Below are 57671 nucleotides of genomic sequence, written 5' to 3'. Positions count from 1 at the left end.
GCTAATAGTGGCGGTCGCCAACCTCTTGTACGTAATCAATGCGGCTCGATTCTGGAACATCAGCGAAGAACAAGCCTTCGACGTGCATAAGGCGTGGAAGGTATTTCTGTGGGCTAATTACCTAGTGGGGGCGGTGGTATCCATGACGCTCATCTGGGTGTTTATAAATGGATAGGCGGCTGGATGGGGTGAGCGTGGCGTCGGAAAAGAACATCAAGGAATACAACGAGGAGAAGAAAGAAACCATGACTACCAAGTCGACCAACGAGGAACTTGTCATTCTCCTCGATGATCAAGGCAACCCCACCGGGCACGCGCCTAAGTCAGAGGTGCACACGAAAAACACACCTCTGCACCTGGCGTTTTCCTGCTATATCCTCAATGACCGCGGTGAGGTGCTCATCACTCGGCGAGCGTTGACTAAGAAGGCATGGCCAGGTGTGTGGACGAATTCAGTATGTGGTCACCCAGGGCCAGGGGAATCGCACGAGGAAGCCGTGTTACGCCGAGCCGTTGAAGAATTGGGGTTGAAGGTTGATGACTTGTCTGCGGTAATCCCCGATTTCGAGTATCGCGCTGTGGATGCGAGTGGGATTGTGGAGTGGGAGGTATGTCCCGTCTTCGTGTCCCGTGCGGTGGGGGAGATGGCGCCTAATCTGGCTGAGGTGTGTGATCATCGCTGGGTGGCACCGGTGGACCTCTTTTCCTCGATCGACGCCACCCCGTTCGCCTTTAGCCCATGGATGGTCGAGCAGCTCAGCGACTCGCGGTTGCGGGAGGTGCTGCGTGAAGGGTGTTGTTAATAAGTGAAGTGATTTTGGAATCCGGCTGGGGGAGCGGTAGCATGCAACATAGTCCCCCGTCTCGTGCGGTGGGAGCTCGGCTTGCTTGTTGTGAATTATTGAAACTAGGAGCTTGATTCCGTTTCAGTAACTACTCTGACGAGCCAGAGCTAGACATCTGGTAGGGCCCCAAAAAAGAGCCCCTATTTTTTCATGTCTAGCCCGTATTTCCCCCACTCATGTGGACAAAGACCGTTGATACCGTCCGCTGCACAGGAAAGTGCAGAGCCGGATATTGAAGATCAGACCTAAAGAAAGTCGGTTCATGCCAACTATTCAGCAGCTGGTCCGTAAGGGCCGCCACGATAAGACCACGAAGGTAGCTACCGCCGCGCTGAAGGGCTCCCCTCAGCGTCGTGGCGTGTGCACCCGCGTGTACACCACCACTCCAAAGAAGCCTAACTCTGCACTGCGTAAGGTCGCCCGTGTGCGCCTGACCTCCGGCATTGAGGTTTCCGCGTACATCCCAGGTGAGGGCCACAACCTGCAGGAGCACTCCATGGTGCTCGTGCGCGGCGGTCGTGTGAAGGACCTCCCAGGTGTTCGCTACAAGATCGTCCGTGGCTCCCTCGATACGCAGGGTGTCAAGGATCGTAAGCAGGCTCGTTCCCGCTACGGCGCCAAGAAGGAGAAGTAGAACATGCCACGTAAAGGTCCAGCACCAGCACGTCCACTCCCAAAGGATCCAGTATACGGCGACGTAATCGTCTCCCAGTTGGTCAACAAGGTCTTGCTCGACGGTAAGAAGTCCACCGCCGAGCGCATCGTCTACGGTGCACTCGAGCAGTGCCGCGACAAGACCGGAACCGACCCAGTACTGACCCTCAAGAAGGCTCTTGACAACGTCAAGCCAGCCCTCGAGGTGCGTTCCCGCCGTGTCGGTGGCGCTACCTACCAGGTGCCTGTTGAGGTTCGCCCAGGTCGCTCCACCACCCTGGCTTTGCGCTGGTTGGTGACTTTCACCCGTCAGCGTCGTGAGAACACCATGACTGAGCGTCTCGCTAACGAGATCCTGGATGCTTCCAACGGTCTCGGCGCTTCCGTGAAGCGTCGTGAGGATACTCACAAGATGGCAGAGGCCAACCGCGCCTTCGCCCACTACCGCTGGTAGTCACACTTTTAAAGCCCCTCCGCATCATGCGGCTGGGGCTTTAGCCCGGTAAAGACCCGATCACTTTTACCGGTGCAGCGGGCTAGTGAGACGTCTGCGTCGAAAGATGCAGCGCAAACTGGCACAATAGATCGAGTAACTATACAGCCCGCGACTCGCGAGGCCTCGAGGTTCCCCACAACTATGCGTGATGGTTCTCAAGGCACCGGGTCGCTCTCAACCAAGATAAGAGCGGGGTTACCCAGTGGCACTTGAAGCGTTGACTGACCTGAAGAAGGTCCGCAACATCGGCATCATGGCGCACATCGATGCCGGTAAGACCACCACCACCGAGCGCATTCTCTACTACACCGGCATTAACCGTAAGGTCGGTGAGACTCACGATGGTGCGTCCACGATGGACTGGATGGAGCAGGAGAAGGAGCGAGGTATCACCATTACCTCCGCTGCGACCACCTGTTTCTGGAAAGGCAACCAGATCAACATCATCGACACGCCTGGTCACGTGGACTTCACCGTTGAGGTGGAGCGTTCCCTTCGTGTCCTCGATGGCGCTGTCGCCGTGTTCGACGCCAAGGAAGGCGTGGAGCCACAGTCCGAGCAGGTTTGGCGTCAGGCTGACAAGTACGACGTGCCTCGTATCTGCTTCGTGAACAAGATGGACAAGCTCGGTGCGGACTTCTACTTCACCGTGGACACCATCGTCGATCGTTTGGGTGCCAAGCCATTGGTGATGGAGCTGCCAATCGGCGCAGAGGATGACTTCGATGGCGTGGTTGACCTTCTGCAGATGAAGGCTTTGACCTGGCGCGGCGTCACCGAGATCGGTACCGAGGCCACCATCGAAGAGATCCCTGAGGATCTCAAGGAAAAGGCTGAAGAGTACCGCGAGAAGCTCATCGAGACCGTTGCTGAGTCCGATGAAGAGCTCATGGACCGCTACTTCGCTGGTGAGGAAATCACCGAGGACGAGCTCAAGGCTCAGATCCGCAAGCTCACCGTGAACTCCGAGATCTACCCGGTTTACTGTGGCTCTGCCTACAAGAACAAGGGTGTGCAGCCAATGCTGGACGCCGTTATCGAATTCCTGCCTAACCCAATGGACGTCGGTTCCATCAAGGGCCTGGACGTTAATGACCCAGAGAAGGCGCTGACCCGTCAGCCTTCCGCTGACGAGCCATTCTCCGCTCTGGCCTTCAAGGTTGCGACCCACCCATTCTTCGGTCGTTTGATCTACATCCGCGTGTACTCCGGCTCCGTGGAGTCCGGCGCGCAGGTGTACAACACCGTGAAGGGCAAGAAGGAGCGCATCGGCAAGATGTTCCAGATGCACTCCAACAAGGAGCAGCCAGTGGAGAAGGCTTCCGCTGGTCACATCTACGCGTTCATCGGACTGAAGGACACCACTACCGGTGACACCCTGTGCGACATGAACAACCAGATCGTGCTCGAGTCCATGGACTTCCCGGATCCAGTGATCAAGGTGTCCATCGAGCCCAAGACCAAGTCTGACCAGGAGAAGCTGGGTACGGCTATTCAGAAGCTCACGGAAGAGGACCCAACCTTCACCGTGGAGCTGGACGAAGAGACTGGCCAGACCGTTATCGGCGGCATGGGCGAGCTGCACCTGGACGTGTTCGTGGACCGCATGAAGCGCGAGTTCAAGGTGGAAGCAAACGTTGGTGAGCCACAGGTGGCTTACCGCGAGACCATCCGCAAGCCAGTGGAGAAGCTCGAGTACACCCACAAGAAGCAGACCGGTGGTTCCGGTCAGTTCGCACGCGTCATCGTCGGCATCGAGCCTTACAACCCAGAAGAGGGCTCCGAGGAGAACTACCTGTTCGAGAATGCCGTCACCGGTGGACGTATTCCCAAGGAGTACATCCCATCCGTGGACGCAGGTATCCAGGATGCCATGCAGTACGGTTACCTCGCTGGCTACCCGCTGGTGAACATCAAGGCCACCCTGCTCGACGGTGCCTACCACGATGTGGACTCCTCCGAAATGGCCTTCAAGCTCGCTGGTTCCCAGGTGCTGAAGGAAGCTGTTGCGAAGGCAAAGCCAGTTCTGCTGGAGCCACTCATGGCAGTTGAGGTCATCACCCCTGAGGACTACATGGGCGACGTGATCGGCGACCTGAACTCCCGTCGTGGACAGATCTCCTCCATGGATGATCGTTCCGGCGCAAAGGTTGTCACCGCGAAGGTGCCACTGTCCCAGATGTTCGGCTACATCGGTGACCTACGTTCCCGCACCGCGGGCCGCGCAAACTTCACCATGATCTTCGATTCCTACGCTGAGGTTCCATCCAACGTGGCTCAGGAAATCATCGAAGAGCGCACCGGTGGTTCCAACTCCTAGTAGTTGGTAGCCCAACACCACCAAAGGGATCTGGCGCGCACGTGGCCAGATCCCTGACCCTTGGGTAGGGGTCAGCACTCCGTATAATCCGAAAACTTCCCTAAATTCCCCTCTGGGGAACACTAGGTTTTTCAACATCGGGTCATATCGCGTAGTATGCGGTGTGCTGGCCGTTGCCCCATTAACGGACACAGCATTTGTCCTCAACAAATCTGCTGAACGGGCAGCGAGGGCACTATGCACGTTAGTGACAATGGCAAGATAGACGCCGACTGCTCCAGAACTTGCACCACCAGGTGGCAGGCGGAGGACGTCGGAAACGAAGATAAGTATGTGGCTGCGAGAGTCGTAGCCACCGAGAAGTCCAGGAGGACACACAGTGGCGAAGGCTAAGTTCGAGCGTACGAAGCCGCACGTTAACATCGGCACCATCGGTCACGTCGACCACGGCAAGACCACCACCACCGCTGCAATCACCAAGGTGCTGGCAGATGCGTACCCGGAGATCAACAAGTCCTTCGCTTTCGACGCCATCGATAAGGCGCCGGAGGAGAAGGAGCGTGGCATCACGATCAACATCTCCCACGTGGAGTACGAGACTGAGAAGCGCCACTACGCACACGTGGATGCTCCAGGTCACGCCGACTACATCAAGAACATGATCACCGGTGCTGCCCAGATGGACGGCGCTATCCTGGTTGTGGCTGCTACCGACGGCCCAATGCCACAGACCCGCGAGCACGTTCTGCTGGCTCGCCAGGTTGGTGTTCCTTACATCCTCGTTGCACTGAACAAGTGCGACATGGTTGATGACGAGGAGCTCCTCGAGCTCGTCGAGATGGAAGTTCGTGAGCTGCTGGGCGAGCAGGAGTTCGACGAAGAGGCTCCAGTTGTTCACATCTCCGCACTGAAGGCTCTTGAGGGCGACGCAGAGTGGACTGAGAAGATCATCGAGCTCATGCAGGCTTGCGATGATTCCATCCCAGACCCAGAGCGCGAGACCGACAAGCCATTCCTGATGCCAGTTGAGGACATCTTCACCATCACCGGCCGCGGTACCGTGGTTACCGGTCGTGTGGAGCGTGGCATCCTGAACCTCAACGACGAGGTCGAGATCCTGGGTATTCGTGAGAAGTCCCAGAAGACCACCGTTACCTCCATCGAGATGTTCAACAAGCTGCTGGACACCGCAGAGGCAGGCGACAACGCCGCACTGCTGCTGCGTGGCCTGAAGCGCGAAGATGTTGAGCGTGGACAGATTGTTGCTAAGCCAGGCGCTTACACCCCTCACACCGAGTTCGAGGGCTCTGTCTACATCCTGTCCAAGGACGAGGGTGGCCGCCACACCCCATTCTTCGACAACTACCGTCCTCAGTTCTACTTCCGCACCACCGACGTTACCGGTGTTGTGAAGCTGCCAGAGGGCACCGACATGGTTATGCCTGGTGACAACGTTGATATGTCCGTCACCCTGATCCAGCCTGTCGCAATGGACGAGGGCCTGCGCTTCGCTATCCGCGAGGGTGGCCGCACCGTTGGCGCTGGTCGCGTTACCAAGATCACCAAGTAGTATCGCTGGGTTCCACTTTGTGGAACCAGCCCACTTGGGCATCTAAAAACTCCCGCGAGGTATTTCCTTACCTCGCGGGAGTTTTTTGTCTCTTGGGGGGGGGACAGCAGCTCGTAGTCTAAGGATCCTGGGAGAGGGCCAAGCTATCGCCGGCGCTTATCGAACTCCTCTCCGATCCTTTTGCGAACGGTTCCGACGGTACGGCCCAGGCGTCGAGAAAAATCACCGTTACCCGGACGGCCGTCATCAAAACGACGACGCATTTGATCCGCACCGTCGCGGACACGCCCTGCCCAACGATCCGCCTGATCAAATGCTTGCATGGCAACGTCCTCGGGAATGAACGAAGGAAGGTTGTCGCGGATCTCCTTACGGAGACGGAGCTTGCGGTCCCATTGCTCGTCCAACTGTTGTAAAGCGCGGATCAGCGCTTGGTCAGAGCCGCCGCGGTCCGGGTGGTGCTCCCGGATGATGCGACGACGCTCGGCAACGTATTCGGGGTCATTACGGGGTACATTCACGCTCTCTACACTAATGGTCGAAGGATGTACCGGGTAGCTGCGCCGAGATTGCCAAAACTTTTTTGATCTTGTCCAACATCTATGGTTAACTATCAAACGTTGCTTTAACACGGTGCATGAGAACCACACGGTTCAGGTAAGCCCACAAGGAACTGCCTGGCGAGAAGTTTCAAGAAGGCACCGATGGTGAAGTGAGCATGATCCATCGTCAGTAAAGACCGTCATCTTCCAGAGGTGATGGAAGCTTTGCTGTGCGGTAAACGCTGTCAACATGGACGACACGCCCGACAGCGGGTGCCGGAGTGGGGCATGGTAAATGAACAGCGGCAGTAAGCGAAGGCTTGCGGACATCCACGCCACGAATCATCGTGGGGGTGCTCGTCCCTTCCAAGCGTGAAATTGAATATATGGCATGTGTTGGCGGCAATGGCCGTCGCGGATAGCTGAAAAATAATTTCTCGTGGATTTACACCTTGCGCGTTAAGGAAATCCCGTTCATTTGCGGTGCAACCACGATAACGGCACGTGAAGGTTGTAAATACACAAGCGAAACTGGCGACTGGACCAGGCCTCACGGCCGGACAGCGTTGAGACAAGATAAGAGGCGTGAAGCGAAGCAGGATAAACATCCTGCAAGCGTGAATGCTGAGGAAGAGGACAAGCGTGGCGGGACAAAAGATCCGCATCAGGCTCAAGGCCTATGATCACGAGGCTATCGACGCTTCTGCCAAGAAGATTGTCGAGCGGGTAACCAGCACTGGCGCTCGTGTAGTAGGACCTGTGCCATTGCCAACCGAGAAGAACGTGTACTGCGTCATCCGTTCGCCGCATAAGTACAAGGATTCTCGCGAGCACTTCGAGATGCGCACCCACAAGCGTCTGATCGACATTCTCGACCCAACCCCGAAGACCGTTGACGCTCTCATGCGCATCGATCTTCCGGCCAGCGTCGACGTCAACATTCAGTAATCCGGGACCATCTAGTTCCTCGAGAGATAACTGAACTTTAGGCAGCGGAGAAAATTAATGAGTGAAATCGAGATCAAGGGCATCCTGGGCAAGAAGCTCGGCATGACTCAGATCTTCGACGAGGAAAACCGGGTTGTTCCGGTAACCGTCGTTGAAGCTGGGCCGTGCGTTGTTACCCAGGTTCGCACCAAGGAAACCGACGGCTACGAAGCCGTCCAGATCGCCTTCGGCGAAATCGACCCACGCAAGGCCAACAAGCCTGAAGCAGGTCACTTCAAGAAGGCTGGCGTGACCCCACGTCGCCACGTCGCTGAGATCCGCGTCGAAGACGCATCCAGCTACGAAGTCGGCCAGGACATCACCGTTGAACTGTTCAACGACGTGAAGTTCGTCGACGTCACCGGCACCTCTAAGGGTAAGGGCTACGCCGGCGGCATGAAGCGCCATGGCTTCAAGGGCCAGGGTGCTGCACACGGTAACCAGGCGGCACACCGCCGCGTTGGTTCCATCGGCCAGGCCGCGACCCCAGGTCGCGTATTCAAGGGCAAGCGTATGGCTGGCCGCATGGGTAACGATCGCGTGACCATGCAGAACTTGAAGGTCGCCAAAGTCGATACCGAGTCCAACCTGCTGCTCATCAAGGGCGCAGTACCGGGTATCAACGGCGGATTCGTCGTTGTGAAGACCGCAGTGAAGGGCGGTGCACACGCATGAGCAATCTAAAGCTTGATGTACACACCGCTGAGGGTAAGACCAACGGCACAGTTGAGCTGCCTGCCTCCATCTTCGATGCTGAGGCTAGCGTCGCTCTGATGCACCAGGTTGTTACCGCTCAGCTGGCAGCCAAGCGTCAAGGCACTCACGCCACCAAGACCCGCGGCGCCGTCCGCGGTGGTGGACGTAAGCCTTTCCGTCAGAAGGGCACCGGTCGTGCTCGCCAGGGTTCCATCCGCGCACCACACTTCACCGGTGGTGGCACGGTTCACGGACCTCAGCCTCGCGACTACTCCCAGCGCACCCCAAAGAAGATGAAGGCCGCCGCTCTGCGCGGTGCCCTCACCGACCGCGTGCGTCACGATCGCATCCACGTTGTGGAGGAGCTGGTTCCTGGTCAGACTCCGTCTACCAAGTCCGCTCTGAACTTGCTGCAGCGCTTGTCTGGTCGTAAGTCCGTACTCCTCGTACTGACCCGCGAAGACGTCACCGCTCAGAAGTCTGCACGTAACTTGCCAGGCGTTCACATTCTGATCAACGATCAGCTGAACACCTACGACGTTCTGAACTCCGATGACGTGGTGTTCTCCGTCGAGGCCCTGAACGCATTCATCGATGCTGCTACGCCAGCTCAGACGACGAAGGAGGAGGCTAAGTAATGAGCACTATTGCCGATCCTCGCGATATCATCATCGCTCCAGTCGTATCTGAGAAGTCCTACGCACTGATGGAGCAGAACGTCTACACGTTCCTGGTGAATCCAGATTCCAATAAGACCCAAATCAAGATTGCCGTCGAGCAGATCTTCGGCGTGAAGGTGTCTAGCGTCAATACCGCTAACCGTGAGGGCAAGCGCAAGCGCACCCGCACCGGTTACGGCCAGCGCAAGGCCACCAAGCGCGCCATGGTGACCCTGGTCGCCGGCAGCGATCCGATCGACATCTTCGGTGGTCAGGCTTAAGGCCTGAAGGACCCGAAAGGTAAAGAGGAAGCAAAAGTATGGCTATTCGCAAGTACAAGCCGACTACGCCGGGTCGCCGCCAGAGCTCCGTCTCCCAGTTCGAGGAAATCACTCGTTCCACTCCGGAGAAGAGCCTGCTGCGCCCGCTGTCGAAGACCGGCGGCCGTAACGTTCACGGCCACATCACCACTCGTCACAAAGGTGGCGGCCACAAGCGCCGCTACCGCGTTATCGACTTCCGTCGTAACGATAAGGACGGCGTGCTGGCAAAGGTTGCTCACATCGAGTACGACCCGAACCGCACCGCCAACATTGCCCTGCTGCACTACCGGGACGGCGAGAAGCGATACATCATCGCTCCACGCAACCTGAAGCAGGGTGCGCTGCTGGAGTCCGGCCCAACCGCCGACATCAAGGTTGGCAACAACCTGCCACTGCGCAACATCCCAACCGGTACCACCATCCACGCTGTTGAGTTGAAGCCAGGTGGCGGAGCCAAGATGGCCCGTTCCGCTGGTTCTTCCATCCAGCTGCTGGGTAAGGAAGGCAAGTACGCAATCCTGCGTATGCCATCTTCCGAAATCCGTCGCGTCGACATCCGTTGCCGCGCAACCGTTGGTGAGGTCGGCAACGCTGACCAGATCAACATCCGCTGGGGTAAGGCCGGCCGTATGCGGTGGAAGGGCGTTCGCCCAACCGTCCGTGGTGTGGTTATGAACCCTGTGGATCACCCACACGGTGGTGGTGAAGGTAAGACTTCCGGTGGTCGTCACCCAGTGAGCCCATGGGGCCAGCCTGAGGGACGTACCCGCAAGCCGAACCGTCCGAGCGATAAGTTGATCGTTCGCCGTCGTCGTTCCAACAAGAACAAGAAGCGCTAAGAGGAGGTAGTAGAGAATGCCACGCAGCCTGAAGAAGGGCCCATTCGTCGACGAACACCTCCTAGCGAAGGTGGACGTTCAGAACGAAAAGGGCGGCAAGCAGGTCATCAAGACCTGGTCGCGTCGTTCCACCATCTTGCCCGATTTCATTGGTCACACCTTTGCAGTCCACGATGGTCGCAAGCACGTGCCAGTGTTCGTCGATGACTCGATGGTTGGACACAAGCTGGGCGAGTTCGCCCCGACGAAGACCTTTAAGGGTCACGTCAAGGACGACAAGAAGGGTCGTCGATAGTTATGACTGAGACCGTGAATTCCGCACGCGCAACCGCGCGATTCGTGCGCGTTACTCCAATGAAGGCACGCCGTGTGATCGACACGATCCGTGGCAAGTCCGTGGAGGACGCCCTGGCTTTGCTGAAGTTCGCCCCACAGGCAGCTTCCGAGCCAGTTGCAAAGGTTGTCGCGTCCGCGGCAGCTAACGCAGAGAACAACTTTGGCTTGGATCCACGCTCCCTGGTCATCTCCGAGGCATTCGCCGACGAGGGACCAACCATGCGTCGATTCCGTCCACGCGCCCAGGGTCGTGCATTCCACGTCCGCAAGCGCACAAGCCACATCACTGTGGTTGTCGAGAGTCAGAAGGGAAGTGCTCAGTAGTGGGCCAGAAGATCCAACCGCACGGCCTCCGGCTGGGTATCACTTCCGAGTGGCGCTCTCGCTGGTACGCCGACAAGCAGTACGCTGATTACCTCGCAGAAGACATCAAGATCCGCGAGTTCCTGTCCAAGGGCCTCGATCGTGCCGGCATCGCCGACGTTGTTATCGAGCGCACCCACGACCGTGTCCGCGTGGACATTCACACCGCCCGTCCGGGCATCGTGATTGGTCGTCGTGGTTCCGAGGCTGACCGCATTCGCGGCCAGCTGGAGAAGCTCACGGGCAAGCAGGTTCAGCTCAACATCCTCGAAGTCAAGAACATCGATGCCAACGCACAGCTGGTGGCACAGTCCATCGCTGAGCAGTTGACCAACCGTGTGGCATTCCGTCGCGCAATGCGCAAGGCAATCCAGGGCGCTATGCGCCAGCCACAGGTCAAGGGCATCAAGGTCGTTTGCTCCGGTCGCCTGGGCGGCGCGGAAATGGGACGCACCGAGCGCTACCACGAGGGTCGCGTTCCACTGCACACCCTCCGCGCTGAGATCGACTACGGAACCTACGAGGCTCACACCACTTTCGGACGCATCGGCGTCAAGGTGTGGATCTACAAGGGTGACGTGGTTGGCGGCCGTCGCGAGAGCCTGATGAACGCTCGTGAAGAGCGACCATCCCGTGGCGCTCGCCGTGAGCGTCCACGTCGCGGTGGCGCACGTCGTCAGCGCGCAGAGCAGAAGCAGGAGGGCTAAGAAACATGCTTATCCCGAAGCGCGTTAAGTACCGCCGTCAGCACCGCCCACACCGTACCGGTGTATCCAAGGGTGGTAACCGGATCACGTTCGGTGACTACGGACTCCAGGCTCTGGAGCCTACCTACATCACCAACCGTCAGATCGAATCCTCCCGTATCGCCATCAACCGCCACCTCAAGCGCGGCGGCAAGGTGTGGATCAACATTTTCCCTGACCGTCCGTTGACCCAGAAGCCGCTCGGCGTTCGTATGGGTTCCGGTAAGGGTCCAGTGGAAAAGTGGGTGGCTAACATCAAGCCAGGCCGCATCCTGTTCGAGGTTTCTTACCCGAACGAGGAAATGGCTCTGGAAGCCCTGCGTCGTGCAGGAAACAAGCTCCCATGCAAGGTTCGCATCGTTAAGAAGGAGGATCAGTTCTAATGGCTACCGGAACCCCGGCCCACGAGCTCCGTGAGCTCAACAACGAAGAGCTGACCACCCGTCTGACCGAGGCGAAGGAAGAGCTGTTTAACCTTCGTTTTCAGATGGCTACCGGCCAGCTGTCCAACAACCGTCGTCTGGGCGTCGTCAAGCGCGACATCGCCCGCATCTACACCGTCCTGCGCGAGCGTGAGCTCGGTCTGTCTACCAACCCTGGTGGTGACGCCGCATGAGTGAGGCAAACGTGACTAACACTGAAAAGGGCGCACGTAAGGTTCGCTCCGGAATTGTCGTGTCCGACAAGATGAGCAAGACCATCGTTGTCGAGCTCGAAGACCGCAAGCAGCACGCACTGTACGGCAAGATCATGCGCCGTAACTCTCGCGTGAAGGCTCACGATGAGGAAGGCCTCGCCGGTGTCGGCGACCGCGTCCGCATCGAGGAGACCCGCCCTCTGTCCAAGGACAAGCACTTCCGTCTCCTGGACATCGTGGAGAAGGCTCGCTAACCCGTTCCTTCACACGCACTTCAAGCCCCTGCCTCCAGCAATGGTGTCGGGGGCTTTTTGCGTGCCATGTTGATTGCCATCGTTGCCGGCCCACGCAGTATGTCCTAGCCAGCAGCAGGTCTACACTCACCGTTCATGGGTCTCATTGGCGTGTTTTTCGCGGCCAATGGCTTCGGAATTGCCACCATCGCGCAGGCGATCGGAGTGCAGCCCGAATTTGCTGTCGATCAGAAGGTAGTGCGCAAGGCGCTGTCCGGGTGAGCTTTCGGTCTTTGATTGACGTTCGACGGCACGGGGGTACATCCGCCTCCTTCGTCGCATTGCGGGAGCTGCCGTTTTTTCTCGTGGAGTCGGCGACGGCCTCTTCGGTCGCCGTGACTGCCGTGCTTGCGTTGCCTCTGGGCGCTCCTCGGAAGCTCTGGCTTTTGCTGCCCGGGTTGGGATTTGCTCTAGTGGGGCTAGCATCGCGACTTTTGAAAATTCCGGCTTTTCACGTGTGACAGGCGGTGGTGGATTCGATGGCGTGGGCGTTCGTCGCCGGGGGGATGGTCGGCGTGGCCGGATGCGCGATGGCCGTGGATCGCGGGATGTATGGCATTGTCCGCCCGCGCCGAAGTGACGGCATGGCAGGAAAATGTCCGCAGTTCTCAGGGATTTGTATAGTTAGGATAGCCTCGCTATTATTAGGGCAACCTTAATGAATTGGTGACTTAGTCACCTCCACACACACTCCAAAGGAGTCGGATGTCCTCCCGGATTTTTTCTCGCCGTGCAGCACTGAAAGTTGCGGCGGTTGTCACAGCATCATCCCTCGTACTGACGGGTTGCTCCCGCGGTGACAACGAAGATTCAGCCAACACCGGTGAGAACACCGATGCTCGCATTGCATCCGTGGGTCTCGGTGACGCTGATACCTTGCTCGCTTTGGGAATCACCCCTTCCCTCGTTGCGCCGTGGGGCACCGAGGGAACCGTGCCAGAAAACGGCGTGGGCCCATGGTCTCAGGATTTGATCGGTGACGCTAAGCCCGATGTGGTTTACAACACTTCGTCCGGTTTTACCGCTGACATTCTGGAGCAGATCAGCGCATCTGACCCCACCCAGATCATCGCCGTCAACCAGGCTGTCGATACCCAGGCGAAGAAAGCCTTGGAGAATATTGCCCCCACCACTGTAAAGCCAGAAGGGGCCGAGGACTGGCAGATTCCTTGGCGTGATCAGGTAGCTACCATCGCCAAGGCCGTTGACAAGGAAGATAAGGGCCAGCAACTAATCGAGGAAACCGAAGAGTCTTTCGAGAAGTTCATTGATTCGCACCCAGAGCTAAAGGGCAAGCGTGCCGCCATTGTCATGCCTTACGACGGCAAGATCGGCCTCTACACCTCCGGCGACGGACGCGGCCAGTTCATCGAGAGTCTCGGCTTCGAGATCCCGCAGTCCCTGGAAGGTGAAGGCGGTGAGTTCTACCGCGACATCGCTCCAGAGAACTACAGCGACCTCAACGATGTGGACTACCTGTTCGTTCTGGATTACCAGGGCGCTGCAGACACTCTGAAGAAAGACCCAACCTTCAGCAACTTGGACATCGTTCGCCAGGACAAGGTCGTGTGGCTGAACGAGGAAGTCGGTAACGCCATGAGCATGCCGAACCCTGTCACCATCCCTTGGGCCGCCAACAAGTTCGGCGAAGCCCTCAAGTAGGCATCTGTCACCCCGTCGCTCGGGGTGACATGTAGTGCATCTCATAGAGTTACTGTGACCGCAGATCTAGGAATTCAAAGCAGGCCGGCTGTCAGCGAAAGTCTGTCTCGTCGCCAGCCGGTGGCATTCATCGCCGTGGCGACTTTCCTGTTGGTGGGGTTGGCCATCGCCTCCATATTCCTTGGATCCCGGTCGCTTTCTGTTTCCGACGTCATATCCATCCTTGCACTCGGTCCCAATGCAGACCGCGTTGTGCTGCCTGAAGGACTGAGTTCCGATGATTATGGAATTGTCTGGAACCTGCGTCTGCCGCGCACGCTGCTGGCGATGGGCGTTGGGGCCTCGATCTCCATCGCTGGCGCGATCGCCCAGGTGTGGACGCGCAATCCACTAGCTGACCCGGGCTTGATCGGCATCAATGCCGGCGCCGGGTTCGCCGTGGCATTGGCCCTGACCGCGGGGTGGGCGCCCACCATTGGTCAGCGCGCGCTGTTCGGCTTGGTCGGAGCGGCGTGCTCGATGGCGGTGGTGCTGCTGGTCTCGCGGGTGTCCCGAGATCCGCTCACGCTGGTGCTCGTCGGCGTCGGCGTGACGTTTGGTCTCCAGGCGGCGGCTAACCTGATGAGCCTGTATTCCTCGGACACGCTGGAAGGATTGCGTCGCTGGTCGGTGGGATCCACTGCAGGACGGGGCCTCGATGACGCCACCATCGCTGCAACCGGCCTGGTGCTCGGAACGCTGGTCGCCCTCTTCGTAGCTAAGCCGCTGGACTTGCTCGCCATGGGTGAGGAAGCAGCTTCGGCGCTGGGCGTGTCTCCGCAGAACGTGCGGTGGGCAGCAGGCCTGGCGATCGTCGTACTGGCTGGTTCAGCCACGGCAACGGTCGGCCTAGTCACGTTTCTCGGCTTCGCGGCCCCGCACGTGATCCGTCGGTTCACCGGACCCGCTCTCACTAGACTTCTTATCCCGACTGCCTTGACGGGTGCTGCCGCGCTGCTCGCAGCGGATATCGGTGGCCGTTTCATCATGCAGCCCAACGAAGTGGAGATGTCCATCCTCGTGGCCATCGTGGGTGCGCCAATCATGATCGCCACGGTGCGTGAGCGCTTGCCACGCATGAGATGGCGTCGAAATAAGAAGAACTACGAGGCGGTCACACGATGAGTCAGACTGCCCACAATAAAACTTATAACGATGCGCATAAGGAAACCCACGACACGAACCCATTGCGCGAGCTGGCGGCACACAAGCGCGCTCGTAAGCAGCGTTCCGCAGCCAGCGTCGTCTTTTTCCTGCTGATCACTGCGTTCTGCTACTGCGTGATGCTGGGGCAAGGTTCTTTGCAGCTGAGCCCGCTCGAGGTCGTCGAGGTGCTGTTCGGCGGAGGAACCCGACAGGCCATCAGTGTGGTGTGGGACCTTCGATTGCCGGTGGCGATTGCCACGGTCATCGTCGGGGCTGTGCTGGGCATGGCCGGCTCCTGGACGCAAACAATGGCGCGAAACCCACTGGCCAGCCCGGACTTCTTGGGTGTTTCGGGCGGTGCCACGGTGATGGTTGTCGCTGGCACCGTCTTGACCCGCCCAGTGTGGAGCGAGGCTGTTCCGACCTACTGGTGGCGCGCACTGCTGGCCCTGGTGGGCGCGACCATCTTCGTGATCGTGCTGCTGATTCTGGGAGGATTGGGATCCTCGCAGCAGGTCATCATCGTCGGCCTGGCGCTGTCCTTCCTCACCCAGGCGTTGGTTTACTTCTTCATGCAGAATGCCCAGCTGGCACGCGCCGCGGAGGCGCAAACCTGGATGGCGGGATCGACCGGCTTCGTCCGCACGGAGGCGCTGCTGCCCATGGTGTTGGGCCTGTTGCCGTTTGTTCTGCTGGGCCTGACGGTGGCGCGTCAGATCCCGTTGCTGGCGCACGACGACGCCACCATCGCCACCCTCGGAGTGGAAGTCCAGCGGGTGCGGACCACCATCCTCATCTCTGCGACGGGTCTGGTGGCCGTGGTGGTCTCCTTCGTCGGACCCATTGGATTCATCGCATTGGTGGCACCGCAGGTGGCAAAACTGGTGGCCAAGTCTCCCGTCCCGCCGGCTATCGGCGCGTCCGCAGCAGGAGCTGCCATTCTCATGGGATGCTCCGTCATTGCGGGTTGGCTGCCGTTTGCTGCACCGGTGGGGCTGGTTACGGCCGTCATCGGTGGTCCCGCGCTGGTCTGGCTGGTGTGGAGTTATTCACGTGCACAGGGTGTAGGGAGAGGACAATAATCATGAAGATCTCAGCGGATAATGTGAGCGTCGCCTACGGCGAAGGCCCCACGATCGTTCACGACATGAGCTTGAATGCCCAGCCTGGCGAGGTCACCACGTTCCTCGGCCCCAACGGGTGCGGCAAGTCGACCTTCCTCAAGGCGCTATCCCGCCTGCTGACCCCCACCAAGGGAAGCGTGGAGATCGACGGACAGCCGCTGCATCAGCTCAGCGCACGCGAGGCAGCCACTCGAGTGGCGCTGCTGCCGCAGCACCCCGTGTGTCCTGAGGGACTCACCGTCGGCGAGCTGGTGGAGAGGGGTCGGCACCCACACCGGAAGTATTGGTGGTCGGCGGGCTCGGCGTCGGATAATGAGACCATCGGTAAGGCTCTCGAGCGCACCGATACCGCACACCTGGCCAGACGAAAGGTCGCGGAACTGTCCGGTGGACAGCGCCAGCGCGTGTGGATGGCCATGGTGCTCGCACAGAACACCCCGGTGGTGCTGCTCGACGAACCCACGACGTTCCTCGACCCGGCTCACGCCATCGAGATTCTCGAACTCGCGCGCGGTCTGGCGGCTGATGGCAAGACTGTCATCACCGTGTTGCACGATCTCATGCTGGCTGGGCAGTACTCGGATCGGCTCGTGGTGATGAAGGGCGGGCGGCAGATTGTGACGGGCTCGCCTACGGAGGCACTGACCTCGTCGGTGCTGCAGGAGGCCTATGGTCTCAACGCCGAGGTATGGGAAGATCCGCGGGGCAATTCTCCCGTGATCGTTCCCCGCGGCACGCTGTCGCAGTCCTAGGGCCTTGGGGTGAGTGCAGCCTTGGGCGGTAGACCTCCAAGTTAGGTTATGCTAAGTTGAGTCTTGTTTGCTGCACTTGTGCTCATGCTTCGCTCAAGTCAGTATGGAAATTCAGTACTTCTGCATCATGAGACAAGGAGCGCGTGTTGTCTAGCAACCCGTTTGATGACGAACAGGGCAGCTTTTTCGCCCTTATCAACGACGAGGGACAGTACTCGTTGTGGCCTACGTTCGCCGCTGTGCCAGACGGATGGACTGTGGCACTGGGAGATCCTTCCCGTGGCGTAGACGGTGGGGTATCGCGGGACGAGGCGATGGAGTTCATCGACCTCGAGTGGACCACCTTGCAACCGGCAGGAAAGTCTCACGCTTAAGTGAGTGCCGTACTTCCCACTGCTTCGCCTGGTGAGTCCGCTGCGGAGATTGGCCGCCTGCTCCGTCGCACCGCAACTCCAGCAATTAGTGCGGTGCTGTTCACTTTCGCCGGTGCCTTGCTCTCTCTGGTACCCATCTATCTGCTGGCCAGCGTCATCGATGCGGTAGCCGCTGGTGACGGCAAGTCTGGCGTGCTGAAGGTGATTGTCTGGGCTGCCGTGGCGTGTGTTGGTACTGCCGTTGTCGCTGGCCTTGCCGAGGCTCTGACGGGTGTGACGATTGCCCAGGTAGTTGCGAAGTTGCGTGAGCGCGCCGTAGCCGCGGTGCTGAATCTGCCTCCCACCACGGTGGAGTCCCTGGGCCGGGGAGAGGTGCTGGGCCGAGTTGGTGCGGATGTCGCCGCGCTGGTGAGCAGTGCCCGCAAGTCGGTTCCATCGACCCTCAGCGCGCTGGTGATGGTCGTGGTGGCCAGCGCTGGAATCGCGGGGTTGGATTGGCGCCTCGCGTTGGCGGGGCTGTGCGGGATTCCGTTCTATGCGCTGGGGTTGCGGTGGTATCTTCCTCGTTCTGCCCCTTTGTATCGACGCCAACGCGAACTGGAAGCCGGTGTCATCGGTTCCTTGCAAGGTTCTATGGAGGGCATTCGTTCGGTTCGTTCGCATCGGCTGGTGGATAGCCGCCAGGGCCTCACCAGGCGCTACGCGCGGGCTTCGCGGGACGAATCGATCGCTGCGTTTCGTGTGTTTTCTGGGCTGGTGGCGCGGGAGAACTTCGCGGAGTTCATGGGGTTGTCAGCCCTGTCTGTCGTTGGCTGGTTGCTCTTCCGCGAGGATGTGGTGACGGTGGGCGAGATCTCGGCAGCGTTGATTCTGTTCCACCGTCAGTTCGTGCCGATCGGCACGATCCTGTTCACCTTTGATGAACTGCAGCGCAGCGGGGCGGCCTTGGGTCGCATCGTGGGACTCATTCGCTCCGCGGGTGCGGATACGCCACAGCCGATTGATGACTACTCCTCGCACCGGCAGAGTCCAGCTGTGGAGGTCAAGGGCCTGAATTATCGGTACGAGGGTGGCCCAGAGATCTTGCATGACCTGGCGTTCCACATCCCTGCGGGGTGCACGGTATGCGTGGTCGGCGGATCGGGAGCTGGCAAGTCCACGGTTGCGGGAATTGTCTCCGGAGCCCTCGAGATGGCAGAGCCGGGTGTGATCACCGTTGGGGGGCGTGACGTGGTGGAGATGAGTTCGCAAGAAAGAAGCTCGATCTTTTGCGTTGCCTCCCAGGAAAACTTCGTCTTCGCGATGAGTTTGCGCGATAATCTCCTGCTGGCAGCCGAAGGTGCCAGCGACGCAGAAATATGGGATGCGCTGCGCCGAACCGGTGCGGAAGATTGGTGCACATCCTTGTCCCATGGCGACAAGCAGGGCCTGGACACAATGCTGGGCGAAGGGGGCCTGCACGTAGATGCGGTGGCGGCACAGCGTCTGGCGCTGGCCAGGGTGGCGCTGTCTCGGGCTGGCGTCGTCATTCTTGACGAATCAACGGCCGAAGATGACGGTGACCTCGAGGAAACACAGCAACCACACGAGGCCTTTTCGATTTCCTTGGAGGACGCTGCCCGCGCGGCGATCCGCGGACGGACGGCGATGGTGATTGCGCACCGGCTCAGTCAAGCAACCACAGCCGATAGCGTGGTGGTGATGGAGCGCGGGCGCGTGGTGGAAACAGGTACGCACGAGGAGCTGGCAGCAAGTAACGGAACATATGCCGATATGTGGACCGCCTGGAATGAGCAGGGGAGGCAGGCACGTGTCTAACAACAAGGTGGTGACGCTGCGCGGGCTGGTCAGAAAAAATTCTCGCGCGATGGCCCTGAGTGGTTTGTTGCTGAGCATCTACCACGTGGCAGAAGCCATGATTGCGGTGTTACTGGGATGGTTGGCGCACAGTCTTATCGCTAGCGAGAATGTGTGGCACCTGGTGGGTGGAATCGCAGCCTTAGGCGCCACGCTGGCGACGGTGTCTGTGAGCTGGCAGACAGGGTTCCGGATACTGCAGGCTACGTCGGCTCGAAACGTATGTGAATTGCGGGCAGGCATCACCTCGCAGGTGGTGAGCCATGGTGGGCATTCCGACGATGCGGACAGTCTGCCTCGCCAGGAATTGCCCACGGTGGTGGGTGAAGACGTGGTGCAGGCGGTAGACATCATCGAAGTGGTCCCGGTGGGGATCAGTGCGCTGGTGGGAGCCATTTTCTGCACGATTGTTCTGGCGCTGATTGATCTGCCACTGGGAGTGGTGGTGTTGGTGCTCAGCGCGGTGGTGTTGATGGTCCTGCACCGGCTGTCTCAGATTATTGAACGCCGCGCGGAGCGGCAACAAACTCTGCTCGCGAGAGTGACCGCGCGCATGACCGACATTCTGCAGGGGCTGCCGGTGATCTCGGGAGTGGCTGGCGCGCATCCGGCCTACCGTGGATATGCGCGCAAATCTGAAGAGGCGTGTGCGGATGCTCGGAAGCTCGCGTGGGTCAGCGGCGGTTATGAAGCAGTGGCGATGGGCAGCAATGTGCTGTTGCTGAGTGCGGTGGGCCTGTACGCGGGCTATCGGACCATTTCCGGCGATGTGACGTTGGGGGAGCTGGTCACCGTGGTGGCGCTGTCACAATTTATCGCGGAGCCGATGCGGCAGTGCAGCAGAATGCCGCGCTTCATTGGGCTGGCGAGGGCTTCCGTTCGGAGGCTGCAGCGCGTGGCGGAAGCCCAGCCGCTCCGGAAGGGGCAGGGTGTGCCGCTTGCTCAGGTAGGGAAACCGGCGATTATTGTGCGCGGTGGGGACGGTGAGGCCGAGGGATCAGAGCTGGCTCCCGTGGCGTTCGCCGAAGGGCGGTTGACGGTGGTCCACTGTTCAGCCGCATGGGCAGATGCTCTGGTGGACGCGTTGGTCGCGGGGGAGTCGATGGAGCTTGGTCCCCTAACCGATTCGCAGCCTCAATCTCTCCGAATCCGTGGGCGCGATATTTGCGAGATCTCGGTAGACGATGTGCGTTCCGCTGTGCTTGCCGAGCCTCGGAAGCCGGCATTGTTTGGGGACACAATGGGGCAGGCCGTGCTGCGGAGCTCTGGAGAGGGCGGGGCGGAGGATGCAGTAGACATTTTTAACGCCTTAGGGCTCGATGAACTGGCGCCGGGGGCGGCTCATTCAGCCGGGGTATTGGATCACGAGCTCACCGAAGGTGCGCGCAATCTTTCCGGTGGTCAGCGGCAACGACTGGGACTAGCGCGAGCGCTACTGGCAGATCCGGAGATGTTGGTGATGGTTGATCCGGTCTCGTCAGTGGATTCAATGACGGGCATGAAAGTGGCGCGTGCGGTGAGAGATATTCGCCGCGGGCGTACCACGGTGGTCCTGTGTGTGGGGAGGGCCTTCCGGTCGGTAGCCGAGGACGTAGTTGATGTGAAGCCTCTAGCTGGGAGTTTGCGGACGAGGGGTGAGTAATTCCCGACTGGGGGTTGTCGAGCAATGTAAGATAGGTTAGCCTACCCTTTGCATTGCCTATCCTAAGAAGTTGGTTGGCGCATCCTACAGAGAGGCCATAGTGACCATCATCGATCGTCAAGCTCAGACATCCGCAGAGCGCAGTACCCACGAAAATTCCGTCCGCGACATCGTCGGGATCGGCATCGGCCCCGGAAACCTCGGGCTCGCGGTAGCTATCGAGGAGCAAGCCCCAGAACTCGATGCACTCTTTGTGGAAGCCCGCCCGGAATTCAACTGGCATCCAGGCATGCTCCTCGATGGATCCAACATGCAGATCAGCTTCCTTAAAGACTTGGTCACGGTGCGCAATCCGCAGAGCCGCTTCAGCTTCATCAACTACTTGCATCACAGTGACCGCTTGATTGATTTCATTAACCGCCAAACCTTCACCCCGGAACGCGTGGAATTCGCCGATTACCTCCGTTGGATCGCGGATCACATCACCGTGGACACGCAGTACAACACCACCGTGACGTCCATCGAGACGCTCCCGGAACCGGCCACAGACGGAGCTCGTTTTGTGGTGCACGTCCGCAGGAAGTTAGGAAGCGGTGAGTCCGAAGGGCAGCGAGCTCAGCAGTCGGAGTCCATTCGCTGCCGCAACGTGGTGGTTGCCCGCGGTCTGGAAGCCAAGATGCCTGCGTGGGCCGAGGACAGCTCCTTGGACACCTCGCGCATCTTCCACAACATCGATTTGCTCCCGAGCACCAAGAAGCTGCTGAACAGTGGGTGGAATATCCGCCGAGCTTTGGTGATCGGCGCGGGCCAGTCCGCAGCCGAGGCCATCCGGTACTTCCACGATTGCCCGCATATCGATACCGTCACGGGCAGCTTGAACAGCTACGGCTTCATCCCCGCCGATGACAGCCCCTTCGCCAATCGAGTGTTCGACCCGGAGGCCGTTGATGACTTCTTCCACGCGCCCGATGCGATCCGCGACGAGCTGTTGATCCGCCACCGCTACACCAATTACGCCTGCGTGGAATCTGAGCTTCTCGATGAGCTCCACGACCGCCAGTATCGGGAAAGCGTCACCGGGCGTCAGCGGCTCGATATTCGCCGGACCACGGAGGTGCTCGGTGCGCGTAATTGTTCCGACGGCAGCGTTGACGTGGACATTCGCCACCGAGTAACCGGAGACGTGGTGACAGAAAACTTTGACGTGGTGGTGTGCGCCACGGGCTTCCGGTCTCGCGGTCTTGCGGGGATTCACGCTGATAGTCACGGCAGTGAAGAATTCACCGTCACTAGGGATTATGGCGCCGTGCTCAATGGCGAGCGCGTGCCAGGACTCTTCGTGCAGGGAGCAACTGAGGCCACGCATGGACTCGGTTCCACGTTGCTCTCCAACATCGCGACCCGCTCCGGGGAACTGGTGGAGGCCATCACGGGTCAGCAACGCACGCATCGTGCGCCGGCGGATGAAGATCTCCGCTCCGAGCATCATCAGGATTCTTCGCACCTGATCGCAGGCTGATTTTCCCGTGCCGTGCTCCGCTTGAGATTGGCTGACACTCAACGCGACGTTGGCTGACACCTAGCCCGACGTCCGCCATCCGCGTTTGATTCTCCGTTTCCCCATCCACCGAAAGGCTCTTTGTGCCCACCCGATCGTCTGCTCACACTCCGTTTTCCTCTGGCGATACGCTTGCTTCTCGAGATGGCGGCTCCGTCATCGGTCATGGCCGCAGTGAACAGGATCGGATCGCCCAGCAGCGGATATGGAATGACACGGATCAGGATCGCGATCGCCCGGACCTGATCAGCCTGCTCCTGCAGCATGCGCAGGAGACCCCGGATGCGCTCGCAGTGGTGGATGACCGGCACAGGCTGACCTATGCGCAGCTCGTCGCCCACGCCACAGCCGTGGCGCGCTGTTTGCGGGAACACGGTATTGACGCTGGTCAAAGTGTGGGAATCTCGCTGCCGCGCAGCGCGGAGATGGTGGTGGGTATCGTCGCCACGTTGCTCGCCGGTGGCAGTTTTGTCCCGCTGGACCCCTCGTGGCCGCAGGCGCGCCGAGAATCCGTCACCCACGATGCCAGCCTGAGCTTCGTGCTCATGCAGGACAACTGCGCGCTCACCGAAGACGCGCTATTCGACCTCGATGCCACCCGCGAGCTGTTCACCCCGCCGTCCACGGACAGCGTTGCGTACGTCATCTTTACCTCGGGCAGCACCGGCCGTCCCAAGGGCGCGATGATCCGCCACGGCGCGATCGTGGAGCGCTTGCTCTGGCAGCGCGATCAGATCCTGTTCTTCGGCCGCGATGATGCCTCCCTGTTCAAGGCGCCGCTGGCCTTTGATATCTCCATCAACGAGATCTTCCTGCCACTGGTTTGCGGAGGCCGCGTGGTGGTGGCCGCGCCGGGCGTGGAGCAAGACCCCCAACGCTTGGCCCGCCTCATCCATCGCGAGGGCGTGACGTTTGCGTATCTGGTTTCGAGTGTTCTCGACGTCATGCTCAAACAGGCCGAAGGCACGAATCTGTTAGACAGCTTGCGGCATGTCTGGTGTGGCGGAGAGATGCTCACCCAGGCGCTGTTTCGTCGTTTTCGCCAGCAGCTGGCCATCCCGCTGTACCACGGGTACGGGCCAGCGGAAGCCACCATCGGTGTCTCCCACGTCATCTACCGTGACGACGAGGATCGCCTCAACACGAGCATCGGTGTGGCCAATCCCAACTGTCGGCTCTACGTGCTCGATGAGCACCTGCGGGTGGTTCCAGGCCAGGAAACTGGCGAACTCTATGTGGCTGGATTCCTGCTGGCCAAGGGGTATATCAATGCTCCAGGACTCACGGCCAGCCGCTTTGTCGCGGACGTGTTTGCGTCGGACGGAACCAGGATGTACCGCACAGGAGACCTGGTGCGCCGGCACAACGACGGCTCGCTGGAATTCGTGGGGCGGGCCGATAATCAGGTGAAAATTCGTGGCATGCGCCTGGAGTTGGAGGACGTGGAATCCGCATTGGTGGGACACCCAGATGTGGAGGCGGCGAGCGTGATTGCTCGGCAGGGACGACTGCTGGGCTATGTGACGGTGACTGCCGGTCTCGATGGTGCTGCGATCCGCAGTTGGTGCGCCGAGGTACTGCCCGAATACATGGTGCCCGCGATTATCACCGTCATGGATGAGTTGCCGCGGACGGCCAACGGAAAAGTGGATCGGAAGGCGCTGCCGGAGCCGGATTGGAGCTCGCTCACCGATGCTCCGGCCGATGCTGAACGAGACGGGGAAACCGTTGCCCTGATCGCGGAGGCGATGGCTGAAGCGTTGGGGGTCAGCGCGCTGGGGGCGGAGACGGACTTCTTCGATATCGGTGGCGATAGCCTGCGGGCCATCACTCTGATCTCGGCGCTGGGGCGGCGCGGGGTGGAGGTGAGTGTGGGTGATATTTTCTCTGCGCGCACTCCACAGCAACTGGCTCGGTGCGCCGAAGAACGCTGGACTTTCGAACACGATCCGGATGATGAGCCAACCGGTGAGGTGCACTCGCTGCCGATTCTGCGCTGGTTTGATTCCATCACCGAACACGTGGACGGCTTTATTCAGTCCGTGGAATTTTCCGTTCCAGAAGATGTGGATGCCCAGCTGGCCGGGCGGATGGTGGCTGACGTGTTGCAGGCGCACCCTGCGCTGCGGGCACGTGTGCAGCGGAACCCGTTGCGCTTGGAACTCCCGGAGAAACCTGCCGAAAGAGCAGTGGCTATCCATCCCACCACGGACATCGATGCGCTTTCCTCGCTGCTGGATCCAGCAGACGGAGTGGTGGTCTCAGCAGGGCTGGTGCCCGGCAGGTTGCGCCTGGTGGTGCATCACCTGGTGGTCGATGGCGTGTCATGGAACATTATCGGCGAGGACCTCGCCACGGCGTATCGCGGGGAACAGCTCGCGCCGGAGCGGACGTCCCTGCGCCGATGGACGCAGCTGCTGCAGCTGGCCGTTGATACTGGCGAGTATGCCGAGGACGCCAATCGCTCCCTGCCCCCATTGCCGAGCGTGGATGAACCTCTGCGGGACCCGCAGGTGCCCGCACTTGCTGATGATCCCGAGAATGCGCCCACAGTCCGTGAGGAGCGCAGCCTGGTACATGAGGCATCAGTGCAGATCACGGACGAATTACTGGGGGCGGTGCCCCACGCCTTCCGCACGGGGGCGAATTCCGTATTGCTTACGGCATTGAGCGTGGCGTTGGCGCGTTGGCGTCGAAACAAACAAACATGGACCCTGGTGGAAGTGGAGGGGCACGGCCGCGAAACCCGATTCGTGCCCGGGCCGCAGGGCAGGGAAGCGGACCTTTCACGCACGGTGGGCTGGTTCACCTGCCTATATCCCCTTCTGATCGACCCCACCCGGGCGGCACTGCAGGAGGATTCCGCGGCGGCCAAGGGCCATATCGCCCCGTTAGCGCTGGCCCTCAACGCAGTGAAAGACCAGCTCGCGGCCATCCCTGGAAACGGCGTTCCCTACCAGGCCCACACGTGGTTGCATCAGTCCGCGAAGACCCCTCCGCAGGCACAGGTGCTGTTCAACTACTTGGGACGAGTCTCCGCAGGCGCACAAGACTTCGCTCCCACAGGCTCCACCGGACAACTCGGCGAGCAACGCGACCCGGACCAGCCGTTGGTCCGCGAGCTGGAGTTCAACGCGATCGCTGAAGATACAGGTGAGGGGTACGTTCTGCGCACCACGATCTCCTGGGCACGCGGCAGGATCTCCCCCGAGCAGATCGAAGAGCTCGTCAGGCACTGGGATGAGGCATTGCGCGAGGTGGCAGCGCTTGCCGATCACGGCGTGTTGTCCGTGGGCGACGTTGCCCCCGCGCCCGTGAACTCTGCGGATCTGGCGCGAATCACCGCGCTGGGCTCCGCTGAATTGCAGGACGTGCTGCCGCTGACCGCGCTGCAGCACGGCATGTACTTCCATTCGCTGTTCGAGGAATCGGCCAGCTCGTATGTGGAGCAGCAGGTCTTGCGGATGGAGTGCAGCGAACCGTTTGACCGGGAGCGATTCGCCCGCGCTGCGCGTTTATTGATTCGACGCCACCCTGCACTGAGCACGCGCCCCTGGGAAACCGACGGCGGCGATGTGGTTGCCGTGATTGATCCGGGGATTGCCGAGCATCTACGGGTGGACTTCCGGGAAGTGACGGTGCCTGCGGAGTTGGCCGGCTCTGAGTTGGCTGGGCCCGAGTTGGCCGGTACTGGATTGGAGGGGTGGCTCACGCGGCGTGCGGAGGAGATTGCGGCTGATGACCTCTCGCGGGGAATCTCCTTGCAGCCGCTCGGTGATGCCGCGCCAGAGCCGCTCATGCGATGGACCGTTGTGATTCCGACCAGTGCCGATGGCGCGGTGTGTGGCCAGGACATCGCCGTGATCCAGACGGTGCATCACCTCATCGCCGACGGGTGGTCTGTGCCTATCATGCTGCGGGACCTCCTGGAGATCTACCGGGATGACGACGCCCATATCCCGCGCTACAACCCGCAAGGCGGAATGGCCGGAAGTGTGCGATGGGTGGCACGCAGAGATGCGGAAGCCGATCTGTCCGTGTGGCGCGAGCAAATGCGCGAGGTGCGCCCCACGGTGCTGTGCCCGAATCCTTCGAGTTCACTCGAGCGCCGGGAATTGCTGGTAGACGATCCGCGGACTGCTGATGTGCTCGAGCGTGCTCGGGCAGCAGGTGTGGGCCTGCCGGATGTGGTGCACACGGCGTGGGGGCTGGTCCTTCGCGCCTTGATAGGCTGCGAACCGGGGGCTGACGTGGTGTTTGCTACGTCCGTCTCTGGCCGTGACATTCCTGTTTCTGGCGTAGCCGAAGCCGTGGGCATGCAGCTCAACACCATCCCGGTGGTCGCGCCGGGACAATCTGATCCCACCTTGCCGGTGACCAGCATGCTGCGTGGCATGGTCCATCACAACAATCAGGTCCGCGATGTCCAGCACGTCAGCCTGGCCGATATTGCCCGCGAACTGGGAACCAATGCCAGCGAACTGCTGGATACTCTGATGGTCGTGGAAGTACCGCTGTCTCCACAGGACTTGCGCTGCCCCGGCTCGCCACTGCAGGTCACCGACGTGCGCAACAATGGCGCGCCACACTTTCCCCTGTCCATCGTGGTCAACCCTTCCGCCGAGCACCCTCTGCGCCTGATCTACGATCCGCAGCGAATCACCGAGGTACGTGCCCATCGCATCGCCCAGATGCTTGCAGTGAGTTTGGATTCTTTGCTGTCCGAATCCGGTGCAGTGGCGACCGTGGGTGAGGTTGCAGAGACGTTGGGTGCGGTATCTGGTGTGGAGTCCGGAGCGACGTCTCGCGCGGGGTCCGCGGTGGACACGCTTCCTTCATTGTGGCGACGCAACGTCGAGCACTTCAGCGACCGGCCTGCCCTGACCAGTATCGGAGAAGATGGTGCCACGGAGCACTGGACCTACGAAGAACTAGACGATGCGGCGCAGCGCATATGTGCTGTGCTGGACCAGAAGGTTGCCGCCCACACGCCACGAGTGGCCCTGCTCATGGAGCGCGATGCGTGGCAGGTTGCGGCCATCTTGGCCACCACGATGTCCGCCGGCACTTACGTTCCCGTGGATCCGCTGTCGCCGCAGGCGCGCGTGGAATTGATCCTCAAGGATTGCCAACCCGATGCTGTGCTGGTGTGTCCCAGCGCGGAAAAAATGGTCTCTGAGCTGGTGGATTGTCCCTTCCTGGTGATCAGTGAACAGACGATGTGTGGGGAAACGAAGCCACCTGCGGGTCGGTCGGCAAGCGTAGCTCGTGGCAATGACATCGCCTACGTGATCTACACCTCCGGCTCCACAGGGCGGCCGAAGGGTGTGGCCGTCACACACGCCAACGTGACCGCGATGCTGGGCAATGCTCGCAGCCACGTGGAGTTTTCGCAGGAGGACGTGTGGTCGATCAGCCACAGCTTCGCCTTCGACTTTTCGGTGTGGGAGATGTGGGCAGCGCTGAGCTCCGGCGGGCGTGCCGTGGTGATGCCGTATGCGCTGATGCGCTCGCCGGAGGATGCCGCAGAGGTGTTGCGTGCCGAAGCCATCACGGTGCTGAGCCAGACCCCCACCGCCTTTGCCGCGTTGGAGCCGCACCTCGGGCAGGACTCTGCGGTGCGCACGGTGATCTTCGGCGGCGAGGCCTTGGAGGCCCGCGCGGAGGCTGCCTACTGCAGTGCTCATCCGAATGTTCGGTTTATCAACATGTATGGCATCACGGAGACGACAGTGCATGTCACTGCACACGAATGCTCCGAGAATGCAGGGGAGGCCCACAGCCCGATCGGCCGCCCGATGGACGGGTTGCGTACCTATGTCCTGGACGCGCAATTACAGCCGGTGCAGCCTGGAGAGACCGGCATCATGTACGTTGCCGGACCGCAGGTCACCGCGGGTTATTGGGGGCTTGCTTCTACTACGGCCTCCCGTTTCGTGGCCGATCCTTTCGTTGGTGGAGGCGCGCGGATGTACTGCAGCAATGACATGGCAAAGGTGCTGAACAACGGTCATCTGGATTACGTGGGCCGCGCCGATAGGCAGGTGCAGCTGCGCGGTTATCGCGTGGAGCTGGGGGAGATCGAGAGCGCGCTGGAGAAGGTCAGCGGTGTGCGGGAGGCCGCCGTGGTGGTGGTCGATCTGCCCGAGGGTCAGGTGCCGGGTGCATTGTTGATTACGGATTCTGGTGCCGACGCCAAGGAGATCACCTCCCGGGCTGCCGCAGCGGCCCGAGACGCGCTACCTGCCTACATGGTTCCGCAGCTATTCGCGGTGAGTACACAGGTGCCGCAGACCATCAATGGCAAGCGGGATGAGCGCGCGATCCTGGATCTTTTGGGAGAGGTTTCTCCTGCTCAGAAGGCTTCGGACACCTCGGATCTGGTGGAGGCGATCTCGCGGGCAATCGTTGATGCACTTCGCTTGGACCGCGCCGAGGTGGAGCCGGACTCGGACTTCTTCCGCTTAGGTGGAGACAGTATTCTTGCCATCCGCGTTACTCATGCGCTGGCGCGCGCTGATCTCAACGTGACTCCGCGGGACTTCTTTTTGGGGCGCACGCCACGCAAGATTGCCGAGCGGGTCACGCCGCAGAACAGTCAGCCGGGTGCTCGGGAAGCAACACAGAGCCAGGCAGAAACTCGGCCGAAGGAGGGGCACTCGGAAATCTCGGGGGCTTTCCCCATCCCGGCGATGCTGCGCAGGCAGATGGAAAGAGGAATGAGCGACCGCTTTGTGCAGGCGCGCCGCTTGGATCTGGGGCCGGTCGCTGTGGAGGACTTGGAGCGGGCTCTGCAGCAGGTAGCGCAGGCACATCCGATGCTTCGTACGCGCGTGGACACCAGTTCTGCGTTCGCGCACTTTGTTGGTGCCGAGGGAGACGGTCCTGTGGTTGTGCGGGCTTTGGACGTGGATGCATTGATCGATCACATCGATATCGCTGCTGGTCGTAGCGTGGTGCTCGGGTGCGTGGATGGGTACGCCAAGGCCGTTGCACATCACGCGGTGATCGATAGCGCCAGTTGGATGATTCTGGAAGACGATCTGCGGCATGCGCTCGCGGGGCGCAGGATTCTCCCTGAGCAGGCGAGCTTCAAGGATCTGTGCCTGCAAGAACTGCACGATGCTCACACCGCAGCAGCTCAGGATGCCCAGCACTGGAGTGAACTGGCTACATTGCCACGGCCCGTCGAGGACTCGTTCCAGTGGAGTACGGATCACGTGAGCAAGGTCGAAGTGAGCATTGACGGACAGACCGCGCAGGTTCTGCAGAGCGTTGCGCCCGAAGTGATGGGTGTGGACGTTCAAGACCTGGTGGCAGGGCTGGTGACCGTCGCGGTGGCTCGGACAATTGGCACGGACGCGCGGAGCTGGGCTGTGGACGTCGAAGGCCACGGACGCCCCTTCGATCATTCCTTTGGGCGAACCCTCGGGTGGTTTACCACCATCGCGCCGGTAAGCCTCCCGCTGGATGATCCAGCGCATGCTGCGCGTGCCGCAGCGAAAATGCGCGCCCTCCACGAGGACGGCGCAGCCCCGGACCGGCGCACTTATCAGGCACTGCGATACACACACCCGCAAGGGCAGCGAACACTGGCCCGCGGTGCACAGATCCTGGTCAACTACCTCGGACGGGGAGAGACTGGCACCGTCCTTCACGCGCCGGGCGATGCCGCCTGTCAGTGGACGAATTACCTGGTGGAGGCGGATGTCTGGTCTAGCGAGCGAGCTTTGAGCATGGACCTGTCCGTGGTGAATTCGGTGATTCCCATCGAGCGTTTGCGCAGCGCCATCGGCGAGGTAGCTCGCGAGTTGCAGGAGCAGGTCAGCCGCGAGCAATCCTCAGGACGCCGCGCTCCGCTGAGCGTGCTGCAGCGCGGAATCTGGTTCCAGTCGCAGGTGGCAGCACCCGGTGCCTACGTTGCACAGACTGCGTTGACGTTTGACCGGAGACTGGATGCCGAGGCCGTTGTGGAAGCCTTCCGGGACACAGTGACCGTGCATCCAGCCATGGGCGCGGAGTTCCGCACCAATGCTTCCGGCCAGCCCGTGCAGATCTTGCCGTGGAGTGGACAGGGCATTGACCTTCCCGTCGAGACCATCGAAGGGGATCTCGAGGCGATCATGAACGCTGATCGCAGCGCGGGCATCGATCTTGCATCCGTTCCGCTGGCGAAGGCAACCATCGTCTCCGGCCGAAGTGCCGAACAAACTGGCGACACGCTGCTTCTCACCTACCACCTGGTTCTAGTCGATGGTTGGTCGCGTGCAGTGATGCTGCAGACCTTCCTCGAGAGGCTGACGTTGAGGTCCGGCCAGGCCCGCACGCAGGGTGCGGGAGAGTTGGTTCCTCGCCGTTGTTCTATTGCCGACGCCCTGCTCGAGTCCGTTGACACTCACAAAGAGCAGGCAGATAGCGACTATTGGGTACATCGCCTGGAGACATTGTCTCAGCCCACGCTCGTTGCCCCGCAGGCCGCGGACATCTCTTCAGAGCAGTCTCGTAGCGAGTTGCCTTGCCAGGTGTTTGCCGAGTGCAGCGAAGAGCTGACTGGTGCACTGCAGAAAAAGATCCGGGCGCAGGCCCTGACGTTGACCTCCGTGGTCAACGCAGCTGTGGCCGTGGCATTAGGTGCTGTCACAGGGGACTCGGATGTGGTGTTTGGCCAGTCTGTCAGTGGCCGCGATGCCCTGAGTGATCCCGCGATGTCTGACGTGGTGGGAGTGCTGCTCAACACCGTGCCGGTGCGAGTGACAGCTCGGCCTGGCCAGAGCATAAAAGAACTGGTCCAGGATGTTTATCGCCAGCGCATCGAGGATATGGACCACGATTCCGCGGACCTCGGCGCCATTCAGCAGCAGCTGGGGGTGGGCACGCTGTTCGATTCCATGGTGGTGGTGCAGAACTTCCTCGATCCGCAGGCAGCCGAGGAACTTCGGGACCGCCACGGGGTTGTGGAGGAGCGCGCGGAAGATTCCACGCACTTCCCTCTGACCTGGGTATTCACTCCGGGGCCGAAGCTGGGCATCAAGCTGGAATTCCGCCACGATGTGGTGGATGAGTCCCTCGCGCATTCCGTGCTGGAGGCCGCGACCGAAGTCCTGACCGCGTTTGTGGACACACCAGAGGTTCCGCTCGCTCAGTTGGCCCAGTCGGCGCCATCCCGTGCTGAGGTTGCTTCCCTGCCAACCACGCCGGCGCAGGTGGCTTCTTGGCAGAAGGCTGAAGGCATTGAACGCACCGTCGCGGACGAGCTCATGGACATCGCGCAGCGCTTCCCGGATCGCATCGCGGTAGTGGATGATGCCCAACAGTGGACGTTCGGTGAGCTGATGGCTCGCTGTTCTGACATTGCGGAAAAAATCAAGAATTGCGGGGTGAACAGCGGCGGTACCGTCGCCATCGCGGTGGAGCGCTCCGCGCATTCGGTGGTGGCTCTGCTGGGCGCCCTGTGGGCAGGGGTGCGTTACGTGCCGCTTGATCTGACGCACCCCGATGGGCGGCTCCGGGTGATCGTGGAGGACAGCCAGCCCACTGCCGCGCTGGTGGACGATTCCTCTCGGGAGCGCATGGAACGGATCGGTGCGTTTCCTTGCGTCGACGTCACCACTGCCGATTCCCACGCCACCACCCGCACACCTGCGGCCATGCCCGGGGACGATGCCTACCTGATGTACACCTCCGGGTCGACCGGCAAGCCCAAGGGTGTGGTGATCAAGCATTGCGGGCTGCATAACATGTTGGATAATCATCGGCGCAAGATCTTCACGCCAGCTGCTGCCGATGGGCAGACGTTGCGGATCGCGCATGCCATCAGCTTTGCTTTCGATATGTCGTGGGAAGAGCTGTTTTGGCTGGTGGAAGGCCACGAGGTGCGGATCTTCTCCGAGGATTTGCGACGCGATGCTGCGGCCATGGTTGAGGCCATTCGCGCGCATCAGGTGGATGTCATCAACGTCACCCCGACCGTTGCCGAGCAGCTGCTCGCGGAGGGGATGCTGGAATCCGGCGCGCATCGCCCGCGGGTGGTGCTCTTGGGCGGCGAGGCTGTCTCGCACGGAGTGTGGGAGACTTTGCGAAAGGCCGATGACGTGCGCGGATACAACCTTTACGGGCCAACCGAGTACACCATCAACGCCCTTGGTGCTGGTACGAATGAGAGCGCTACGCCCGTGATCGGAACTCCGGTGGACCGCACGGCGGCGTTCGTTTTGGACCCGTGGTTGCGCCCCGTTCCTACAGGCGCGCCGGGTGAGCTCTACCTCGCGGGCAGCGGCTTGGCGCAGGGGTATCACGGGCTCGCGGCGCGCACCGCAAGCTCCATGGTCGCGTGCCCGTGGGGAGCCCCGGGGGAGCGGATGTATCGCACGGGAGACATTGTTCGCGCGCGTGCGGATGGCATGTTCGAGTACCTCGGACGCAGCGATGATCAGGTGAAAATCCGTGGTCATCGCGTGGATCCCGGCGACGTCTCGGCCGCCGTGTCCCGCAGCGTGGATCCCCGCATCCTCCACTGCGTGACCGTTCCTGTTCGTATATCCGACGCCACACTCCTGGCCTGTCACCTCGTGGCCCCACAACTGCGCGATGCAGACCAGGGGGAGCGGCAGAATTTCTTGACTGGCGTGCGTGATGCGTTGCGCGAGGAACTGCCCAGCTACATGATCCCGGATCGATGGTCGATCGTGGATGAGTTGCCGGTGACGTCGAATGGAAAGACCGACCTTGCCGCACTGGGTGAGGGAGAAAGGATCACGGATAAGGGTCGCGCACCGGCGAGTGAAACAGAGGAGATCACGGCGGAACTGTTTGCCGAATCGCTCGATATTGAGCCCGAGGACGTGCCGGTGGATGCTGATTACTTCGACATGGGAGGGCACTCCATGGCGGTCATCAAGCTCTGCGCGCTGCTGCGGGGAGAGCTAGGCGTGGAGGTTGGCGTGCGTGAATTCTATGGGCTGCGGACGGTCGAGCGCGTGGCTGAGTTTGTGGAGGCGCGCTCGTAGATTCAGCCCAGCAATTCGGCGAGGGCCGGGATGATCCCGTGGCGCCACATCGCAGGGTCGTGGCCGCCGGGCGTGCGGTGATTGGTGGTGGGAAAGCCGCGGCGTGTCAGGGCATCCGCTACCGCGTCCACGTGCCGTTGCATGGGCGGCTCTTCTGCACCGCACGTCAGTACGATGCGTGCCAGACCGGAGCCGCTGTGAGCAGCAGGAATGTCGAGTGAGTGGCCAGCGAGCTGTGCGGCAATGTCGCCTCCTGCAGGGCCGTCCGAGAGGGTGTCTGCGAGCTCTGTAGAACGCTCAGACGACCACCAGACGGCAGGGGATTGGGCGATGACTCCTTTGATTGCAGGGGCGGTTTCGGTGGAAGCCACAAGGGCAGCGCACAGGGCGGAGAGACCGCCGAAGCTTTGCCCTACCAGGACTATGTGGCTGCTGTTGATGATCGCCGGAAGCTCGGTGGCCAGTGCGCTGGCGAATGTTTGGGAGGTGTACTCCTCGCTGCGGTCTTTGGCTGCAGGTAGGAAGACGCGGTTGATCTGGGGGATAAGCCCTGCCGTGACTGCTCGGTCCAGTGCGCCTGTGAGGTCATGCAGATGGATCCAGTCGTCGCCGTCCAGGAACACCACGGTGGTATCCGCACCGCGGTCATCGAGGCGCGCGGTGCAGCGTCTGCCGAATACCTTTCGATCGATGGACAGGCGAGCGCCGGGCAAGTCCGCGATGACGTCGGCAGCGCGTGGCGGCCAGAACCTCTGGTCTACAGAATCGCCGCTCAACAGGCTCGCCTGTGGGCCTGCACCGTGTTCATTTTTTGGGTCGGGATACTTCAGCTCGCCGAACTGAAAGCTATAGGTCACCGCGGAGTGCGCCGGTATTCTCACGTCGACGCTGGATATCGATTCGGTGAGCTCGACGTTCGGACGGTAGGGGTCCGTGAAAACGAGTGTATCCGCGTCTGCGGGCACCGAGATTCGGTGATGGGTGGTCTCGTCCGGGGAGAATGGCATGAAAATTGTGCCGCTTTCATCATTGACTACATAGGTTACCCTAAGCTAACATCCTCTGTATGCGAGTTGCTGTTTTCGGTTATCAGTCGTGGGGACACCGGACGTTGTCTGCGGTCATCAAGGCTGGTCATGTAGTAGTTTTGGTAGTTACGCACCCTGCCAGCGATCACCCTTATGAGCAAATGTGGGCAGACTCCGTAGAGGAGCTAGCCAGCGAACATGAGCTCTCACTGTGTGTCACTGAGCGCGTGGGCCAAGACGTCATTGCGGCGTTGCGCGATGCTGCACCAGACGTCATCGTGGCCAACAATTGGCGAACCTGGCTTCCTCCCGAGGTCTTCGGCGTGGCCAAGCACGGCGCATTGAACGTCCACGATGGCCTCCTGCCTGAGTACGCCGGATTTTCGCCCATCCTGTGGGCGCTGTTGAACCGGGAAACTCACGTGGGGGTCACCGTGCATGAGATGGATGAAGTGTTGGACGGCGGCCCCATCGTCGCCCAGCGCGCGATCCCCGTGGGTCCGCAAGACACCACCACGGATCTCGTGGCCAAGACCATCGACCTCATCGAGCCCCTCGTGGAACGCGCATTGAGTGACGTCGCCCAAGGCACCGCCACCGCGCAACCTCAAGATCCCACCCGCGCCACGTACTTTCACAAGCGCGGCGAGCAGGAATCTCGCATAGATTTCACCCAACCTGCGGAAGATGTTGCCTTGCTGGTCAGGGCGCAGTCCGACCCGTACCCCAATGCTTACTTTGAATTCCGTGGCGAGCGCGTCCGCGTGCTTTCCGCGCACGTCTCGCGGGGCCGCTTTGGCGGAACCCCCGGCCGAGTCACCATCCCTCACGAGGGAGGAATCGCGGTGGTCTGCGGATCGCCCCGTGCCAACGTGCCGGCGCCGGCGATTGTTCTGGATCGTGTTCGTCTCGACGACAACTCGGAACTGCCCGCCACCGAATTCTTTGGACATAGGGCTGGATATATCCAACCAAAGGTTTGACCTTTCCCTTTTGTGTACGGGCCACGCCTCGCGCGGAAATCCGTCACCAGTAACAACGGAGAAAAATGACACTCAAAAAGATTCTCGTTAGCACCGCTGCTGTGTTGACCTTGGGCGCGGCACTGACCGCGTGCTCGACTGATGAACAGTCCGGCAACTCCGGGGACTCCCAGGCAGTCAATGCAGAGCAGGGCGCATTCCCCACCACCATCGAGCACCGCTACGGCTCCACCGAAATCAAGGAAGCCCCTCAGCGCGTGGTCTCCCTGGGTTACACGGATCAGGACGCACTGCTGGCGCTGGGCGTTACTCCTGTCTCCGTGAAGTACTGGGACGGAATGACCCCGGATGGTCAGGCTGCGGGCAACTGGTCCACTGACAAAATCGAGGGCGACACTCCTCGGATCGACAAGGACACAGAAGTCAACGCGGAAGCCATCGCAAAGGACAATCCAGACCTCATCGTGGCCGTGTACTCGGACATCGATGAAGACACGTACAAGAAGCTGTCTGAGATCGCCCCTGTTGTCGTACAAAAGGGCGAATACGAAGAACTACAGCAACCATGGGACGTGACCACGGAAGAGATCGGGCAGGCCGTGGGCAAGCCGGAAGAGGCAAAGCGCCAGGTGGAGCAGGTCAAGGAGAAGTTCGCAGAGCTCAAGGGCCGCCACCCAGAATGGGCCGAAAAGGAACTCGGCGTGGCCACTGTCTCCGACGAGAGCCTGGCTGTCTTTGCCGAGGGCGATCCGCGCAGCCGCTTCTTCACCGAGCTGGGATTCAAGATCAACCCGGCCTACGCGGGCATCACCAAGGACAAGTTCTACGGTGAGGTTTCCAAGGAAAACGCAGACCAGATCAACTCTGACGTGCTGGTGTGGGATCAGCTGTCTTACTCTCCGAAGCAGAGCAAGGCTTCTGTGACCGAGGATCCGATCGTGGGCAAGCTGCCCGCCGTGAAGGACGGACACAGTGTCTACCTAGAGGGCGACCTGGAGAAAGCCTTCGGTTGGCAGACGGTGCTGAGCCTGAACTACCTGCTGGACAAGATCGAGCAGCCGTTGGCAGACGCCACGAAGTAGTCTGAATCGACTGCTGAACCGCCCCGCATAAACGTGCTGGGGCGGTTTTGCTGTTGCAGGCTAGGGGCGAGCTTTGCCGACGAACCAATAAGGGCACCACAGGATGTTGTCCTTGTTGAGCTGCCAAGTCTTGATGGCGTGGGAGCGCACCATCTTGCAGAAATCCCCCTCCCCGGCGACCCACACATAGTCCACTTCTGGTAGGAGCTTGTGCTGTTGATTGCGCGAGGACTCAACGACGATGTTTGCGAGATGTTCGGCGATGGCCTGCGCATAACCTTCAGAAGGTGCGGTGATTTTGGTGAGGCTGCCGAGGGCGTTGCGCCAAACCTCCAGGTGAGGCTCTGAATCGAAATCGGTACTGGTGACTGCGATGACGTGGGTGTCTGCGAGCTGCTCGGGAAAGAGCGTGGCGAGGTACTCCAGGATCGCGCGCACGGATGGCAGGGAGCTGGGATCTGCCACCAGTAATTGTTTACGGTGCTCGCGATGCCACAGACCTTGGCATGTCCACAAGCCAGCAGGGTCGCCCGGCTGTGCAGACAAACACCACGAAATGCCAGGGCCGGTGGGCGTGTCCGTAGAAGGTTCGGCGTGGGGGCTGGCGTCAGTGGGCTGTGCATTCAGTCCGTGGGTGGCGACGTCAAACGTCAGCAAGCCGCGGGTTTTGTCGAGGTAGCGCACGGTATACCACCGCAGGTTGGGCCGCACTTCGGGAGGCATTGCTGCCACGGCAGCCCGGATGTTCAGGCCCTCGATGGGTGTGGCGGCGAAGTCCTCCGGAGAACTAAAAGGCTGATTCGGTGGCGGCATCAATAGACCGAAGAACTCATCCGGACCGCTGAGTGCATAGCTCTTAAGCTCTTCTGCGTGCACCACGATGCGTAGCAAAGTATCAGTCAGGTAGTCCACGCTGTGAACCGTGACGGGGATCAGCCGATGGTTTTGTGGGTGCGGGGCACGCAGCAGCTGGTGATCGGCGAACTCCTCTGAAGAGCGCTGAGGGTTCTCATGTGAAGAAGGATCGCGAGAGGGGAAAGTCATATGATTTTTAGCCTACCCTTACCCGTTCGAATCTTGCCCCTTGCTCGATGGACGTGGACGTGTGGGGGTTAGCACCGCCACATCCGCTGTCTTGGAGGCAAAACTTCCTTACGATGGGTTAAGGAAGCTCATGCACTTGCTGTTGCTAGTCAATGAGCACACTCGTGAGCTGGCCGCACGTCCCGATCTTTCACACAAAGAAGACCGAATGGAGAATTCACGTGGATCTTTACGAGTACCAAGCTCGAGATCTTTTCGAAAAGTACGGCGTGCCTGTTCTTAAAGGCATCGTTGCCACTTCCCCCGCACAGGCTGAGCAAGCAGCTGCCAAGCTCGGCGGCACTGTGGTGGTTAAAGCCCAGGTCAAGGTGGGTGGCCGAGGCAAGGCCGGAGGTGTGAAACTGGCTCATTCCCCACAGGAAGCCTCCGAAGCTGCGGATGCGATCCTTGGTTTGAACATCAAGGGTCATACCGTGCGCCGGGTGATGGTGGCCGAGGGGGCGGATATCGCCGAAGAGTACTACTTCTCCATCCTGCTGGACCGCACCAAGCGTCGTTACCTCGCGATGTTGTCCCGTGAGGGTGGTGTGGAGATCGAGAAGCTGGCCGAAGAGCGTCCGGAAGCTCTTATTCGACGCAACTTCTCCCCGCTGGATGGGATGACCGACACGTTGGCCCGCGAGATGGCTGAGGAAGCGGGATTCCCAGAGGATGACGTCAAGAAGCTCATCCCCGTATTCAAAAAGCTGTACGAGGCCTACACCGGCGAGGATGCCACCCTGGTAGAGGTCAACCCACTGGTCAAGACAAAGTCGGGAGAGATCCTGGCCCTGGACGGCAAGATGTCTTTGGATGGCAACGCTAGCTTCCGTCACCCAGAGCACGCAGAGCTGGAAGACCACAGCGCAGCGGACCCACTGGAGCTCAAGGCGCAGAAGATGGGCCTGAACTACGTGAAGCTGGATGGCGACGTAGGCGTGATCGGCAACGGTGCCGGTCTGGTGATGTCCACGCTGGACGTGGTTGCTTATGCCGGTGAAGAGTTCGCCGGCTCCCCGAAGCCCGCCAACTTCCTAGACATCGGCGGCGGTGCCAATGCCGAGGTCATGGCGAATGGTCTGGAAGTCATCTTGGGCGATTCCCAGGTCAAGTCGGTTTTCGTCAACGTCTTCGGTGGCATCACCGCGTGTGACGAGGTCGCCAAGGGAATCGTGCAGGCCTACCGCATTCTTGAGTCTGATGGCATTGAGCCGAAGCCGCTCGTCGTCCGTTTGGATGGCAACAATGCGGAGGAGGGCCGGAAGATTTTGGATGACGCCAACCTGCCCGGGCTGCAGCGGGAAGACACCATGGATGACGCTGCCCGCACTGCCGCCGAGCTGGCCTCCCAGGCCGGTCATAACAACTAAACGCCACGGATAGTAAAAGGAAGAGGACGAAAGAAAATGGCTATTTTTCTCGATAGCGATTCCAAGATCATTGTCCAAGGCATGACCGGCTCGGAGGGCATGAAGCATACGCAGCGCATGCTGAACTCCGGTTCGAACATCGTCGGTGGCGTAAACCCTAAAAAGGCGGGCGAGACGGTCACTTTCGACGGTGGCGAAGAGATCCCTGTGTTCGGCTCTGTGCGCGAAGCGATGAAGGCGACGGATGCCAACGTCTCCGTGATCTTCGTGCCAGCCAAGTTCACCAAGGCGGCGGCCGAGGAAGCCATCAAGGCGAACATTCCACTGGCCGTGGTGATCACCGAGGGTGTTCCGGTGAAGGATACTGCCGAGTTCTTTGCTCTGGCCAAGGAGTCCAATACCCGCATCATCGGCCCGAACTGCCCGGGAATCATCTCTCCGGGACAGTCCAATGCTGGCATCATCCCAGCGGAGTCCGCGGGCAAGCCTGGCAAGATCGGGCTGGTGTCTAAGTCCGGTACCTTGACCTATCAGGTGATGCACGAGCTGTCTGACCTGGGATTCACCAGCTGCATCGGTATTGGTGGAGATCCGATCATCGGCACTACCCACATTGCTGCGATCGAGGCTTTCCAGAATGATCCGGAGACCAAGGCGATCATCATGATTGGTGAAATTGGTGGCGACGCGGAGGAGTACGCGGCCAAGTACATCGCGGAAAATGTCACCAAGCCAGTGGTGGGCTACATCGCCGGATTCACCGCTCCGGAGGGTAAGACGATGGGTCACGCGGGAGCCATCGTCAGCGGTTCTTCCGGCACCGCGGAGGCCAAGAAGGAAGCACTGGAAGAAGCTGGCGTGCGCGTGGGCAAGACCCCAACGCAGGCAGCTGAACTGATGCGCGACGCACTCGCCGCAATCGGCGAGGCTTAGGGTCTTTCTCTCACTGGTTTAAGTGAGAAAGCAGAAGAGCCGCCCTGCACTTCCCGAAAGGGAAGCGGGGCGGCTCTTACGTGCGGTTTTAAAGAACCAAGAAGATTAAGACTTAGTTCTTTGGAGCCAGCATGTCGTTGATCTTCATGACAGCGCCAACCAGGGTGGCGATGCCGCCGACGACGGTCACAATGACACCGAAAACAGTAGAAATGGTCTCGAGCTTGTCGAGGCCAGAGGTCTCTTCGTCCCAGCCGAAGAAGTCTGCGGAACCGGTAGCTTCGCCCTCTTCGGTGCCTGGAGCTGGAGTCTCGGTGCCCTCGCCGGTTGCGGGATCGGTGGTCTCTTCGTTGCCGCCGATGGAACCGGTCAGGCCGCCTTCGGTGATGTTCTCCAGGGAGCCGGTGGTGTCCTGAGCGGAAGCAACTGCGGTGCCGGAGATGGCGACAGCGGTAGCGGTGGTGATGGCCATGAGGGACTTCTTGAGCTTCATGATTCTTCTCTTTCTCGAGTGTCAGATGGAGGCAATGCGCAGGGGATTTCGGGGCGCAGACCTCGTTACGAGGAGAATCTAACACGGCGCAAAACAACCGGCATCCGCTAGAAGTTAAGAAAAGTGTAAAAATTCAAGTATTTATGTAACGCTACCGCGCTGAGCAGCGATCATGTCCAGTTGAGGGCTGAAAAAAGTTTTAAAAAATCCACCCCTGAGGTTATGGAAAAGTAAGCGCAGCGCAGGGAAGTCTCTGTCTTTCCTTATGGAAATAAGTTTAGTTTGCGAACGTTAATAAAATGCGCCGCTCCCTAGCGAAGTGCGCTATCCATTGTTGCTTTGGCTATTTTCCTGGTCCGATATGCACAATGATCCCCCGGAAGTGTCATGCCTCAATCTGCGACCTGCGGAAACGTAAATCGTGTGGCACTTCCGGGGGATCGTTGGGCACTCGCAACATTGCGAGTGCCCAACGGTGAAAGAAGCTATGCGCGCTGTAGCTAGATGCGCGGTAGCGCGCGCTATTTACTAGCTGCTCAGAGCAGACAGGTCTGGGATGCCGGCGATGGTCTTAGCAACCTTGACGATTCCGTCCAGGATGGTCAGGAACTTGTCGAAGCCGGTGGTCTCCTCATCCCAGCCGAAGGAGCCGTTCACGGACTCCTGCAGCTCTGGGTTCTCGGAGGACTCCAGTGCACCGGACTCCTCGGAGGAGCCGGAGGTGGCGTCTTCCTCGGTGCCGGTCTCGGTGCCGTTGTCTGCAGCGGTGGAGCCGGCTGGAGCCTCAGAGGTAGCGGCTGGCTCGGTTGGAGCGTCCTGTGCCTGTGCAGCTGGAACTCCAGCCAGGGCGACGGCGGTAGCGGCGGTCAGGGTGACGAGGGACTTCTTAAGCTTCATGAAAGGACTCCTTTTGTCTTGAGCTTGTCAATAGGCAAACGTTATGAATCTAAAATTGACCTTCTTGATTGCTTGCCGTGTGTACAACGACGAATTTAGCGTGACCTAACGGGGTTTCGCTAGGTGAAATCGGGGAAATGTGCGCCATATCACACAAGAATTTTGCAGCGATTTTGTTGAACATTCCCAGAGGTTTAAGAAAAAATAAGGGAGATCTAAGCCCTTATTAATAATATTTACTTATGTTTTGGAGGGCGAAGTTCCTGGCCTTCGGACGCGGTAGCACGAACAGGAAAGTCCATATGCAAGCGGCTTTTGGAATCAGCGCCCAAGCATGGAATAATTCGGAGGTTGCCAGTTCTGGCGTACATCCAGGGGGAACCCCGTATCCGCTCTGAGAAGAGTGGATCAGGTTCACCCTGGCGTCGACGAGAAACACACGTCGACCAACATAGAACAAGGCACGGACCACGTGCGCGAGGGTCGGTAATCCCACGCACATTAAGCAATCTAGGTCTACGAGGAGACTCAAAGTGATTCAGCAAGAATCGCGTCTGCGAGTCGCCGATAACACCGGTGCCCGGGAAATCCTGGTCATCCGCGTTCTCGGTGGCTCCACCCGACGCTCCGGTGGCATCGGCGACATCGTCGTTGCAACCGTTAAGGAAGCCACCCCAGGTGGCACTGTTAAGTCCGGTGAGGTCGTCAAGGCCGTAATCGTTCGCGCTAAGAAGGAAACCCGTCGCGCAGACGGCTCCTACATCAAGTTCGACGAGAACGCCGCCGTCATCATCAAGGCAAACGACAATGACCCACGCGGTACCCGTATCTTCGGCCCAGTGGCTCGCGAGCTTCGCGAGAAGAAGTTCATGAAGATCGTTTCTCTCGCTCCGGAGGTGCTGTAAATGAAGATCCGTAAGGGCGATACCGTCATCGTGATCTCCGGCCCAGACAAGGGCGCGAAGGGCAAGGTCATTGAGGCCTACCCAGCACAGGAGAAGGTCCTCGTTGAGGGCGTAAACCGCATCAAGAAGCACGTTGCTAACTCCGCCCCAGAGCGTGGCGCCGAGTCCGGTGGCATCGTTACCCAGGAAGCGCCGATCCACGTGTCCAACGTGATGGTCGTAGATGCTGATGGAAACCCAACCCGCGTTGGCTACCGCTTCGATGAGAACGGCAAGAAGATCCGCGTCTCCAAGCGCAACGGGAAGGACATCTAACGATGAGCGAAAACTACACTCCACGCCTCAAGTCCGAGTACCGTGCAGAGATCCGCGAGAAGCTGAACTCTGAGTTCAACTACGACAACGTTATGCAGATCCCAGGCGTCACCAAGGTGGTCGTCAACATGGGTGTCGGCGACGCTGCCCGCGATTCCAAGTTGATCAACGGTGCGATCGAAGATCTCACCCTGATCACCGGTCAGAAGCCACAGATCCGCGTTGCGAAGAAGGCTATCGCTAACTTCAAGCTCCGCGAAGGCATGCCCATCGGCGCCCGCGTTACCCTGCGCGGCGACCGCATGTGGGAGTTCCTGGACCGTCTGCTGACCGTCGCGCTGCCACGTATTCGTGACTTCCGCGGCCTGTCTGACCAGCAGTTCGATGGCCACGGTAACTACACCTTCGGCCTGAACGAGCAGTCTATGTTCTACGAAATCGACGTAGACAAGATTGACCGTCCACGCGGTATGAACATCACCGTGGTCACCACCGCGACCAACGATGATGAGGGACGCGCCCTGCTCCGCGAGCTGGGCTTCCCATTCAAGTCCAAGCAGAACTCCGGCGAGTAATTCCCGCTTCTGTTTGAACGCACTATCCCACCGGCCTGAACGAAAATGTCAGGACGGTGGGATTTTTTGTTCAGGTGGCTGTTGTTCAGCTACTCCGCCTTCATTACGTGTGCCGGGGATGTTGTAACGCGGGGTAGGGGGTAGGGCGACCCGTATAAGTCACACCCGTTGGGCTGCTCGCATGCGGCGCCTTCATAAGAATAGAGTAATTCTACTATTGAAATATTCTTATAATTATGCATGAGAGCATAATTTCACCGAAACTGAAAAGTGAATGAACGATAGTAAGACGGCCAAGTCGACTCGGCTCAGCAGGAAGTGCGCAGCCATAGGGGCCGCGGCCTTAACCAGCCTCGCAATCGTGGTCCCCACCGCATCTGCGACGAACCTAGGTATCACTTCAGGGGTTATGACGCCATCGAACTCATGCTCCGTGAGTTGGGTGGCGGCATCAGTCATCGATTCCGACCTTACGAATGACGATCCAAACTATCCCGGTTTGATGGTTGATTTGGACGGCAATCCTATGCCGGGTGGTAATGGCGCTTTCACCAATGGAGGGTACATCCAAGAGGTGAATCCTGCCTATGGTCACCCTGGGTATTTGGAACTGACTCACTTCTACCTGGACGACACGAAGCAGGTATGGCGGCCAGTCATTGCCTCGGAAAAGCCAATGTCGAATGTGCAGGCCACGTTCACTCTGCCGGAGCAGGTTCGAAGTAATCTCAGCGATTACAGCATTTCACTGGACGTGCAGAGCGTAAACACCAAAATTGGTGCGTGGGGAGGAACCTATGGGGACTACACATGGGAGGCAATGGACCCGAGCCAACTCGTGGATAACGGCGATGGCACCATCACCGCAAACATCGGAAATCTCGAGGCGATGCACGGCACGGTCTTTCAGGTCGTTATCACCTCTAATGCTGCCAATTTTGTGAAAACTGATCAGTTTGTCACCGCTGCGGCACTGACCGGCACGTACCCCGATTCAGAATGTCCGGAATTGGTAGAGCCGGAACCTGAACCAGCTGATCCAGAGTCCACTGAACCAGAAGAGACCAAACCGGAGACTGAAGAGCCAAAGGATTCAGAACCGGACAACCCTTCCGATGAGACCACCGCATCTGAGGTGCCATCTGTGGATGAGCCAGCCAGTGGTGATCAGCCTGAGTCATCTGTCCAGCCGGAAGAGACTGCAGTTCTTGGGCACAGCACCGTAGCGCCTACAGCACCAGCTGCTGCAGGTGTGTCTGATGCAACTACGCCAGTGAATAATGAGCCGGCGCTGGCGAATACGGGAGTTGAAGTGCGAACGTCCCTGCTGATTGCGCTCGCTTTGATCATTAGTGGTGCAACGATCATGATGTTGCGCCGTCGCAGTCATGGATAGAGCCGCAGGTTGAGCAAACGCAGAGATGCCCGTCCGGGAATTTACTTCCGGGCGGGCATCTCTGCCGTTGGGGTGAAGAAGTGAAGTTAGTGGGAGAAAGAGATGCTCGGCAGCATCCGCTTTAGCCATCGCGGTGACCACCAAGCTAGGTCTCCTACCTGGCTCAGTAGGGCTGGCAACAGAATCAGGCGCACCAGGAATGCGTCCAGCAATACAGCCACGCCCAGGATGATTCCCATTTCCTTGGGCGGTAGTGGGTCTGCCAGAGAGAATGTGAAGAACACAGCGACCATGACAGCGGCGGCGGCGAAGATGATTCGTCCTGAGTGCGCCATGCCTTCGATCACCGCGTGCTTGGATGACTGAGTCTTCTCGTGGTGTTCCTTAGCGGTGGCAAGCAGGAAAACTGTGTAGTCCATGGCGATCGCGAAAATCATGGCAAAGAAGAATACTGGGCCCCAACCGTTGAGGAATCCTTGCGGATTGAAGTTGAGCAGACCGGAGAGATGGCCTTCTTGGAAGATCAGCTGTGCAACACCGAAGGCAGCTCCAGTCGATAGAAGACTGACGAGCGTGCCCATCAGTGCCACAACTGGAGCTTGCAGGCTCAGCAACAGGAGAAGGAATCCGAGCAGGAGAATGATGCCCACCACAATGGGGAGGTAGTCATTCAGCGCTTGCTGAAGGTCGAGATTTTCTGCAGGTGCGCCACCAACGTGAGCGTTGTCCGGCAGGTCAGTGCGGAGGTCGGTCAGGATTTGCGACATCTTCTCATCGGAAGGATCCACTTCAGGAACTGCGTTGAGGCTGATGAGTTCAGAACCGTCGGTGGACGGTTGGGCAGGGGTGACCATCGCAATGCCATCGATGGATTGTGCGACTGATCGGACCTCTTGCTCTGAGCTTTCATCGGCGATGATTTGCAGCATGCCCGGTGCCCCCACACCCATAGACTCCTGAACCTGTTCGTAGCCCTGGCGAACCGGAGCGTCTTCCGGAACAACGCTGATCGAAGGCATAGCTACCTTCAAACTGAACACTGGAATGGCGAGAATGAGGAGGACAAGGGTTGCTGCGGCCGCGAAAATTACTGGACGCTTATGCAGCATGCTCGCCCACGCCTGGAAGAGGGGAGACCTGTGTTGCTGGTTCTTCATGAATGGCAGAGCCACGGCGTTGACCTTGGAGCCCAGTCCTGCGAGTGCTGCGGGAAGCAGGGTGACGGTCGCAGCCAAGACGAACGTGACTGCCAACATGATTCCGATAGCCATCGTGCGGACGGCGGGTGCTGGGACAATCAGTACGGCCGACAGGCTAATAAGCACAGTGAATCCCGAAAGAACCACGGCTTTACCTGCAGTGTCTAGGGTTTCGGCTACTGCTCGGTCAACTGTTTCGCTTTTCTCTAGCGCGTCTCGGAAGCGTGCAACGATGAACAGGGCGTAGTCGATGCCCAAGGCAAGGGCGAACATCATGGCGAAGTTCATTGCCCACACGGAAATGGGAGTGAACTGGTTGAGTAGTACCAATCCGCCTGCGGAAGCTACCAGACCTGCGATGGTTAGCAGCAGAGGCAGGCCTGCGGCGATGAGTGATCCGAAGGCGATGATGAGGATGATCAGGGTGATTGGCCAAGACATCATCTCGGCCTTGATCATCGCATCGTGATTGGCCTTGTTGAAGTCGCTCCATAGGGCAGAAGATCCCGTTGGATATACCTCAACTTCAGGTGTGCTCAGCGCGGTCAATTCAGACTTGTGTTCGTCTACGGCGCGAACCATATCGTCTGTGTTGGCATTGGCGCCTGCGATGAGGATTCCGGTTTTCCCATCCGGACTAATGGATGATCCTTGTTGCGGGGGAATGATGGCCGAGATCCGCTCGTCTCCATCGAGAGTCGACGTGACTTGCTTGATGGTTTCTTGTGCCTGCGGATCAGTGATGGAACCTTCTGGCGTATGAATGACGACCTGAATGGCTGAGGAGGCGTTGCCGCCGAAGTGTTCCTTCGCTAATTCGCGCACCTGAACTGACTCGGAGTTATTGGCCTGCCAGCCTGCGCCGGCGAGGTCGTCGAAAACAGACGGTGCTGCGGAGCCTAATCCGGCGAGAATCAGGATCCATGTGAGGAAGACGAATTTCTTCCGACGGGCGGTGAACATGCCCAAGCGGCCTAAAAGGCCAGGTCTGTTTTGCTTCTCGGGTTCCACTGTCTCTGGGGTCCCTTCTGTTGGGTTTGGGTCGCGCCGTAGCGAGTACAGGACATTGATACCCTAGGGGGTATAGCGATCGCAAATGTGAAGCGAGTTGAAGATTGTGTGTATCCGTCAAATCAGTAGGAATGTGCAGCATGAATTCTGAGAAGTACCCGGCATAGGTAGTCATGGCTAGGAATGCTGATGGCTTAGAGGTATAACTAAAATCTCTAACTATCTCTTGGAAGGGATTCCTTCGTGCACTTAAGCGACCTCATGGACGCCACCACACTGCTGCAGAACTTTGGCGGCTGGGCGCTCGGAGGCATTGCGCTGATCATCTTTATTGAATCCGGCGTGCTTTTCCCGTTCCTGCCCGGCGATTCCATGCTGGTCACCGCAGCAATCTTGCGCGATCAGTTGGGCCTGAATGTTCCGATTCTGGTGGGCGTGGCCATCGTCGCGGCGTTCTTGGGCGACCAGGTTGGTTTCTGGCTCGGCCACCGTTTTGGTCGCAAGTTGTTTAAGCCCGACGCCAAGATCCTCAAAACCGAGCACCTCGAACAAGCCGAGGCTTTCTTCCTGAAGTACGGGCCGTTGGCTCTGGTACTGGGGCGCTTCATCCCGATCGTGCGTACCTACATTCCCGTGGCCGCTGGTACCGCGGAGATGCCGTACAAGAAGTTCGTGGGATGGAACGTCACGGGTGCAGTGCTGTGGATTGTCAGCATGGTCGGCATTGGCGTGCTGCTGGGGGATATCCCGGGCATTGCGGATCGCATCGACATGATCGCCATCGTCATCGTGCTGGTGTCTGTGACTCCGGTGGTGATTTCCGCGATGATCAACTGGCAGAAGTCCAAGAAGACTCCCGCCCAGGAGCTGATGGAGGACTAAGCCCCGATCGTCACTTGGGGACGATCAGCGGACCGCCGGTGACAGGATCCTCGATGACCAGCGCATTGAGGGCAAACGCCTCGAGCAGTAGCTCTGGGGTAATGACCTCGCTGGGACGCCCGGTGGCGAGGACCTGTCCATCCTTCATCACCACGAGATTATCGCTGTAGCGTACAGCCAAGTTGAGATCGTGCAGCACCATCACCACAGTGCGATCCAGCTCTCGGCGTAGACGCTGCACCAGCTCCAAAATCTCTACCGACGTGGCCAGATCCAGGTAGGTGGTGGGCTCGTCCAGGAACAGGATGTCCGTGTTCTGCGCAAGAACCATGGAGATCCACACACGCTGCCGCTGCCCTCCGGACAGAGAATCCAGGGTGCGCTCCGCCAGCCCCATCGAGCCAGTCATTTCCAGCGCCTTGTGCACCTCGGCTTCGTCCGTGGACGACCACTGACGGATCCACGATTGGTGTGGGTGCCGACCGCGCGAGACGAGATCAGCCACGTTGAGTCCCTCCGGGGCGGTAGGGGTTTGTGGCAGCACGCTGATGGTCCGTGCGAGGTCCTTGCGCCTGATGGATGAGATATCGGCGCCGTCTAACAGCACTTCGCCCTCATTCGCCGGAAGGAGACGAGACATGGCTCGCAACAACGTGGATTTGCCGCAGCCATTGGGGCCGATGATTGTGGTGATCTGCCCGCGAGGAAAGTCCACGTCCAAGCCTTCGATGACCGTCCGGTCGCCGTAGCCCACGGCGAGGCCGCGTGCGCTCATGCTGTGCTTCTGAGTCATGTGTCCTTCTTTGTTCGCGGCGCGGACGTTCATCTGTACTGAGTGTTTCCTCATGCCGTGGTTGACCTATTCCGTTGGACCAGCAAATAAATCAGGAACGCACCACCGATAGCCGAGGTGAGAATGCCCACCGGCAGCTCCACGGGCAACAGAGTTTGGGTGCTGATATCTGCCAGCAGCAGGAGCGCCGCGCCGGTCAGTGCAGAGGCAAGAAGCGGTGGTGCAGAGCAGTTGCACAAGCGCAGGGCCACCTGTGGGGCCACGAAGGCGACGAACCCGATGGGGCCAGCGGCAGACACCGCCACCGCTGCCAAAGCCACGGCAGCGGCGAGCAGCACCACTTGTACACCCTGGACGTTTTGTCCCAGAGCCCGAGCAGTATCCGAGCCCAACAGGGTGGCCAAAAGTTGGTGGCCAATCCAGGCCAGCAGGGGGGTAAACACCAGCACCACGATGGCGACGGGCCACATCTTGGACCAGTCTGCAGTGTTCAGGGAGCCAGTGAGCCAGAACTGGGCGGCCGCGGCATCGCGCAATTCCGTGCGGATCATCAGGAAGTTGATATACGAGGTCAACAGGGCAGAGATGATGATGCCGAACAGCACGAGCCGGAAGGAATCAGTAGATCGCCTCCACGCTAGAGCCCACATCACCGTTGCGGTGACAGCCGCACCAAGCACTGCGGCCAGGGGGATGCCGATGCTGCTGAGCCAGCCGAGGAAACCACCAGCGCCACCACCCAGAGTGATGACGGTGACCGCGGCCGCAGATGCGCCCGTGGTGAAGCCCAAGATATCCGGGCTGGCCAGCGCATTGCGGGCCACGGACTGAGTGAGGGCTCCGGATAATCCCAGCGCACAGCCCACCAGAATGGCTGTCAGCGCACGGGGCATGCGCCAATCCAAAACCACTAGACGCTCAATGCGGGTGCCGTGGCCGGTGAACAGCACCTCCAGCACACGGGCCGGGGACACGGGATAGTCGCCCAGGCCGATGGAGACCGCCGCTAGCAAGACGATCGCCACGAGCAGCAATAGAGACACCGTCAACGCGCGAGGGCGCCACACCACAGAAAAAGGGCCCACGCGGAACGGCGGGCGGCCGGGGATAGTGGAAGAGGTAGGGCGGGCAAGGAGGGAACTCATTAAATGGCCACCACCCGGCGTCGATAAATAAGGGCGATGAAGAACGGCGCGCCCACGAACGCGAGGACGATGCCCACCTGCAACTCGCCCGGACGAGCGATCAGACGGCCCACCACGTCTGCGAGCAGCATCATCACCGCACCCGTCAGGGCAGAGCAGGGGAGGATCCAGCGGTAATCAGGGCCCGTGACGGCGCGCACGAGGTGCGGGACCACCAGGCCGATGAAGGTGATGGGGCCGGCGGCAGCTGTCGCGGCACCCGCCAGCAGTGCGATCAGAGCCATGCCGATCAAGCGGGCGCGCTGGGTGCTGATGCCCAGTCCAGAGGCGATGTCATCGCCCAGATTGAGGAGGTTCAGCTGCGGTGCCGTGATGAACGCCAGCACGAGGCCCGCCAGGATAAACGGCAGCACGCCGTAGAACACGGTGAGATCCCGGCCCGCGATGGAGCCGACGGTCCAGAAGCGCATGCGATCCAGGTTGGCATCGTCAGTGAGGATAAAACCGCTGATGATGGCGCTGAGGACCGCAGACAAAGCCGCACCGCCGAGGACCAGCGTCATCGGATTGGCCTGTCCTCCTCCTATCGACGCCAAACTAAACACCAACGCAGTAGCAGCGATGGCCCCACCGAACGCCCACATGCTGGTAGCCCACACGGACGTCACACCCAGCAAGGAGAAGCTGGCAACTACGGCCAGGGACGCACCATAGTTGATGCCGAGAATGCCCGTGTCCGCGAGAGGGTTGCGCGTGTGCCCTTGGATCAATGCGCCGGAGACGCCGAGGGCAGCACCGGCGACTAGGCCCAACAGGGTGCGGGGGATGCGGAGCTCGACGATCACACGCTGATCCACATTCAGCCCCTCCGCGTGGCCGAACGCCGTGCCGAGATCGCGGAACACAGCGGTCACTTCTCCGAAAGGGATCTGCCGGGAACCGAACACAATGCTGGCAACGATGCTGGCGAGAAGTAACAGGAAAAGTACCCCGAGGCCGACGAGGCGGCGCGGGAGTTTGCCTGATGGAGTGCTGGCAGAAGCGTCCGAAGTAGCGTCCGCGCGAGACCCCAGGTGTGTTTGAGAAGGGGATTGCGCATGCGGGGTAGAGGTAGCCATGCACCCTCCTTGACGCGTGAAACTCCGTGGTCTTAACGGGAGCAAGCCTATATGAACAAGGTAAGCCTAATCAAAGTACTCTAGGGAAGAGTTGAGAAGGTGCTAGTGAGTGCGTGGGCCAGCAGGTGCGGCTAGTGAGGTCGGTCGGCTCTGCATGGCGCCGACCTTACACTTCAGCTCTATGGTTCTGAGCAGGGATTTGGACATGTTTTAGCTGGTTGCTAGGCTAGTCAGGTCTTGCCGTAGGTAGGTACCCCCATGTTCTTTTTTCGACGCCACCGCGTCAAAATCTCGGGAATGCCACATGACCTGCGGAAAGAGTCTCCCGCTTCAAGGGAGAAAAACTGTACATCCACTTTGTTACAGGCCCCTCGCCCGAAGCGGCCGCACGGATAAAGGCAGCGAGCACCCCTAACTACTGAGCTAGGCGGAGCGTGAGTAGCCAGCGATCGTGCGGTACACGCGATTCATCAAGGGTGAGCACGGGAACCGTAACGAGAAAGGCAACAGGTCACTTCACATGACCATGACTGATCCGATTGCGGACATGTTGTCACGAGTGCGCAACGCAAACAATGCGTTCCACGACACCGTGTCTATGCCATCCTCCAAGATCAAGGCCAACATCGCCGAAATCTTGAAGCAGGAAGGCTACATCGCCGACTACTCCGTTAACGACGAGACCGTCGGCAAGACCCTGGAGCTTAACCTGAAGTACGGCCCATCTCGCGAGCGTTCCATCGCTGGCGTGCGCCGTGTTTCCAAGCCAGGTCTGCGCGTTTACGCAAAGTCCACTAATCTGCCAAAGGTTCTCGGTGGCCTGGGCGTGGCTATTATTTCCACGTCCCAGGGTCTGCTGACTGATCGTGAGGCCAACAACAAGGGCGTGGGCGGAGAAGTCCTCGCCTACGTCTGGTAAGAGGAGGTTTAACCATGTCTCGTATTGGCAAGGCACCGGTGACCGTACCCTCTGGCGTCACCGTCACCATCAACGGCCAGAACGTTGAAGTCAAGGGTCCTAAGGGCACCCTGGCTCAGGAGATTCCGGCACCAATCACCGTGGCTCAGGAAGGCGAAGAACTCGTCGTCTCCCGCCCCGATGACCACCGCAAGAACCGTTCCCTGCACGGCCTGTCCCGCTCCTTGATCAACAACATGGTCGAGGGCGTTACCAATGGCTACACCATCAAGATGGAAATCTTCGGTGTGGGTTACCGTGTGCAGCTCAAGGGCCAGAACCTGGAGTTCGCACTGGGCTACTCTCACCCAGTCCTGATTGAGGCGCCTGAGGGCATCAAGTTTGCCGTCGACGGAAACACCAAGTTCTCCATCGAAGGCATCAACAAGCAGCAGGTTGGACAGATCGCCGCTAACATCCGCCGGCTGCGGAAGGATGACCCATACAAGGGTAAGGGCATCCGTTACGAAGGCGAGCAGGTCCGTCGCAAGGATGGAAAGACGGGTAAGTAATGAGCAACAACGCAACGAACAAGGAAGGCCAGCGTTTGCCGGTGGGCAAGGACATCTCCACCCGCCGTCGCAACGCTCGCGCACGTCGCCACTTCCGTATCCGCAAGACCCTGTCCGGCACCCCAGAGACTCCACGTCTCGTTGTGCACCGTACCTCTCGTCACATGCACGTTCAGGTCATCGACGACACCGCTGGCCACACCCTGGTCGCGGCGTCCACGATGGAGCCAGATGTGCGTTCCCTCGAGGGTGACAAGAAGGCACGCGGAGCAAAGGTGGGTCAACTGATCGCGGAGCGCGCTAAGGCCGCTGGCATCGAAGCAGTCGTTTTCGACCGCGCTGGCTACAAGTACCACGGTCGCGTCGCCGCACTGGCAGACGCCGCCCGCGAAGGTGGTCTGAAGTTCTAATGATCACCGCTAACTACAACACCAACGGAAGGAACGCGTGATGTCGGGACGTGAACGTAACGGCGGACGCTCCGCCGAGAACAACGACAACAACCGCGACGGCCGTAACAACGACCGCCGCAACGATCGTGACGGCCGTAACAACGACCGTCGCAACGATCGTCGCAACCAGCAGCAGGACGAGCGCAACCAGTACATCGAGCGCGTCGTAACCATTAACCGCGTGTCCAAGGTGGTTAAGGGTGGACGTCGCTTCAGCTTCACCGCACTGGTCATCGTCGGCGACGGCCAGGGCATGGTCGGCGTGGGCTACGGCAAGGCCAAGGAAGTTCCTGCCGCAATTCAGAAGGGCGCAGAAGAGGCTCGCAAGAACTTCTTCCGTGTGCCAATGATCAACGGCACCATCACTCACCCAGTTCAGGGTGAGGCTGCAGCCGGCATCGTCATGATGAAGCCAGCTGCTCCAGGTACCGGTGTTATCGCCGGTGGCGCTGCACGTCCAGTTCTGGAATGTGCCGGCGTGCAGGACATTCTGTCCAAGTCCCTCGGCTCTGACAACGCAATCAACGTTGTCCACGCAACTGTGGACGGCCTGAAGCAGCTCGTACGCCCAGAGGAAGTTGCCGCTCGTCGTGGCAAGTCCCTCGAAGAGGTTGCTCCAGCAGCAATGCTGCGTGCACGTGCTGCAGGACAGGGGGCATAAGCAATGGCTCTGAAGATCACCCAGTTGAAGGGCATCGTCGCAACCAAGCCAAAGCAGCGCGAGTCTATGCGCTCACTCGGCCTGAAGCGCATCGGTCAGTCTGTGGTACGTGAGGATTCTCCAATCGTCCGCGGACAGATCAACACCGTGCGCCACATGGTTGAGGTCGAAGAAGTGGCAGGAGAGTAAAAATGAGCGATCCAATTAAGCTCCACGACCTCCGCCCAGCAAAGGGTGCCAACAAGGCCAAGACCCGTGTCGGTCGTGGTGAGGCATCCAAGGGTAAGACCGCTGGTCGTGGTACCAAGGGTACTCGGGCTCGTAAGCAGGTTTCTGCAGCGTTTGAGGGTGGCCAAATGCCACTGCACATGCGCTTGCCGAAGCTCAAGGGCTTCAAGAACCCAGCAAAGGTTGTCTTCCAGGTAGTCAACGTTGAGGACCTGGAAAAGGCATTCCCTAATGGCGGCGATGTTGCAGTAGCAGACATCGTTGCTGCAGGCCTGTGCCGTCCGAAGCAGCCGGTGAAGGTTCTGGGCAACGGAGACATCAGCGCAAAGCTGAACGTCACCGCTCAGAAGTTCTCCAAGTCTGCCAAGGAGAAGATCGAGGCTGCAGGTGGCTCCGTCACCGAGGCTTAAGGTCTAACTGTTTGGCCGCTGCGCGCGGCTGAGCGAGAGAGCGCCCCGCACCTGTGAAGGTGTGGGGCGCTTTTTGCTGCGTTATCGCTCTGCAGCCAGCGCTGTCACGGATGCTTCCGCCTCCTCCAGCGGCAGGTGTCCCGCCGTCACTAGTTGCGCGAGCCCGTGCACCAGGCCCCACACCATCGTGGTCAATTCGGCAGAGTCGGTCGCGGCGAACATGCCCTCGTCCTGCGCCCGCCCCGCGGTCTCCCGCAGTAGCGCCTCCACCCGGTCGATTTGAACCTGCTTCTCTGGCCCTGGATTACCCGGGTCGCACACCGCTGGATCGTAGATCAAGGCGAACGCGTGCGGGTAGCGCGCTGCGAAGCGGATGTAGGCGAGTCCTTGGGCCCGCAAGGCAGCTATTCCTCCGTGCGCCGCGTGTACGGCTGCTTCTTGTTCAACGCCAAACCGGCGCATGCATTCCGTGCTTAAGTCCTCGAGCAGCGCTTTTTTATCGCTGAAGTGGTGATAGGGCGCCTGGTGGCTCACTCCAGCGCGGCGGGCGAGTTCCCGCATGCTGATTCTGCTGGCGGGATGCTCGGTGAGCATGTCGAACCCAGTGGCGCGGAGATCTTCGAGGAGCCGGCCGTGGTGGTAGGACTTTTCCGTTGAACTTGACACAGTCAAGATCCTAGTACAGCCTTAAAGGCGTGCAATCTAGACACTGTCTAAATGTAGTCACAAGCCACCGCATATCCCACCGAAGGGCTCACTCATGCCGAACATCTTGGTGATCAACGGTCACCCCAATCCGGAATCATTCACCAGTCAGCTGGCTGCGCTGTATGCAGACGCTGCACAACAAGCTGGAGCAACTGTGCAGCGTATCAATCTGCACGCGCTGGACTTTGACCCGATCCTGCACCTCGGCTACCGAGGAACGCAGGAACTAGAGCCCGATCTGAAGGAAACACAGAAGGCTCTGGACGAGAGCGATCACCTGGTGATTTTGGCGCCACTGTGGTGGGGTTCCACTCCCGCGCTGCTGAAGGGATTTTTCGACCGAACACTCGAGGCCAAGTGGGCGTACCACTATGACGATCATGGCTTGCCACACGGACACTTCGGCGGACGTTCCGCCCGATTCGTGATGACTGCCGATTCGCCGGGGTGGTACTTAACGCTGTTGCAGGGCAGGCCTACGGTCAAGCAGGTGGCTCAGTCCACGCTGCGCTTCTGCGGCTTTAAGCCGGTTTCGGTCACGAGGTATTCGCCGGTCCGTACGTCCTCGGCAGCGAAAAGGCAGCAGTGGTTGGACGACGTGCAAGAGGTAGCGAAGTCTGACGTCGAAAAACTGCATACTCGAAACGCAAAAGCGGGAAAGAAGAACAAAACCAAGCAGAACCCGTTCTTAATCCGTGAAGAATTGCTCGGTCGGTAGGGAAGCGATAAGAACGCGTTAAGCGGACGGCTAAATCGGCCGTCAGACTATCGAGTGTCCCGCGCGCCTGATACTATTCGGGGGTTGTACATCGGCCGAATTTTGGCCAGCCGCCGCACCACCCACGCGGGGCGCGCCGAAATGCCGTACCAAATACCCAGGAGGCTAGTTTGTCCGCCATCGTCTCGGCGTTCAAAAATGTTGATCTCCGCAAGAAGATTCTCTTCACTATTGCGTTGGTCATCCTTTATCGCATCGGCGCCCAGATCCCAACACCTGGTGTGGATTACGCCCGAATTACGCAGCAGATTAGCGATCTGACCGAGCAATCGGCGGTCTATTCTCTAATCAACCTGTTCTCTGGCGGCGCGCTGCTGCAGCTGTCCATCTTCGCGGTGGGCATCATGCCGTACATCACGGCCTCCATCATCATTCAGTTGCTCACAGTCGTGATCCCTAAGTTTGAGCAGTTGAAGAAGGAGGGCCAGTCCGGCCAAGCCAAGATGACGGAATACACCCGTTATCTGACGGTGGCGCTGGCGCTGCTGCAGTCCTCCGGCATCGTCGCTCTGGCGGACCGTCAGCAATTGCTGGGCCAGGGCATCCCTGTGCTGAAGGACAACGTTGGCGTGTTCGGCTTGGTGGTCATGGTGCTGATCATGACCTCCGGTGCTGTGCTGCTGATGTGGATGGGCGAGCTGATCACCGACCGTGGCGTGGGCAACGGCATGTCCCTGCTGATTACCGCAGGTATCGCCACCATGCTGCCTGCTGAGGGCGCGACCATCCTGTCCTCCGGTGGTGGCTTCAAGTTCGGCGCGGTGATCGTGGGTGTGCTGATCCTCGTGGTGGGCGTGGTCTTCATCGAGCAGGGCCAGCGCCGCATTCCGGTGCAGTACGCTAAGCGCATGATTGGCCGCCGCCAGTACGGCGAGACCTCCACCTACTTGCCACTGAAGGTCAACCAAGCTGGCGTGATCCCAGTGATCTTCGCGTCCTCCCTGCTGACCGTCCCCATCTTGATCACCCAGATCATCCAGTCCAATGATTCCGCCGCCGCGCAGAATCAGGACAACTGGTGGAACCGCACGGTCATCAGCGCGCTGACAGACCCATCTAACTGGGCCTACATCGCGGTCTACTTGCTGCTGATCATCTTCTTCTCCTTCTTCTACGTCTCCGTGCAGTACGATCCGTACGATCAGGCAGACAACATGAAGAAGTACGGTGGCTTCATCCCCGGCATCCGCCCCGGCCGTCCGACCGCCGAGTACTTGGGTTATGTGATGAACCGTCTGCTGGTGGTGGGTTCCATCTACTTGGGCCTCATTGCCATCCTGCCGAACATCCTGATTAACATGGGTGTCCAGACCTCAGCATCGGCCAACGGTTCCATGCCGTTTGGTGGCACTGCGATTCTGATTCTGGTGTCTGTCGCGTTGACCACCGTGAAGCAGATCGAGTCCCAGGTCATGCAAGCTAACTACGAAGGATTCCTGAAATGAGACTAGTTCTCCTCGGCCCTCCCGGAGCCGGCAAGGGCACCCAGGCAGCACTGCTGTCCGATTCCCTGAAGATCCCACACATTTCCACCGGCGATTTGTTCCGCGCGAACATCAGCAACGGCACCGATCTGGGCAAGCAAGCTCAGGAATTCATGGATGCCGGCAAGCTGGTTCCCACCGAGGTCACCGCGAAGATGGTTCAGGATCGCCTGAACGAGGACGACGCCCAGAACGGCTTCCTCCTCGACGGCTTCCCACGCACCATCGAGCAGGCCGAACTGCTGGAAGAGATGCTGTCCAAGTCCGGCACATCGCTGGACGCCGTGGTCAACTACGTTGTCTCCGAGGACGTCGTGGTGGAGCGCATGCTCGCCCGTGGTCGCAATGATGACAACGAGGACACCATCCGCACCCGCCTCGAGGTCTACCGCGATGAGACCGCTCCTCTGATCAAGCACTATGAGGACATCCTGGTCAACATCGACGCCGAAGGTTCCGTGGAAGATATCTCCACCACCACCTTGGATGCCCTGGGCAACTAGCCTTTTTGGGTCTCACCCGCCGCGCCTCGTCAGTGATCTTCCTGGCCGGGCGTGGTTTTTCATTTCCCTTCCTTTTCTTTTCGACGCCAGCCTCGATCGATCGCGCGCATGGCGTCGGGAAGAAAAAAACAACAACCCGCAGATAGGACGCACCCACCCATGGGCTTTAGAAAAAAGACCAAGGCGATCGCCGCCAAGACTCCCGAGCAACTGGATGCCATGGAGGCTGCGGGCAAGATCGTCGGTGACGCGTTGCAGGCAGTGCGCGCGGCCGTGAAGCCGGGGATGACCACGCTGGATCTG

General features: G+C 59.8%; 56 protein-coding genes (2 of these 56 cut by a window edge). 46 read left to right on the top strand and 10 right to left on the bottom strand.

Going from position 1 to position 57671, the window contains the following annotated elements; translation table 11 throughout:
* The 6 genes from CS919_RS02920 to tuf form a co-directional block, all read left to right on the top strand.
* Positions 1-175, top strand: the 3' portion of a protein-coding gene (locus CS919_RS02920) for a prenyltransferase (RefSeq protein ID WP_099298043.1). It extends 689 nt beyond the left edge of the window; 175 of the gene's 864 nt are visible here — the last part of the coding sequence; its start codon lies beyond the left edge, outside the window; the stop codon is at positions 173-175.
* Between the two features lie 70 nt (positions 176-245).
* On the top strand, positions 246-803 hold the full coding sequence (gene idi, locus CS919_RS02915; protein ID WP_099298042.1) for an isopentenyl-diphosphate Delta-isomerase: 558 nt from the start codon (positions 246-248) through the stop codon (positions 801-803).
* A gap of 304 nt (positions 804-1107) precedes the next feature.
* The gene (rpsL, locus tag CS919_RS02910; protein WP_099297990.1) at positions 1108-1479 is read left to right on the top strand and encodes a 30S ribosomal protein S12; all 372 of its coding nucleotides are present in this window, start codon (positions 1108-1110) and stop codon (positions 1477-1479) included.
* Positions 1480-1482: 3 nt separating this feature from the next.
* A complete protein-coding gene (gene rpsG, locus CS919_RS02905; RefSeq protein WP_099297989.1) occupies positions 1483-1953 on the top strand; it encodes a 30S ribosomal protein S7 in 471 nt (156 codons plus the stop codon).
* A gap of 244 nt (positions 1954-2197) precedes the next feature.
* Positions 2198-4315, top strand: a complete 2118-nt coding sequence (gene fusA, locus CS919_RS02900; RefSeq protein ID WP_099297988.1) for an elongation factor G — start codon at positions 2198-2200, stop codon at positions 4313-4315.
* Between the two features lie 379 nt (positions 4316-4694).
* Positions 4695-5885: an elongation factor Tu gene (tuf, locus tag CS919_RS02895; RefSeq protein ID WP_099297987.1), complete on the top strand. Its 1191-nt coding sequence runs from the start codon at positions 4695-4697 to the stop codon at positions 5883-5885.
* Between the two features lie 143 nt (positions 5886-6028).
* Here the strand turns inward: tuf and CS919_RS02890 are convergent, their stop codons facing one another.
* Positions 6029-6406 carry a hypothetical protein gene (locus tag CS919_RS02890; protein WP_099297986.1) on the bottom strand — a complete coding sequence of 126 codons (378 nt, stop codon included), beginning with the start codon at positions 6404-6406 and terminating at the stop codon, positions 6029-6031.
* 663 nt (positions 6407-7069) lie between these two features.
* Between CS919_RS02890 and rpsJ the strand changes: the two genes are divergently transcribed.
* The 21 genes from rpsJ (at position 7070) to CS919_RS02785 (ending at position 33466) form a co-directional block, all read left to right on the top strand.
* Positions 7070-7375: a 30S ribosomal protein S10 gene (gene rpsJ / locus CS919_RS02885; RefSeq protein WP_099297985.1), complete on the top strand. Its 306-nt coding sequence runs from the start codon at positions 7070-7072 to the stop codon at positions 7373-7375.
* A 57-nt stretch (positions 7376-7432) separates the two neighbouring features.
* Positions 7433-8089 carry a 50S ribosomal protein L3 gene (gene rplC / locus CS919_RS02880; RefSeq protein WP_099297984.1) on the top strand — a complete coding sequence of 219 codons (657 nt, stop codon included), beginning with the start codon at positions 7433-7435 and terminating at the stop codon, positions 8087-8089.
* Positions 8086-8748: a 50S ribosomal protein L4 gene (gene rplD, locus CS919_RS02875; RefSeq protein WP_099297983.1), complete on the top strand. Its 663-nt coding sequence runs from the start codon at positions 8086-8088 to the stop codon at positions 8746-8748. The genes rplC and rplD overlap by 4 nt, the downstream gene beginning before the upstream one ends.
* Positions 8748-9050, top strand: a complete 303-nt coding sequence (rplW, locus tag CS919_RS02870; RefSeq protein ID WP_099297982.1) for a 50S ribosomal protein L23 — start codon at positions 8748-8750, stop codon at positions 9048-9050. The genes rplD and rplW overlap by 1 nt, the downstream gene beginning before the upstream one ends.
* A gap of 38 nt (positions 9051-9088) precedes the next feature.
* A complete protein-coding gene (gene rplB, locus CS919_RS02865) occupies positions 9089-9931 on the top strand; it encodes a 50S ribosomal protein L2 (protein ID WP_099297981.1) in 843 nt (280 codons plus the stop codon).
* 16 nt (positions 9932-9947) lie between these two features.
* A complete protein-coding gene (rpsS, locus tag CS919_RS02860) occupies positions 9948-10226 on the top strand; it encodes a 30S ribosomal protein S19 (protein WP_099297980.1) in 279 nt (92 codons plus the stop codon).
* A gap of 2 nt (positions 10227-10228) precedes the next feature.
* Positions 10229-10591 carry a 50S ribosomal protein L22 gene (gene rplV, locus CS919_RS02855; protein WP_099297979.1) on the top strand — a complete coding sequence of 121 codons (363 nt, stop codon included), beginning with the start codon at positions 10229-10231 and terminating at the stop codon, positions 10589-10591.
* Positions 10591-11337: a 30S ribosomal protein S3 gene (rpsC, locus tag CS919_RS02850; RefSeq protein ID WP_099297978.1), complete on the top strand. Its 747-nt coding sequence runs from the start codon at positions 10591-10593 to the stop codon at positions 11335-11337. Before rplV ends, rpsC begins: the two co-directional genes overlap by 1 nt.
* 5 nt (positions 11338-11342) lie before the next feature.
* Positions 11343-11759 (top strand): 50S ribosomal protein L16, encoded by a 417-nt coding sequence (gene rplP / locus CS919_RS02845; protein ID WP_099297977.1) that lies wholly within the window; start codon positions 11343-11345, stop codon positions 11757-11759.
* A complete protein-coding gene (gene rpmC, locus CS919_RS02840; protein WP_099297976.1) occupies positions 11759-11992 on the top strand; it encodes a 50S ribosomal protein L29 in 234 nt (77 codons plus the stop codon). The genes rplP and rpmC overlap by 1 nt, the downstream gene beginning before the upstream one ends.
* Entirely contained in the window at positions 11989-12267 is a 279-nt protein-coding gene (gene rpsQ, locus CS919_RS02835) for a 30S ribosomal protein S17 (RefSeq protein ID WP_099297975.1), read from the top strand. The genes rpmC and rpsQ overlap by 4 nt, the downstream gene beginning before the upstream one ends.
* Before the next feature lie 135 nt (positions 12268-12402).
* Positions 12403-12528 carry a hypothetical protein gene (locus CS919_RS10935; RefSeq protein ID WP_268803742.1) on the top strand — a complete coding sequence of 42 codons (126 nt, stop codon included), beginning with the start codon at positions 12403-12405 and terminating at the stop codon, positions 12526-12528.
* Between the two features lie 483 nt (positions 12529-13011).
* Positions 13012-13968: an ABC transporter substrate-binding protein gene (locus CS919_RS02825; RefSeq protein WP_099297973.1), complete on the top strand. Its 957-nt coding sequence runs from the start codon at positions 13012-13014 to the stop codon at positions 13966-13968.
* 102 nt (positions 13969-14070) lie between these two features.
* A complete protein-coding gene (locus CS919_RS02820) occupies positions 14071-15132 on the top strand; it encodes a FecCD family ABC transporter permease (RefSeq protein ID WP_228073357.1) in 1062 nt (353 codons plus the stop codon).
* Positions 15129-16235 (top strand): FecCD family ABC transporter permease, encoded by a 1107-nt coding sequence (locus tag CS919_RS02815; RefSeq protein WP_099297972.1) that lies wholly within the window; start codon positions 15129-15131, stop codon positions 16233-16235. Before CS919_RS02820 ends, CS919_RS02815 begins: the two co-directional genes overlap by 4 nt.
* A 2-nt stretch (positions 16236-16237) precedes the next feature.
* Positions 16238-17029, top strand: a complete 792-nt coding sequence (locus tag CS919_RS02810) for an ABC transporter ATP-binding protein (protein WP_099297971.1) — start codon at positions 16238-16240, stop codon at positions 17027-17029.
* Positions 17030-17175: 146 nt separating this feature from the next.
* Positions 17176-17403 (top strand): MbtH family protein, encoded by a 228-nt coding sequence (locus tag CS919_RS02805; RefSeq protein ID WP_200818331.1) that lies wholly within the window; start codon positions 17176-17178, stop codon positions 17401-17403.
* Positions 17404-19221 carry an ABC transporter ATP-binding protein gene (locus CS919_RS02800; RefSeq protein ID WP_234990769.1) on the top strand — a complete coding sequence of 606 codons (1818 nt, stop codon included), beginning with the start codon at positions 17404-17406 and terminating at the stop codon, positions 19219-19221.
* Entirely contained in the window at positions 19214-20902 is a 1689-nt protein-coding gene (locus tag CS919_RS02795; protein WP_234990766.1) for an ABC transporter transmembrane domain-containing protein, read from the top strand. The genes CS919_RS02800 and CS919_RS02795 overlap by 8 nt, the downstream gene beginning before the upstream one ends.
* Positions 20903-21002: 100 nt before the next feature.
* Positions 21003-22421: a lysine N(6)-hydroxylase/L-ornithine N(5)-oxygenase family protein gene (locus CS919_RS02790; protein WP_099297968.1), complete on the top strand. Its 1419-nt coding sequence runs from the start codon at positions 21003-21005 to the stop codon at positions 22419-22421.
* 122 nt (positions 22422-22543) lie between these two features.
* Positions 22544-33466, top strand: a complete 10923-nt coding sequence (locus CS919_RS02785; RefSeq protein WP_099297967.1) for a non-ribosomal peptide synthetase — start codon at positions 22544-22546, stop codon at positions 33464-33466.
* Between the two features lie 2 nt (positions 33467-33468).
* Here CS919_RS02785 and CS919_RS02780 read toward each other — a convergent pair whose 3' ends face one another.
* Positions 33469-34473 carry an alpha/beta hydrolase gene (locus tag CS919_RS02780; protein ID WP_099297966.1) on the bottom strand — a complete coding sequence of 335 codons (1005 nt, stop codon included), beginning with the start codon at positions 34471-34473 and terminating at the stop codon, positions 33469-33471.
* A 59-nt stretch (positions 34474-34532) separates the two neighbouring features.
* On the opposite strand from CS919_RS02780, the gene CS919_RS02775 reads away from it, so the two are divergent.
* Both CS919_RS02775 and CS919_RS02770 read left to right on the top strand, forming a co-directional pair.
* Entirely contained in the window at positions 34533-35477 is a 945-nt protein-coding gene (locus CS919_RS02775) for a methionyl-tRNA formyltransferase (RefSeq protein WP_099297965.1), read from the top strand.
* Positions 35478-35542: 65 nt separating this feature from the next.
* Positions 35543-36559 carry an iron-siderophore ABC transporter substrate-binding protein gene (locus CS919_RS02770; RefSeq protein ID WP_099297964.1) on the top strand — a complete coding sequence of 339 codons (1017 nt, stop codon included), beginning with the start codon at positions 35543-35545 and terminating at the stop codon, positions 36557-36559.
* Between the two features lie 60 nt (positions 36560-36619).
* Here CS919_RS02770 and CS919_RS02765 read toward each other — a convergent pair whose 3' ends face one another.
* The gene (locus tag CS919_RS02765) at positions 36620-37603 is read right to left on the bottom strand and encodes a siderophore-interacting protein (RefSeq protein ID WP_099297963.1); all 984 of its coding nucleotides are present in this window, start codon (positions 37601-37603) and stop codon (positions 36620-36622) included.
* 221 nt (positions 37604-37824) lie between these two features.
* On the opposite strand from CS919_RS02765, the gene sucC reads away from it, so the two are divergent.
* Positions 37825-39012: an ADP-forming succinate--CoA ligase subunit beta gene (gene sucC, locus CS919_RS02760; protein WP_194187177.1), complete on the top strand. Its 1188-nt coding sequence runs from the start codon at positions 37825-37827 to the stop codon at positions 39010-39012.
* A gap of 36 nt (positions 39013-39048) precedes the next feature.
* The gene (sucD, locus tag CS919_RS02755) at positions 39049-39945 is read left to right on the top strand and encodes a succinate--CoA ligase subunit alpha (RefSeq protein ID WP_099297961.1); all 897 of its coding nucleotides are present in this window, start codon (positions 39049-39051) and stop codon (positions 39943-39945) included.
* Positions 39946-40057: 112 nt separating this feature from the next.
* Here the strand turns inward: sucD and CS919_RS02750 are convergent, their stop codons facing one another.
* Complete coding sequence (locus CS919_RS02750) at positions 40058-40438, bottom strand: hypothetical protein (protein WP_143341744.1); 381 nt, start codon at positions 40436-40438, stop codon at positions 40058-40060.
* Between the two features lie 528 nt (positions 40439-40966).
* The gene (locus CS919_RS02745) at positions 40967-41335 is read right to left on the bottom strand and encodes a hypothetical protein (RefSeq protein WP_099297959.1); all 369 of its coding nucleotides are present in this window, start codon (positions 41333-41335) and stop codon (positions 40967-40969) included.
* A gap of 533 nt (positions 41336-41868) precedes the next feature.
* Here CS919_RS02745 and rplN point away from each other — a divergent pair.
* The 4 genes from rplN (at position 41869) to CS919_RS02720 (ending at position 44526) form a co-directional block, all read left to right on the top strand.
* Complete coding sequence (gene rplN, locus CS919_RS02740; protein ID WP_099297958.1) at positions 41869-42240, top strand: 50S ribosomal protein L14; 372 nt, start codon at positions 41869-41871, stop codon at positions 42238-42240.
* Entirely contained in the window at positions 42241-42555 is a 315-nt protein-coding gene (gene rplX, locus CS919_RS02735; RefSeq protein WP_099297957.1) for a 50S ribosomal protein L24, read from the top strand.
* Between the two features lie 2 nt (positions 42556-42557).
* The gene (gene rplE, locus CS919_RS02730) at positions 42558-43130 is read left to right on the top strand and encodes a 50S ribosomal protein L5 (RefSeq protein ID WP_099297956.1); all 573 of its coding nucleotides are present in this window, start codon (positions 42558-42560) and stop codon (positions 43128-43130) included.
* Positions 43131-43539: 409 nt separating this feature from the next.
* Positions 43540-44526 (top strand): hypothetical protein, encoded by a 987-nt coding sequence (locus CS919_RS02720; protein ID WP_143341743.1) that lies wholly within the window; start codon positions 43540-43542, stop codon positions 44524-44526.
* An 86-nt stretch (positions 44527-44612) separates the two neighbouring features.
* Here the strand turns inward: CS919_RS02720 and CS919_RS02715 are convergent, their stop codons facing one another.
* Positions 44613-46688: an MMPL family transporter gene (locus tag CS919_RS02715; RefSeq protein WP_099297953.1), complete on the bottom strand. Its 2076-nt coding sequence runs from the start codon at positions 46686-46688 to the stop codon at positions 44613-44615.
* A gap of 291 nt (positions 46689-46979) precedes the next feature.
* Between CS919_RS02715 and CS919_RS02710 the strand changes: the two genes are divergently transcribed.
* Positions 46980-47618, top strand: a complete 639-nt coding sequence (locus CS919_RS02710; RefSeq protein ID WP_200818327.1) for a DedA family protein — start codon at positions 46980-46982, stop codon at positions 47616-47618.
* Positions 47619-47628: 10 nt separating this feature from the next.
* On the opposite strand, the gene CS919_RS02705 is transcribed toward CS919_RS02710, so the two are convergent.
* The 3 genes from CS919_RS02705 to CS919_RS02695 are packed head-to-tail and all read right to left on the bottom strand — an operon-like array spanning position 47629 to position 50674.
* On the bottom strand, positions 47629-48411 hold the full coding sequence (locus tag CS919_RS02705) for an ABC transporter ATP-binding protein (RefSeq protein WP_019176090.1): 783 nt from the start codon (positions 48409-48411) through the stop codon (positions 47629-47631).
* A 50-nt stretch (positions 48412-48461) separates the two neighbouring features.
* Positions 48462-49556 (bottom strand): FecCD family ABC transporter permease, encoded by a 1095-nt coding sequence (locus CS919_RS02700; protein WP_099297950.1) that lies wholly within the window; start codon positions 49554-49556, stop codon positions 48462-48464.
* Entirely contained in the window at positions 49556-50674 is a 1119-nt protein-coding gene (locus CS919_RS02695; protein ID WP_099297949.1) for a FecCD family ABC transporter permease, read from the bottom strand. The genes CS919_RS02700 and CS919_RS02695 overlap by 1 nt, the downstream gene beginning before the upstream one ends.
* Before the next feature lie 520 nt (positions 50675-51194).
* Between CS919_RS02695 and rpsH the strand changes: the two genes are divergently transcribed.
* From rpsH to rplO, 6 genes are read left to right on the top strand one after another with little or no spacing between them, the layout of a single operon-like run.
* Positions 51195-51593 (top strand): 30S ribosomal protein S8, encoded by a 399-nt coding sequence (gene rpsH / locus CS919_RS02690; protein ID WP_034986964.1) that lies wholly within the window; start codon positions 51195-51197, stop codon positions 51591-51593.
* 14 nt (positions 51594-51607) lie between these two features.
* Positions 51608-52144, top strand: coding sequence for a 50S ribosomal protein L6 (gene rplF / locus CS919_RS02685; protein WP_099297948.1), 537 nt, complete (start codon positions 51608-51610; stop codon positions 52142-52144).
* Positions 52144-52554 carry a 50S ribosomal protein L18 gene (rplR, locus tag CS919_RS02680; RefSeq protein ID WP_099297947.1) on the top strand — a complete coding sequence of 137 codons (411 nt, stop codon included), beginning with the start codon at positions 52144-52146 and terminating at the stop codon, positions 52552-52554. The genes rplF and rplR overlap by 1 nt, the downstream gene beginning before the upstream one ends.
* Positions 52555-52594: 40 nt before the next feature.
* On the top strand, positions 52595-53257 hold the full coding sequence (gene rpsE, locus CS919_RS02675; RefSeq protein ID WP_099297946.1) for a 30S ribosomal protein S5: 663 nt from the start codon (positions 52595-52597) through the stop codon (positions 53255-53257).
* A 3-nt stretch (positions 53258-53260) separates the two neighbouring features.
* Positions 53261-53446, top strand: a complete 186-nt coding sequence (gene rpmD / locus CS919_RS02670) for a 50S ribosomal protein L30 (protein ID WP_099297945.1) — start codon at positions 53261-53263, stop codon at positions 53444-53446.
* A 2-nt stretch (positions 53447-53448) separates the two neighbouring features.
* Entirely contained in the window at positions 53449-53895 is a 447-nt protein-coding gene (gene rplO, locus CS919_RS02665) for a 50S ribosomal protein L15 (RefSeq protein WP_099297944.1), read from the top strand.
* 81 nt (positions 53896-53976) lie between these two features.
* On the opposite strand, the gene CS919_RS02660 is transcribed toward rplO, so the two are convergent.
* Positions 53977-54561 carry a TetR/AcrR family transcriptional regulator gene (locus CS919_RS02660; RefSeq protein WP_099297943.1) on the bottom strand — a complete coding sequence of 195 codons (585 nt, stop codon included), beginning with the start codon at positions 54559-54561 and terminating at the stop codon, positions 53977-53979.
* Positions 54562-54655: 94 nt separating this feature from the next.
* On the opposite strand from CS919_RS02660, the gene CS919_RS02655 reads away from it, so the two are divergent.
* The 4 genes from CS919_RS02655 to map all read left to right on the top strand — a co-directional run.
* Positions 54656-55321: an NAD(P)H-dependent oxidoreductase gene (locus tag CS919_RS02655; RefSeq protein ID WP_099297942.1), complete on the top strand. Its 666-nt coding sequence runs from the start codon at positions 54656-54658 to the stop codon at positions 55319-55321.
* Positions 55322-55491: 170 nt separating this feature from the next.
* Positions 55492-56826, top strand: coding sequence for a preprotein translocase subunit SecY (secY, locus tag CS919_RS02650; RefSeq protein WP_099297941.1), 1335 nt, complete (start codon positions 55492-55494; stop codon positions 56824-56826).
* Positions 56823-57368, top strand: coding sequence for an adenylate kinase (locus CS919_RS02645; protein ID WP_099297940.1), 546 nt, complete (start codon positions 56823-56825; stop codon positions 57366-57368). Before secY ends, CS919_RS02645 begins: the two co-directional genes overlap by 4 nt.
* 159 nt (positions 57369-57527) lie before the next feature.
* A protein-coding gene (gene map, locus CS919_RS02640; RefSeq protein WP_099297939.1) for a type I methionyl aminopeptidase crosses the window boundary here: on the top strand, positions 57528-57671 show its 5' end (the start). It continues 651 nt past the right edge of the window; only the first 144 of its 795 coding nucleotides appear in the window; its start codon is at positions 57528-57530; its stop codon lies off the right edge, out of view.

It is taken from the genome of Corynebacterium dentalis (genome assembly GCF_900232865.1).
Taxonomy (GTDB): Bacteria; Actinomycetota; Actinomycetes; order Mycobacteriales; family Mycobacteriaceae; genus Corynebacterium; species Corynebacterium dentalis.
The sequence above is the reverse complement of the archived record's forward strand: the minus strand, read 5'-3'. Positions and strand labels throughout refer to the sequence as shown.

Coding starts and splice junctions, on each gene's coding strand:
- idi (WP_099298042.1), top strand. CDS start 246: ATGACTACCAAGTCGACCAACGAGGAACTTGTCATTCTCCTCGATGAT.
- rpsL (WP_099297990.1), top strand. CDS start 1,108: ATGCCAACTATTCAGCAGCTGGTCCGTAAGGGCCGCCACGATAAGACC.
- rpsG (WP_099297989.1), top strand. CDS start 1,483: ATGCCACGTAAAGGTCCAGCACCAGCACGTCCACTCCCAAAGGATCCA.
- rplC (WP_099297984.1), top strand. CDS start 7,433: ATGAGTGAAATCGAGATCAAGGGCATCCTGGGCAAGAAGCTCGGCATG.
- rplD (WP_099297983.1), top strand. CDS start 8,086: ATGAGCAATCTAAAGCTTGATGTACACACCGCTGAGGGTAAGACCAAC.
- rplW (WP_099297982.1), top strand. CDS start 8,748: ATGAGCACTATTGCCGATCCTCGCGATATCATCATCGCTCCAGTCGTA.
- rplB (WP_099297981.1), top strand. CDS start 9,089: ATGGCTATTCGCAAGTACAAGCCGACTACGCCGGGTCGCCGCCAGAGC.
- rpsS (WP_099297980.1), top strand. CDS start 9,948: ATGCCACGCAGCCTGAAGAAGGGCCCATTCGTCGACGAACACCTCCTA.
- rplV (WP_099297979.1), top strand. CDS start 10,229: ATGACTGAGACCGTGAATTCCGCACGCGCAACCGCGCGATTCGTGCGC.
- rplP (WP_099297977.1), top strand. CDS start 11,343: ATGCTTATCCCGAAGCGCGTTAAGTACCGCCGTCAGCACCGCCCACAC.
- rpmC (WP_099297976.1), top strand. CDS start 11,759: ATGGCTACCGGAACCCCGGCCCACGAGCTCCGTGAGCTCAACAACGAA.
- rpsQ (WP_099297975.1), top strand. CDS start 11,989: ATGAGTGAGGCAAACGTGACTAACACTGAAAAGGGCGCACGTAAGGTT.
- CS919_RS10935 (WP_268803742.1), top strand. CDS start 12,403: ATGGGTCTCATTGGCGTGTTTTTCGCGGCCAATGGCTTCGGAATTGCC.
- CS919_RS02825 (WP_099297973.1), top strand. CDS start 13,012: ATGTCCTCCCGGATTTTTTCTCGCCGTGCAGCACTGAAAGTTGCGGCG.
- CS919_RS02815 (WP_099297972.1), top strand. CDS start 15,129: ATGAGTCAGACTGCCCACAATAAAACTTATAACGATGCGCATAAGGAA.
- CS919_RS02810 (WP_099297971.1), top strand. CDS start 16,238: ATGAAGATCTCAGCGGATAATGTGAGCGTCGCCTACGGCGAAGGCCCC.
- CS919_RS02780 (WP_099297966.1), bottom strand. CDS start 34,473: ATGCCATTCTCCCCGGACGAGACCACCCATCACCGAATCTCGGTGCCC.
- CS919_RS02775 (WP_099297965.1), top strand. CDS start 34,533: ATGCGAGTTGCTGTTTTCGGTTATCAGTCGTGGGGACACCGGACGTTG.
- CS919_RS02770 (WP_099297964.1), top strand. CDS start 35,543: ATGACACTCAAAAAGATTCTCGTTAGCACCGCTGCTGTGTTGACCTTG.
- CS919_RS02765 (WP_099297963.1), bottom strand. CDS start 37,603: ATGACTTTCCCCTCTCGCGATCCTTCTTCACATGAGAACCCTCAGCGC.
- sucD (WP_099297961.1), top strand. CDS start 39,049: ATGGCTATTTTTCTCGATAGCGATTCCAAGATCATTGTCCAAGGCATG.
- CS919_RS02750 (WP_143341744.1), bottom strand. CDS start 40,438: ATGAAGCTCAAGAAGTCCCTCATGGCCATCACCACCGCTACCGCTGTC.
- CS919_RS02745 (WP_099297959.1), bottom strand. CDS start 41,335: ATGAAGCTTAAGAAGTCCCTCGTCACCCTGACCGCCGCTACCGCCGTC.
- rplX (WP_099297957.1), top strand. CDS start 42,241: ATGAAGATCCGTAAGGGCGATACCGTCATCGTGATCTCCGGCCCAGAC.
- rplE (WP_099297956.1), top strand. CDS start 42,558: ATGAGCGAAAACTACACTCCACGCCTCAAGTCCGAGTACCGTGCAGAG.
- CS919_RS02720 (WP_143341743.1), top strand. CDS start 43,540: ATGACGCCATCGAACTCATGCTCCGTGAGTTGGGTGGCGGCATCAGTC.
- CS919_RS02715 (WP_099297953.1), bottom strand. CDS start 46,688: ATGTTCACCGCCCGTCGGAAGAAATTCGTCTTCCTCACATGGATCCTG.
- CS919_RS02705 (WP_019176090.1), bottom strand. CDS start 48,411: ATGACTCAGAAGCACAGCATGAGCGCACGCGGCCTCGCCGTGGGCTAC.
- CS919_RS02700 (WP_099297950.1), bottom strand. CDS start 49,556: ATGAGTTCCCTCCTTGCCCGCCCTACCTCTTCCACTATCCCCGGCCGC.
- CS919_RS02695 (WP_099297949.1), bottom strand. CDS start 50,674: ATGGCTACCTCTACCCCGCATGCGCAATCCCCTTCTCAAACACACCTG.
- rpsH (WP_034986964.1), top strand. CDS start 51,195: ATGACCATGACTGATCCGATTGCGGACATGTTGTCACGAGTGCGCAAC.
- rplF (WP_099297948.1), top strand. CDS start 51,608: ATGTCTCGTATTGGCAAGGCACCGGTGACCGTACCCTCTGGCGTCACC.
- rplR (WP_099297947.1), top strand. CDS start 52,144: ATGAGCAACAACGCAACGAACAAGGAAGGCCAGCGTTTGCCGGTGGGC.
- rpsE (WP_099297946.1), top strand. CDS start 52,595: ATGTCGGGACGTGAACGTAACGGCGGACGCTCCGCCGAGAACAACGAC.
- rpmD (WP_099297945.1), top strand. CDS start 53,261: ATGGCTCTGAAGATCACCCAGTTGAAGGGCATCGTCGCAACCAAGCCA.
- rplO (WP_099297944.1), top strand. CDS start 53,449: ATGAGCGATCCAATTAAGCTCCACGACCTCCGCCCAGCAAAGGGTGCC.
- CS919_RS02655 (WP_099297942.1), top strand. CDS start 54,656: ATGCCGAACATCTTGGTGATCAACGGTCACCCCAATCCGGAATCATTC.
- CS919_RS02645 (WP_099297940.1), top strand. CDS start 56,823: ATGAGACTAGTTCTCCTCGGCCCTCCCGGAGCCGGCAAGGGCACCCAG.